The organism is Streptomyces sp. PA03-5A, from assembly GCF_033792725.1.
Taxonomy (GTDB): Bacteria; Actinomycetota; Actinomycetes; order Streptomycetales; family Streptomycetaceae; genus Actinacidiphila.
Genome location: NZ_JARAVL010000021.1, coordinates 1 through 57127, shown reverse-complemented (window position 1 = coordinate 57127; position 57127 = coordinate 1). Strand labels below are relative to the sequence as shown.

General features: G+C 73.1%; 50 protein-coding genes, 2 tRNA genes and 1 riboswitch (1 of these 53 cut by a window edge). Of the genes, 35 read left to right on the top strand and 17 right to left on the bottom strand.

Annotated features, from left to right (window positions below; genetic code table 11):
- Nucleotides 1–2492: the 5' portion of a lysylphosphatidylglycerol synthase transmembrane domain-containing protein gene (locus PV410_RS25555; RefSeq protein WP_500327946.1), read on the bottom strand. The gene continues 382 nt to the left of window position 1, outside the view; only the first 2492 of its 2874 coding nucleotides appear in the window; the start codon lies at nt 2490–2492; its stop codon lies off the left edge, out of view.
- A gap of 173 nt (nt 2493–2665) precedes the next feature.
- On the opposite strand from PV410_RS25555, the gene PV410_RS25550 reads away from it, so the two are divergent.
- Entirely contained in the window at nt 2666–3067 is a 402-nt protein-coding gene (locus PV410_RS25550) for an MGMT family protein (RefSeq protein ID WP_500327944.1), read from the top strand.
- A gap of 234 nt (nt 3068–3301) precedes the next feature.
- Nucleotides 3302–6589, top strand: a complete 3288-nt coding sequence (locus tag PV410_RS25545; protein ID WP_500327942.1) for an ATP-dependent helicase — start codon at nt 3302–3304, stop codon at nt 6587–6589.
- A 10-nt stretch (nt 6590–6599) separates the two neighbouring features.
- On the opposite strand, the gene PV410_RS25540 is transcribed toward PV410_RS25545, so the two are convergent.
- Nucleotides 6600–6800 (bottom strand): hypothetical protein, encoded by a 201-nt coding sequence (locus tag PV410_RS25540; protein ID WP_500327940.1) that lies wholly within the window; start codon nt 6798–6800, stop codon nt 6600–6602.
- A gap of 96 nt (nt 6801–6896) precedes the next feature.
- Here PV410_RS25540 and PV410_RS25535 point away from each other — a divergent pair, with 96 nt between their 5' ends.
- Genes PV410_RS25535 through nudC form a run of 3 tightly spaced genes read left to right on the top strand, consistent with a single transcriptional unit; the run spans nt 6897 to nt 12736 of the window.
- Nucleotides 6897–10340, top strand: coding sequence for an ATP-dependent helicase (locus tag PV410_RS25535; RefSeq protein ID WP_500327938.1), 3444 nt, complete (start codon nt 6897–6899; stop codon nt 10338–10340).
- 10 nt (nt 10341–10350) lie between these two features.
- On the top strand, nt 10351–11739 hold the full coding sequence (locus PV410_RS25530) for a dipeptidase (protein ID WP_500327937.1): 1389 nt from the start codon (nt 10351–10353) through the stop codon (nt 11737–11739).
- Nucleotides 11740–11782: 43 nt separating this feature from the next.
- Complete coding sequence (gene nudC / locus PV410_RS25525; RefSeq protein WP_499513834.1) at nt 11783–12736, top strand: NAD(+) diphosphatase; 954 nt, start codon at nt 11783–11785, stop codon at nt 12734–12736.
- Between the two features lie 52 nt (nt 12737–12788).
- Here the strand turns inward: nudC and PV410_RS25520 are convergent, their stop codons facing one another.
- On the bottom strand, nt 12789–13046 hold the full coding sequence (locus tag PV410_RS25520) for a glutaredoxin domain-containing protein (protein ID WP_500327935.1): 258 nt from the start codon (nt 13044–13046) through the stop codon (nt 12789–12791).
- Nucleotides 13047–13199: 153 nt separating this feature from the next.
- On the opposite strand from PV410_RS25520, the gene PV410_RS25515 reads away from it, so the two are divergent.
- From PV410_RS25515 to PV410_RS25495, 5 genes are all read left to right on the top strand, one after another.
- A complete protein-coding gene (locus tag PV410_RS25515) occupies nt 13200–15410 on the top strand; it encodes an ATP-dependent DNA helicase UvrD2 (protein WP_500327933.1) in 2211 nt (736 codons plus the stop codon).
- A gap of 152 nt (nt 15411–15562) precedes the next feature.
- Nucleotides 15563–15853, top strand: a complete 291-nt coding sequence (locus PV410_RS25510) for a hypothetical protein (protein WP_499513837.1) — start codon at nt 15563–15565, stop codon at nt 15851–15853.
- A 105-nt stretch (nt 15854–15958) separates the two neighbouring features.
- Nucleotides 15959–16306 (top strand): WhiB family transcriptional regulator, encoded by a 348-nt coding sequence (locus PV410_RS25505; protein ID WP_499513838.1) that lies wholly within the window; start codon nt 15959–15961, stop codon nt 16304–16306.
- Entirely contained in the window at nt 16303–16614 is a 312-nt protein-coding gene (locus tag PV410_RS25500; RefSeq protein WP_499513839.1) for a putative WhiB-interacting protein, read from the top strand. Before PV410_RS25505 ends, PV410_RS25500 begins: the two co-directional genes overlap by 4 nt.
- Nucleotides 16615–16687: 73 nt before the next feature.
- Nucleotides 16688–16888 carry a hypothetical protein gene (locus tag PV410_RS25495; RefSeq protein ID WP_326572546.1) on the top strand — a complete coding sequence of 67 codons (201 nt, stop codon included), beginning with the start codon at nt 16688–16690 and terminating at the stop codon, nt 16886–16888.
- A 25-nt stretch (nt 16889–16913) separates the two neighbouring features.
- Here PV410_RS25495 and PV410_RS25490 read toward each other — a convergent pair whose 3' ends face one another.
- Both PV410_RS25490 and PV410_RS25485 read right to left on the bottom strand, forming a co-directional pair.
- Nucleotides 16914–18284 carry an ABC1 kinase family protein gene (locus tag PV410_RS25490; protein WP_500327932.1) on the bottom strand — a complete coding sequence of 457 codons (1371 nt, stop codon included), beginning with the start codon at nt 18282–18284 and terminating at the stop codon, nt 16914–16916.
- A 70-nt stretch (nt 18285–18354) separates the two neighbouring features.
- Nucleotides 18355–19476 carry a TOMM precursor leader peptide-binding protein gene (locus tag PV410_RS25485; protein WP_500327930.1) on the bottom strand — a complete coding sequence of 374 codons (1122 nt, stop codon included), beginning with the start codon at nt 19474–19476 and terminating at the stop codon, nt 18355–18357.
- A gap of 216 nt (nt 19477–19692) precedes the next feature.
- Here PV410_RS25485 and PV410_RS25480 point away from each other — a divergent pair, with 216 nt between their 5' ends.
- The 4 genes from PV410_RS25480 (at nt 19693) to PV410_RS25465 (ending at nt 23533) form a co-directional block, all read left to right on the top strand.
- On the top strand, nt 19693–20268 hold the full coding sequence (locus PV410_RS25480) for a M48 metallopeptidase family protein (protein ID WP_500327928.1): 576 nt from the start codon (nt 19693–19695) through the stop codon (nt 20266–20268).
- Nucleotides 20269–20355: 87 nt separating this feature from the next.
- On the top strand, nt 20356–22059 hold the full coding sequence (locus PV410_RS25475; protein ID WP_500327927.1) for a TerD family protein: 1704 nt from the start codon (nt 20356–20358) through the stop codon (nt 22057–22059).
- Nucleotides 22060–22071: 12 nt separating this feature from the next.
- Entirely contained in the window at nt 22072–22755 is a 684-nt protein-coding gene (locus PV410_RS25470; RefSeq protein ID WP_326572541.1) for an AIM24 family protein, read from the top strand.
- Nucleotides 22756–22771: 16 nt separating this feature from the next.
- Complete coding sequence (locus PV410_RS25465) at nt 22772–23533, top strand: AIM24 family protein (protein WP_500327925.1); 762 nt, start codon at nt 22772–22774, stop codon at nt 23531–23533.
- 33 nt (nt 23534–23566) lie between these two features.
- On the opposite strand, the gene PV410_RS25460 is transcribed toward PV410_RS25465, so the two are convergent.
- A complete protein-coding gene (locus PV410_RS25460; RefSeq protein ID WP_500327924.1) occupies nt 23567–24094 on the bottom strand; it encodes an NUDIX hydrolase in 528 nt (175 codons plus the stop codon).
- A complete protein-coding gene (locus tag PV410_RS25455) occupies nt 24091–25545 on the bottom strand; it encodes a zinc-dependent metalloprotease (protein ID WP_500327922.1) in 1455 nt (484 codons plus the stop codon). Before PV410_RS25455 ends, PV410_RS25460 begins: the two co-directional genes overlap by 4 nt.
- Nucleotides 25546–25673: 128 nt before the next feature.
- Here PV410_RS25455 and PV410_RS25450 point away from each other — a divergent pair, with 128 nt between their 5' ends.
- The 4 genes from PV410_RS25450 (at nt 25674) to PV410_RS25435 (ending at nt 28720) form a co-directional block, all read left to right on the top strand.
- The gene (locus PV410_RS25450) at nt 25674–26777 is read left to right on the top strand and encodes an SDR family oxidoreductase (protein WP_500327920.1); all 1104 of its coding nucleotides are present in this window, start codon (nt 25674–25676) and stop codon (nt 26775–26777) included.
- Nucleotides 26778–26836: 59 nt separating this feature from the next.
- Nucleotides 26837–27295 (top strand): molybdenum cofactor biosynthesis protein MoaE, encoded by a 459-nt coding sequence (locus tag PV410_RS25445; RefSeq protein WP_500327918.1) that lies wholly within the window; start codon nt 26837–26839, stop codon nt 27293–27295.
- Nucleotides 27296–27440: 145 nt separating this feature from the next.
- Nucleotides 27441–27608: a hypothetical protein gene (locus PV410_RS25440; RefSeq protein WP_500327916.1), complete on the top strand. Its 168-nt coding sequence runs from the start codon at nt 27441–27443 to the stop codon at nt 27606–27608.
- Between the two features lie 44 nt (nt 27609–27652).
- Nucleotides 27653–28720: a YlbL family protein gene (locus tag PV410_RS25435; protein ID WP_500327915.1), complete on the top strand. Its 1068-nt coding sequence runs from the start codon at nt 27653–27655 to the stop codon at nt 28718–28720.
- 57 nt (nt 28721–28777) lie between these two features.
- Here PV410_RS25435 and PV410_RS25430 read toward each other — a convergent pair whose 3' ends face one another.
- A complete protein-coding gene (locus PV410_RS25430; protein ID WP_499513849.1) occupies nt 28778–29332 on the bottom strand; it encodes a PPA1309 family protein in 555 nt (184 codons plus the stop codon).
- Nucleotides 29333–29478: 146 nt separating this feature from the next.
- Here PV410_RS25430 and PV410_RS25425 point away from each other — a divergent pair, with 146 nt between their 5' ends.
- From PV410_RS25425 to PV410_RS25405, 5 genes are all read left to right on the top strand, one after another.
- Complete coding sequence (locus tag PV410_RS25425; protein WP_500328045.1) at nt 29479–32340, top strand: UPF0182 family membrane protein; 2862 nt, start codon at nt 29479–29481, stop codon at nt 32338–32340.
- 39 nt (nt 32341–32379) lie between these two features.
- Nucleotides 32380–32453 (top strand) — tRNA-Met (locus PV410_RS25420).
- 338 nt (nt 32454–32791) lie between these two features.
- Nucleotides 32792–34516, top strand: a complete 1725-nt coding sequence (locus PV410_RS25415) for a tetratricopeptide repeat protein (protein ID WP_500328044.1) — start codon at nt 32792–32794, stop codon at nt 34514–34516.
- A 51-nt stretch (nt 34517–34567) separates the two neighbouring features.
- Nucleotides 34568–34641: transfer RNA gene (locus tag PV410_RS25410), tRNA-Met, on the top strand.
- Nucleotides 34642–34846: 205 nt separating this feature from the next.
- Nucleotides 34847–36106 (top strand): hypothetical protein, encoded by a 1260-nt coding sequence (locus tag PV410_RS25405; protein ID WP_500327914.1) that lies wholly within the window; start codon nt 34847–34849, stop codon nt 36104–36106.
- Here the strand turns inward: PV410_RS25405 and PV410_RS25400 are convergent.
- The gene (locus tag PV410_RS25400; protein ID WP_499513853.1) at nt 36076–36486 is read right to left on the bottom strand and encodes a Fur family transcriptional regulator; all 411 of its coding nucleotides are present in this window, start codon (nt 36484–36486) and stop codon (nt 36076–36078) included. The genes PV410_RS25405 and PV410_RS25400 overlap by 31 nt on opposite strands.
- Before the next feature lie 156 nt (nt 36487–36642).
- Between PV410_RS25400 and PV410_RS25395 the strand changes: the two genes are divergently transcribed.
- Nucleotides 36643–38103: a catalase gene (locus PV410_RS25395; RefSeq protein ID WP_500327912.1), complete on the top strand. Its 1461-nt coding sequence runs from the start codon at nt 36643–36645 to the stop codon at nt 38101–38103.
- Nucleotides 38104–38180: 77 nt separating this feature from the next.
- On the opposite strand, the gene PV410_RS25390 is transcribed toward PV410_RS25395, so the two are convergent.
- Nucleotides 38181–38570: a CBS domain-containing protein gene (locus PV410_RS25390; protein WP_500327911.1), complete on the bottom strand. Its 390-nt coding sequence runs from the start codon at nt 38568–38570 to the stop codon at nt 38181–38183.
- Between the two features lie 142 nt (nt 38571–38712).
- Nucleotides 38713–39510 carry an FIG domain-containing protein gene (gene hisN, locus PV410_RS25385; protein ID WP_499513856.1) on the bottom strand — a complete coding sequence of 266 codons (798 nt, stop codon included), beginning with the start codon at nt 39508–39510 and terminating at the stop codon, nt 38713–38715.
- Nucleotides 39511–39671: 161 nt separating this feature from the next.
- Between hisN and PV410_RS25380 the strand changes: the two genes are divergently transcribed.
- Complete coding sequence (locus tag PV410_RS25380) at nt 39672–40298, top strand: TetR/AcrR family transcriptional regulator (RefSeq protein ID WP_500327909.1); 627 nt, start codon at nt 39672–39674, stop codon at nt 40296–40298.
- A gap of 40 nt (nt 40299–40338) precedes the next feature.
- Here the strand turns inward: PV410_RS25380 and PV410_RS25375 are convergent, their stop codons facing one another.
- From PV410_RS25375 to PV410_RS25360, 4 genes are all read right to left on the bottom strand, one after another.
- Nucleotides 40339–40662, bottom strand: coding sequence for a DMT family transporter (locus tag PV410_RS25375; RefSeq protein WP_361798116.1), 324 nt, complete (start codon nt 40660–40662; stop codon nt 40339–40341).
- A gap of 65 nt (nt 40663–40727) precedes the next feature.
- A complete protein-coding gene (rsgA, locus tag PV410_RS25370; RefSeq protein WP_499513858.1) occupies nt 40728–41729 on the bottom strand; it encodes a ribosome small subunit-dependent GTPase A in 1002 nt (333 codons plus the stop codon).
- Nucleotides 41730–41732: 3 nt separating this feature from the next.
- Nucleotides 41733–43079 carry a 3-phosphoshikimate 1-carboxyvinyltransferase gene (aroA, locus tag PV410_RS25365; RefSeq protein WP_499513859.1) on the bottom strand — a complete coding sequence of 449 codons (1347 nt, stop codon included), beginning with the start codon at nt 43077–43079 and terminating at the stop codon, nt 41733–41735.
- 86 nt (nt 43080–43165) lie between these two features.
- Nucleotides 43166–43861 (bottom strand): M50 family metallopeptidase, encoded by a 696-nt coding sequence (locus tag PV410_RS25360; protein WP_500327908.1) that lies wholly within the window; start codon nt 43859–43861, stop codon nt 43166–43168.
- Nucleotides 43862–43915: 54 nt separating this feature from the next.
- Here PV410_RS25360 and PV410_RS25355 point away from each other — a divergent pair, with 54 nt between their 5' ends.
- The 9 genes from PV410_RS25355 (at nt 43916) to PV410_RS25315 (ending at nt 51996) form a co-directional block, all read left to right on the top strand.
- Nucleotides 43916–44731 carry an SOS response-associated peptidase gene (locus PV410_RS25355; protein WP_500327907.1) on the top strand — a complete coding sequence of 272 codons (816 nt, stop codon included), beginning with the start codon at nt 43916–43918 and terminating at the stop codon, nt 44729–44731.
- A 38-nt stretch (nt 44732–44769) separates the two neighbouring features.
- Nucleotides 44770–45402, top strand: coding sequence for an alpha/beta hydrolase family protein (locus tag PV410_RS25350; RefSeq protein ID WP_500328042.1), 633 nt, complete (start codon nt 44770–44772; stop codon nt 45400–45402).
- Between the two features lie 232 nt (nt 45403–45634).
- A complete protein-coding gene (locus tag PV410_RS25345; RefSeq protein ID WP_375819388.1) occupies nt 45635–46294 on the top strand; it encodes a sigma-70 family RNA polymerase sigma factor in 660 nt (219 codons plus the stop codon).
- On the top strand, nt 46291–46611 hold the full coding sequence (rsrA, locus tag PV410_RS25340; RefSeq protein WP_499513862.1) for a mycothiol system anti-sigma-R factor: 321 nt from the start codon (nt 46291–46293) through the stop codon (nt 46609–46611). The genes PV410_RS25345 and rsrA overlap by 4 nt, the downstream gene beginning before the upstream one ends.
- 120 nt (nt 46612–46731) lie before the next feature.
- Nucleotides 46732–48033 carry an HD-GYP domain-containing protein gene (locus PV410_RS25335; protein ID WP_500328041.1) on the top strand — a complete coding sequence of 434 codons (1302 nt, stop codon included), beginning with the start codon at nt 46732–46734 and terminating at the stop codon, nt 48031–48033.
- A complete protein-coding gene (locus PV410_RS25330) occupies nt 48030–49241 on the top strand; it encodes an HD-GYP domain-containing protein (RefSeq protein ID WP_500327906.1) in 1212 nt (403 codons plus the stop codon). Before PV410_RS25335 ends, PV410_RS25330 begins: the two co-directional genes overlap by 4 nt.
- A gap of 232 nt (nt 49242–49473) precedes the next feature.
- Entirely contained in the window at nt 49474–50445 is a 972-nt protein-coding gene (locus PV410_RS25325; RefSeq protein ID WP_499513864.1) for a tetratricopeptide repeat protein, read from the top strand.
- A gap of 72 nt (nt 50446–50517) precedes the next feature.
- Entirely contained in the window at nt 50518–51138 is a 621-nt protein-coding gene (gene def / locus PV410_RS25320; protein WP_500327904.1) for a peptide deformylase, read from the top strand.
- A gap of 66 nt (nt 51139–51204) precedes the next feature.
- Complete coding sequence (locus tag PV410_RS25315; protein ID WP_500327902.1) at nt 51205–51996, top strand: hypothetical protein; 792 nt, start codon at nt 51205–51207, stop codon at nt 51994–51996.
- Nucleotides 51997–52051: 55 nt separating this feature from the next.
- Here PV410_RS25315 and PV410_RS25310 read toward each other — a convergent pair whose 3' ends face one another.
- Together PV410_RS25310 and PV410_RS25305 are read right to left on the bottom strand one after the other, a co-directional pair.
- Nucleotides 52052–53062 carry a ribonucleotide-diphosphate reductase subunit beta gene (locus PV410_RS25310; RefSeq protein ID WP_500327901.1) on the bottom strand — a complete coding sequence of 337 codons (1011 nt, stop codon included), beginning with the start codon at nt 53060–53062 and terminating at the stop codon, nt 52052–52054.
- Complete coding sequence (locus tag PV410_RS25305; RefSeq protein ID WP_500327900.1) at nt 53062–55446, bottom strand: ribonucleoside-diphosphate reductase subunit alpha; 2385 nt, start codon at nt 55444–55446, stop codon at nt 53062–53064. The genes PV410_RS25310 and PV410_RS25305 overlap by 1 nt, the downstream gene beginning before the upstream one ends.
- 130 nt (nt 55447–55576) lie before the next feature.
- Nucleotides 55577–55736, bottom strand: a riboswitch (cobalamin riboswitch).
- 247 nt (nt 55737–55983) lie between these two features.
- On the opposite strand from PV410_RS25305, the gene PV410_RS25300 reads away from it, so the two are divergent.
- Nucleotides 55984–56955 carry a GlxA family transcriptional regulator gene (locus PV410_RS25300; protein ID WP_500327898.1) on the top strand — a complete coding sequence of 324 codons (972 nt, stop codon included), beginning with the start codon at nt 55984–55986 and terminating at the stop codon, nt 56953–56955.
- The last annotated feature ends 172 nt before the right edge of the window (nt 56956–57127 follow it).

Sequence of the window (57127 nt, the reverse complement as noted above, 5' to 3'; positions counted from 1 at the left end):
AGCGCCCGCACCCGCGTGGACACGAAGCGCCGCAACGGCGGCACCGCGGTGACGACCAGGAAGAGCACCCCGGCCGTCAGCAGACCCGCCATCACCGTCCGCGACGGCGACAGGGAGGGCGTTTTCTCGGTGCCCGTGATGTAGCCGAACACCAGCAGCAGGCTGATGTGCGAACCGAGGCCGACCAGCTGCGAGGCCCCCACGCTCGCCACCGCCAGGCCCGGGCGCACGCCCGACTTCTGCAGGTAGCGCGTGTTGAGCGCCACGCCGCCGATGGCCGCGGGGGCCACCAGCTTCACGAAGGAACCGGCGACCTGCGCCAGCGTGGTGCGGACGAAGGACAGCTTCTCCGGCACGAAGCCGGACAGCGCCATCGCCGCCGCGACGTAGCTGAGCGCGGAGGCCAGCACGGCCACGATGACCCAGATCCAGTTCGCCTCGGCCAGCAGCGTCGCCGGGTCGATGCTGCTGATCTGGGAGAGCAGGAAGTACGCGGCGAAGGCGCCCGCGATGATGCTGATCAGCGTGCGCGGCCGCACCCGCTCCAGCCGTACCGGCTCCACCGGGGCCTGCGGACGGATGAGCAGCACCTGGTGGCGGATCCGGGTGAGCAGGTCCTCCTCGCGGACCCCGTCCAGCGCGTCCTCGATCGCCTTCTTCTCGGCCCGCCGCTCGGCCTTGGTCTCCTTGCCCGCGTCCTTGCCGGCTGCCTCACCCGCGTCACCGGTCTCCTCGTCCGCCCTCCGGGCGCGGGACGCGGCCAGCACCGCCTCGCGTTCACGCTGCGCCCGCTCCCTGGCGAGCTGCTTCAGCGTGGCCCGGGTGGTGCGGCTCAGCGCGATCGGCTGCAGCAGCGGCAGGGAGTCGGCGACGGCGTCCGGGCCCAGCACGGCCACGGCCGAGGCCACCGACCGCTCCGGGCCGACGCGCAGCGCCAGGGTGGTGAGCAGCTGCGCCACGTCCATGCGCAGCACGATGTCGCCCGCCGCGATCTCCCCGCCGCGCAGGTCGGTCAGGAAGACGTCGCCGTGGCGATCCATCTTCAGCGCCTCGCCGACCAGCCTGCGGTGCGCGATCCGCCGCGACTGCAGCGCCCGGACCTGCTCCCAGGCGCCGTGCAGCACCTCGTCGGTGATCTCCTCGTCCGACAGCGCGTCCAGGGAGCGCCCGCCCATGTGCTCGTACACCAGCATCACGGCGTCCGGGCCCAGCTCGGAGGTGGCGATCAGCCGCGGGGCGTTGGCGCCGGCGGCGATGGCCGCGTACGCCAGCAGCGCCTCCTGCTCCAGCGCCTGGCGCAGCGACTGCAGGCTGCGCCGCTGGGTGATCCCGCGCAGCTGGAGCCGGCGCCACATGCGGTAGAAGAAGCCGTGCGCCTGCTGCTCGCGGTCCACGACCGTGACGTCGAGCAGCGGGCCCTGCTCCAGGGTCACCAGGTAGCGGCGGCCCCGGTCGGAGTCGGGCGCGTCGGGGAACTCGTCCTCCGCGCGGACCGCCGTCAGCGGGGCGAAGCCCACCCGGCGCAGGCCCGCGAGCAGGTTCTGGCCGGTCGGGCGGACGTTCGGCGAGCCGACCCCGTAGAGCGTGCCGTACGCCACGGTCCAGCCGATGAGCACGGTCACGATGATCGAGAACGGTGTCGTGTAGCCGCCCACCAGCACCGCGAAGGAGTCCACGACCAGCACGAACCACAGCGCCACCCGCCAGCGCGGGCGCCGGGCCATGCCGACCGCCGTCATGTAGGCGATCACCGGGGCCAGGTAGCCGTGGACCGGGTCGGTGATCCCGCCGCCGGGCGCGTCGCGGGTCAGCGCGTCCCGGATCGCCACCGGCGCCGCGTCCGACACCCACAGGTCGGTGGCGAGCGACACCCCGTGGGCCAGGACCGCGGCCAGCACGCCGTCGGCGATGCGCAGCCCGTCCCGCTTGATCAGCCGCTCCACGGCGAACGCCACGGGCACGATCAGCACCGCCACGGTCGCCAGCAGCCCGGCGATCGTGATCAAGGGCTCGGGCGCGTGCGTCGCGCCCTCGGCGATGTCCTGCTCCACGCCGGAGGTTGTCGCGTGCGCGAAGCCCGCGATCATCAGCACGATCGCGATGCCGAGGAGTCCGAAGAGGAAGCGCATCAGGTCGACGGGCCGGTGCACGCGCGCGGGCAGCAGCGGCTCGTCCCGCGCCACCGGGTCGGTGTGCGGGGTGGTGCCGGTGACGGACTCCTCGGCGCCGGGGCCGTCGGCGGTGCCGGGGGCTTCGGTGTCCGGGGCCTCGGCGGTGCCGGGGGTGCCGTCCTGGGCGTCGTCCCCGGACCGCGCGGGCGTCACCGCCGGCTCTCCGGCCGGGGCCTTCGATGTGGCGCGGGTCTCACCGCGCGGGGCGTCACCGGACGCGGACACGGCCTGCCCGGCGCGCTCGTCCGGGGTCGCCGGGGCGCCGTCCCCGGGGCCCTCGGAGGCAGCCGGGACCGCGCGAGCGGCTCCGTTCCCGCTCACGTCGTGCTCTCCTGCTGTCTCTTTTTGATCTCGTATCACCAGTCACCGCCCGGATGATGGTGGCACGAGCGGCGCGCGCATGGGCGCAGGAGGGGGCAATTCGCCGTCCCGGGCGCCCCCGTACGCGCAGGCGCCGGCCGCGACTGTCGGTGCCGTGGGGCACCATGTGACGGATGAGCAAGGACACCGCACACGCCCCGGACGACGGTCCGGACGACGAGGTCCAGGAGCTGCCCGCGTACGCGGAGCGCGTGCTGGACGTCGCCGAGCGGATCCCGCCCGGACGGGTCATGACCTACGGCGACGTCGCCGAGTGGCTGGAGGAGGGCGGTCCCCGGCAGGTGGGCCACGTCATGGCGCTGTACGGCGGGGCCGTGCCGTGGTGGCGCGTGGTGCGCGCGGACGGCGGGCTGCTGCCGGGCCACGAGCTGCGCGCCCTGGAGCACTACCGCGCCGAGGGCACCCCGCTGCGCCAGGCCCCGCGGGCCGCGAAGGGCCACATACCCCGCCTCGACATGCGCAGGGCCCGCTGGGACGGCACGGACCCCGTGCCCGCACCCGGCGGGGACGACTGACGACCGGACGCTCACACCATCCAGCTTCCGCCATCGGCGACCGGTTGATGCCATCGGCCGTCCGGACGGAGTACGGCGCCCCGCGCCCGGCCGCTCCCGCATCCGTACGGGAAGGACGGGACGCGCGGCGGTCCCGTCGACCGGTGGCGTACCGTCGGCACCCGGCCTCCCCCGGCCACCGGCAGCACAGGCCGCCGCACACGCACCCGCACGCACACGGAACCGGCGAACCACGTGACCTCCTCCTCCACCCGCCAGACGGACGCCGCCGCACGGCGCTCCGGGGGGACGGTCGGGCCGTCCGGCGGCTACCGACTGCTACGGACCGCTCCGGAACCGGTGACGCCCCCTGAACTGGACGCCGCACAGCGCGCGGTGGTTGAGCACGCGGGCGGTCCGCTCCTCGTGCTCGCCGGTCCGGGCACCGGGAAGACCACCACCCTGGTCGAGGCCGTCGCCGAACGCGTGCGACGCGGCACCGACCCGGAACGGATCCTCGTCCTCACCTTCAGCCGCAAGGCCGCGGGCGAACTGCGGGACCGCATGGCCGCCCGGATGGGCGGCGCGGCCGCACCGCAGGCGACCACCTTCCACTCGTTCTGCTACGCCCTGGTCCGCGCCCACCAGGACCCCGAGCTGTTCGCCGACCCGCTGCGGCTGCTGTCCGGCCCCGAACAGGACCTGGCGGTGCGCGAGCTCCTGGCGGGCGAGGCCGAACTGGAGCGGCGGGGCCGGACCCGGGTGCGCTGGCCGGACGAGCTGCGCGCGGCGCTGACGACCCGCGGCTTCGCCGACGAGGTGCGGGCCGTGCTGGCCCGCACCCGCGAGCTCGGCCTCGGCCCGCGCGCCCTGGCCGCGTCCGCCGGCCGCACCGGCCGCCCCGACTGGTCGGCGGCGGCCGGCTTCCTCGCCGAGTACCTGGACGTCCTCGACCTCCAGGGCGTCATCGACTACGCCGAACTGGTGCACCGCGCGGTGCTCCTGGCCGGGCGTCCCGAGGTGGCCCGCCACCTCGCCGGGGCCTACGAGGCCGTCTTCGTCGACGAGTACCAGGACACCGACCCGGCGCAGGTGCGGCTGCTGCAGGCGCTCGCGGGCGGCGGCCGCCACCTGGTGGCCTTCGGCGACCCCGACCAGTCCATCTACGCCTTCCGCGGCGCCGACGTGAACGGCATCCTCGGCTTCCCCGAGGCCTTCCGGCACGCCGACGGCCGCCTCGCCGGCGTCCGCGTCCTCACCACCTCCCGCCGTTCCGGTGCCGCCCTGCTGGCCGCCACCCGGCTCCTGACGCGGCGGATGCCGCTGACCCGGCTCCCGGCCGCCGCCGTCCGCGCCCACCGCGAGCTCGCGCCGGTCCGCGAGGGCGGCTCGGCCGCCGTCCGCACCTACCCCACGCCCGGTGCCGAACTCGACGGCATCGCCGACGTGCTGCGCCGCGCCCACCTCGAGGACGGCGTCCCCTGGTCCGACATGGCCGTCCTGGTGCGCGCGGGTTCCCGCTCGCTGCCCGTGCTGCGGCGGGCCCTGACCTCCGCCGGGGTGCCGGTCGAGATCGACGGGGACGACCTCCCGCTGCGCGACGAGCCCGCCGTCGCCCCCCTCCTGCTCGCCCTGCGGGTCTGCGCGCACGCCGCCCTGCCCGACGCCCCCGAGCCGGGCCTGCGCGTCGAGGACGCGCTCACCTTGCTGGTCTCCCCGCTCGGCGGCATGGACGCCGCCGACCTGCGCCGCCTGGGCCGTGCCCTGCGCGAGGAGGAGCGGGCCGCCGGGGTCGCCGTACCGCGGCCGTCGGACGAGCTGATCGCCGAGGCGCTCGCGGAGCCCGAGCGGCTGGTGGCGCACGACCCGTCGTACGCGCGGGGCGCCCAGCGGCTCGGCGGGCTGCTGCGCAAGGGGCGCGAGCTGCTGGCCGGCGGTGGCACCGCCGAGGAGGCGCTGTGGGAGCTGTGGGACGGCACCCCCTGGCCCGGCCGGCTGGAGCGGGCCGCGGCGCGCGGCGGCGCGGCAGGACGCAACGCCGACCGGGACCTGGACGCGGTGTGCGTGCTCTTCGACACCGCCGCCCGCGCCGAGGAGCGCACCGGCGGCCGTGGCGCGCTGAACTTCCTGGAGGAGCTGTCCGCCCAGGACATCGCCGCCGACGTGCTGACCCGGCGCGCCGTCCGGCCGGACGCCGTACGGCTGATGACCGCGCACCGCTCCAAGGGCCTGGAGTGGCGGCTCGTCGTCGTCGCCGGCGTCCAAGAGGGGCTCTGGCCCGACCTGCGCCGCCGCGGCTCGCTGCTGGAGGCCGATCGCATCGGCCGCGACGGCCTCGCGGAGCCGCTCACCCCGGGCGCCCTGCTCGCCGAGGAGCGCCGGCTGTTCTACGTCGCGGCCACCCGCGCCCGTGAGCGGCTCGTCGTGACCGCCGTGAAGGCCGCCGCCGACGACGGCGACCAGCCCTCCCGCTTCCTCGCCGAACTCGGCGTCGAGCCCGTCGACGTCACCCACCGGGCCCGCCGCCCGCTGTCGGTCGCGGCCCTCGTCGCCGAGCTGCGCGCCACGACCGTCGACCCGGCCGCCTCCCCCGCCCTGCGCGAGGCCGCCGCGCGGCGCCTGGCGCGCCTGGCGGCCCTGGAGGACGCGGGCCAGCCGCTGGTGCCCGCCGCCCACCCCGAACGCTGGTGGGGCCTGTACGAGCAGACCCGCTCCGAGGTCCCGCTGCGGGACCGCGACCAGCCGGTCACCCTCTCCGGCAGCGCGCTGGACCAGCTGGCCAACACCTGTGCCCTGCAGTGGTTCCTCGGCCGCGAGGTGAAGGCCGAGCCGCCCTCCACGGCGGCCCAGGGCTTCGGCAACGTCCTGCACGTCCTCGCCGACGAGGTCGCCTCCGGCAGCACCCCGGCCGACCTGGACGTGCTCATGGAGCGGCTGGACTCGGTGTGGAACGCCCTGGCCTTCGACGCGCCCTGGAAGTCCCAGCAGGAGAAGGAGAACGCCCGGGCCGCCCTGGAGCGCTTCCTGCGCTGGCACGTCATGGAACGCGGCCGCCAGGCCGTCGCCTCCGAGCACGGCTTCGACGTCACCCTGGAGACGGGGGACGTGGCCGTCCGCATCCGCGGCAGCATGGACCGCGTCGAGACCGACGCCGAAGGCAACGCCTACGTCGTCGACTTCAAGACCGGCAAGGCCAAGCCCACCGCCGCCGAGGTCGAGGGCCACCCGCAGCTCGCCGTGTACCAGCTCGCCGTCCGCGAGGGCGCCGTCGACGAGCTCTTCCACGGCACCCGGCCCGCCCCCGGCGGCGCCGAGCTCGTCCAGCTCCGCCTCGGCGCCGCCCGCCGCGACGGCGGCGACACCCAGCCCACCGTCCAGCACCAGGAGGCGCTGAGCGGCGACTGGGCCGACACCCTGCTCGCCGGCGCGGCCGCCCGCGTCCTCGACGAGCGCTTCACCCCCTCCACCGGCCAGCACTGCGAGAACTGCGCCTTCCGGGCCTCCTGCAGCGGCCGCCCCGAGGGCCGGCACGTGGTGGAGTGAGGCGGGGGTCTCAGCAGCCGGGGGCCTCGGCCCGCGGCCCGAGGTCCTGGGCAGCCTTCAGCACGAGCGGATCCGCGCCTGCCTGGCCGGCGAGGAGCTGTGCCGTCGCGAGGTGGCTCGAGTCGAGCGGGCGGAGCAGTGGATCACCGTAGGCGGAGGCCGTGGCACGGACGGCTGCACCGATCTCGAACCGGTAGAACCGGGTGATCACACCGGGGACGACGGCGAGTGCCTGCGGGGCCGGATGGCATCCGGCGGGAACGGGCGGCGGCGGCCGGTGTCGGTGGTGCCCGATAACCTCCCCTTCGTGTCCTCCCTCATCACCGGTCCCGAGCAGCTCAAGGAGCTGCTGGGCATCCCGTTCACCCCGGAGCAGCTGGCGTGCATCACCGCGCCGCTCGCCCCGCAGGTGATCGTGGCCGGTGCCGGTTCCGGGAAGACGACGGTCATGGCGGCCCGCGTGGTGTGGCTGGTCGGCACCGGGCAGGTCGCCCCCGAGCAGGTGCTGGGGCTGACGTTCACCAACAAGGCCGCCGGCGAGCTCTCGGAGCGCGTGCGCAAGGCCCTCGTCCGGGCCGGGGTCACCGACCCGGACCCGGCGGACCCCGACCACGCGCCGGGCGAGCCGCAGATCTCCACGTACCACGCCTTCGCCGGACAGCTCCTGAAGGAGCACGGGCTGCGCATCGGGCTGGAGCCGACCGCGCGGCTGCTCGCCGACGCGACGCGCTACCAGCTGGCGGCGCGCGTCCTGCGGGCCGCGCCCGGTCCCTTCCCGGCGCTCACCAAGGGCATCCCGACCCTGGTCAGCGATCTGCTGGCGCTGGAGGGCGAGCTGGCGGAGCACCTGGTGCCGCCCGAGCGGCTGCTCGCCCACGACCGGGAGTGGCTCGCCGCCCTCGACGGCGTCCGGCTCACCAACGCGGATCTGCGCAGGCTCCCCGAGACGGCGCGCGCCCGCATCGACCTGACCGGGCTCGCCGCCGCATACCGCGCCGAGAAGAAGCAGCGCGACCTGCTCGACTTCGGCGACCAGATCGCCCTGTCGGCGACCCTGGCCCGCACCCGCCCCGAGGTCGGCCGCATCCTGCGCGAGCAGTACGCCGTGGTGCTGCTCGACGAGTACCAGGACACCTCCGTCGCCCAGGGCCTGCTGCTCTCCGCCCTGTTCGGCGACGGCACGGGCCATCCGGTGACCGCGGTCGGCGACCCCTGCCAGGCCATCTACGGCTGGCGCGGCGCCTCGGTGGCCAACCTCGACGACTTCCCGCTCCACTTCGCGCACGCCGACGGGACGCCCGCCCGGCGCCAGTCCCTGTCGGAGAACCGGCGCAGCGGCGGCCGGCTGCTCGACCTCGCCAACGACCTCGCCGCCGAGCTGCGCGAGCGTCACGAGGGCGTCGAGGCCCTGCGGCCCGCGCCCGGCGCCGAACGGGACGGTGTCGTGCGCTGCGCGCTGCTGCCCACCCAGGAGGCGGAGATCGCCTGGATCGCCGACTCCATCGCGCACCTGGTGCGCACGGGCACCGCGCCCGGCGAGATCGCGGTGCTGTGCCGGGCCGCCGCTCACTTCGCCGACATCCACGCGGCGCTCGTCGCCCGGGACGTGCCGGTGGAGGTGGTCGGCCTGTCCGGGCTGCTGCACCTGCCGGAGGTCGCCGACCTGGTCGCCGTCTGCGAGGTGCTGCAGGACCCGACGGCCAACGCCGCCCTCGTCCGGCTGCTCACCGGGCCGCGCTGGCGGATCGGGCCGCGCGACCTGGCGCTGCTCGGACGGCGGGCCCGGCTGCTCGTACCGGGCCGCGGCGGCACCGCGGACCGGCTGGCGGCCGCCGTGGAAGGCGTCGACCCGGCCGAGGTGATCTCGCTCGCCGACGCCCTGGAGACCTTCGTCGACGGCGAGCCCGACGACCACCTGCCCTTCTCGGCCGAAGCGCGGGTGCGCTTCGCGCGCCTGGCCACCGAGATACGCGAGCTGCGCCGGTCGCTGGCCGACCCGCTCATGGACGTACTGCACCGGGTGCTCGCCGTCACCGGCCTGGAGGTCGAGCTCTCCGCGTCCCCGCACGCGCTGGCCGCCCGCCGCCGGGAGACCCTGCACGCCTTCCTGGACGTGGCGGCCGGCTTCGCCTCGCTGGACGGCGACGCCACGCTGCTGGCCTTCCTGGGCTTCCTGCGCACCGCCGCCCAGTACGAGAAGGGCCTGGACAGCTCGCTGCCCGGCGGCGAGAACACGGTGAAGGTGCTCACCGCGCACAAGTCCAAGGGGCTGGAGTGGGACGTCGTCGCCGTCCCCGGGCTGGTGCGCAAGGGCTTCCCGAGCGAGCGGGGCCGCGAGCTGTGGCACTTCAACGCCAAGGCGCTGCCGCACGCGCTGCGCGGTGACGCCGCCACCCTCCCCGACGTCGAGGAGTGGTCCCGGGCGGGCCTGGCCGCCTTCAAGGCGGCCATGGCCGAACACAACCGGGTCGAGGAGCTCCGGCTCGGCTACGTCACCTTCACCCGGCCCCGCTCCCTGCTGCTCGGCTCCGGCCACTGGTGGGGACCCAGCCAGAAGCGGCCCTTCGGCCCGTCCGCCTTCCTCGACGCCCTGCGCGCGCACTGCGAGGCCGGCCACGGCGAGGTCGAGCACTGGGCGGAGGAGCCCGCGCCCGAGGCCGTCAACCCGGCCCTGGCCCGTACGGCCGAGACGCCGTGGCCGCTGCCCCTGGACCCGGCCGCCCTGGCCCGCCGTCGCGAGGCCGCGCGCAAGGTGCTGGCCCACCTGCGGGCGCCGGCCGCGTACCCGGTGGCCGTCGCTCCCGACCCCGACTGGCCGCCGCCCCCCGAGGACGAGGAGGAGCCGCCGTACGACGCGTACGACGCGTACGACGACCAGTACGGCGAGGAGGACACCGGCGACTGGGAGGACTGGTCCGACGACCGGCCGCCCGCCATCCCCGGGCAGCCCGGCCCGCACGGGCCCGGGCCCGCCTCGGTACCCGTGGCCGCTTCCGGGTTCGACGGCGGTGAGCTGCTGCTCCCCGAGGAGGCCCGCGCCGTCGCGTCCTGGGACCGGGACCTCGACGCGCTCACCGAGGAACTGCTCCGCTCGCGCGCGGCCGTCCGCGACGTCCCCCTGCCCACCACGCTCAGCGCCTCCGCGCTGCTGCGGCTGGCCGCCGACCCCGAGGGCTTCGCCCGCGAGCTGGCCCGCCCCATGCCCCGCCCGCCACGGCCCGCGGCCCGGCGCGGCACCCGCTTCCACGCCTGGGTCGAGTCCCGGTTCGAGGAACTGCCGCTGATCGCCCCCGAGGAGCTGCCCGGCATCGAGGGCGACGACGAGATCGCCGACGAGCGCGACCTCGCCGAACTCAAGGAGGCCTTCCTGCGGACCCCGTACGCCGAGCGCACCCCCTACCGCGTCGAGGCGCCGTTCCAGATCGACCTCGCCGGGAGGGTGATCCGCGGCCGGATCGACGCGGTGTACCGGGAGGGTGAGGGCTACGAGATCGTCGACTGGAAGACCGGGCGGGCCGGCACCGCCGACCCGCTGCAGCTCGCCGTCTACCGGCTCGCCTGGGCCGAGCGGCACGGAGTGCCGTTGTCGCAGGTCACGGCCGCATTCCTGCACGTGAGGACGGGGGAGCTGACCCGGCCCGAGGCGCTGCCCGGCCGGGCAGCGTTGGAACGCCTCCTGCTGGGCGGCCCGGAGCCCGGGCCGGGGGACGCGCCCGGTGCCGACGCCGAGGGTCCCGGCGTCGCCCGATAGGCTCAAGGGCATGAGCACCACCCCGGACAGCGCCGTCCGCAGTTACGTCGAAGCACATCGTGACGCCTTCCTCGGCGACCTCGCCGAGTGGTTGCGCATCCCCTCGGTCTCGGCCGATCCGGAGCGCTCCGCCGACGTACGGCGCAGCGCCGAATGGCTGGCGGCGAAGCTGAAGGAGACCGGCTTCCCGGTGGCCGAGGTGTGGGAGACCCCGGGTGCTCCCGCGGTCTTCGCCGAGTGGCCCTCCGACGCGGCGGACGCGCCGACGGTGCTGGTCTACGGCCACCACGACGTGCAGCCCGCCGCCCTCGAGGACGGCTGGGACGGCGAGCCCTTCGAGCCGCGGATCCGCGACGGCCGGATGTACGGACGGGGCGCCGCCGACGACAAGGGACAGGTGTTCTTCCACACGCTCGGCGTCCGCGCCCACCTGGCCGCCACCGGCCGCACCGCCCCCGCGGTGAACCTGAAGCTGCTGGTCGAGGGCGAGGAGGAGTCGGGCTCCCCGCACTTCACCGACCTCGTCCGCGCCCACGCCGGACGGCTGGCCTGCGACACCGTGATCGTCTCGGACACCGGCATGTGGGACGAGGACACCCCCACCGTGTGCACCGGCATGCGCGGCCTGGCCGACTGCCAGATCGACCTGTACGGCCCCGACCAGGACATCCACTCCGGTTCCTTCGGCGGCGCCGTCCCCAACCCGGCGACCGAGGCCGCCCGGCTGGCCGCGGCGCTGCACGACGCGGACGACCGCGTGAGGATCCCCGGCTTCTACGACGGCGTCGTCGAGCTCACCGACCGCGAGCGCGAACTGTTCGCCCGGCTGCCCTTCGACGAGGAGCGCTGGCTGCGCACCGCGAAGTCGCACGCGACGAGCGGCGAGGCCGGCTACTCCACCCTGGAGCGGGTCTGGGCCCGGCCGACCGCCGAGGTGAACGGCATCGGCGGCGGCTACCAGGGCCCCGGCGGCAAGACGATCGTGCCGTCCTCGGCGCAGCTGAAGCTGTCGTTCCGGCTGGTGGCCGGGCAGGACACCGACCGGGTGCAGCGGCTGGTCGCCGACTGGGTCGCCGCGCGCGTCCCGGCCGGGATCCGGCACGAGATCACCTTCTGGGGGGCCACCCGCCCCTGCCTGACCCCGCTGGACCACCCCGCGCTGGGCGCGGTGACCCGGGCCATGGGCCGGGCCTTCGGCAAGGAGGTCCTGTTCACCCGCGAGGGCGGCTCGGGCCCGGCGGCCGACCTGCAGGACGTCCTCGATGTCCCCGTCCTGTTCCTGGGAATTTCCGTGCCGTCCGACGGTTGGCACTCGGTGAACGAGAAGGTGGAACTCGACCTTCTGCTCAAGGGCGTGGAGACGTCCGCGTACCTCTGGAGCGAGTTCACGACTCTGTGAGCATCCGCATCCATCCGCGCGCTACGGGGAGTTGACAGCAATCTTGTCCGATACGTCCGGAACCGGAACCACCTTCGACGCGACGGCCTTCCCGCCGCCCCTCGCCCGCCCGTCGGGCGTGGACCGCGCCGCCGAGCACCGGCTCGACGAGGCGTGGCTGGCGGCGGCCTGGAGCCACCCGAAGACGCAGGTGTTCGTGGTCTCCGGGGGGCAGGTCCTGGTCGAGGACACCCCGGACGGCCGCACCGAGCTGGTCATGATGCCGAGCTTCGAGGCACCGGAGAGCGAGGTGCACCGCTACTTCCTCGGCGTCGACGAGGAGGGGGTGCGCTACTTCGCACTGCAGAAGGACGCGCTGCCCGGACGCCTGGACGAGGCCGCCCGCCCGGCGGGGCTGCGGGAGGTCGGGGCCCTGCTGTCGGACCGCGACGCGGGGCTCATGGTGCACGCGGTCGCCCTGGAGAACTGGCAACGCATGCACCGCTTCTGCTCGCGCTGCGGCGAGCGCACCGTGGTGGCCGCCGCGGGGCACATCCGCCGCTGCCCGGCCTGTGGCGCGGAGCACTACCCACGCACCGACCCGGCGGTGATCATGCTGGTCACCGACGAGGAGGACCGGGCGCTGCTGGGCCGCCAGGCGCACTGGCCGGAGGGACGCTTCTCGACGCTGGCCGGCTTCGTCGAGCCGGGGGAGTCCATCGAGCAGGCCGTGGTGCGCGAGGTCGCCGAGGAGGCCGGCGTGACCGTCGGCGAGGTGGGTTACGTCTCCAGCCAGCCCTGGCCGTTCCCCTCCAGCCTGATGCTGGGCTTCATGGCGCGCGCCACGTCCGCGGAGATCACCGTGGACGGCGAGGAACTGCACGAGGCGCGCTGGTTCTCCCGCGAGGAGTACCGCAAGGCGATGGAGACCGGCGAGGTGCTGCCGCCGTACGGGATCTCCATCGCGGCGCGGCTGATCGAGCGCTGGTACGGGATGCCGCTGCCGGCCCGCCGCTGAGCGCGGGCCCGTGCGGCCCGGCCGTGCCTGCCGCGCGGCCGGGCCGGGACGCTCAGCCGGCGAGGGCCTGCTTGACCTGGGCCAGGCTCGGGTTGCTGAGTGCGACCGGCTCGGCGCCGCTCTTGGGGGACACCAGGAGGGTCGGGACGAGCTGGTTGCCCCCGTTGACGCTCTCGACGAACTTCGCCGACTCCGGGTCCTGCTCGATGTTGACCTCCGTGAAGGTGATTCCCTCCCGGTCCAGCTGACCCTTCAGGCGGCGGCAGTATCCGCACCACGTGGTGCTGTACATCGTCACAGTGCCGGACATCGGTGTTCGCTCCTCAAGGTGGGGGATGACGTCGATCCCGAGAACGCTAACCCCTTGCCTCGGCATTCCTTGCAATCGTTCGCGGTACGACCATCCCACCTCAGCTGTGGATAACTTTCCCGGCCGTCTCCCGGGACCTGGCAGCATGGCGGGGTGACTGCACCAACCCACACCCCGCTCTTCCCGGACTTCCCCGCCGTCCCGGACTCGGCGGACGCCGTGCTCGCCGGGCTCGACCCCGAGCAGCGCGCGGTCGCCACCGCCCTGCACGGCCCGGTGTGCGTGCTGGCGGGAGCCGGCACGGGCAAGACGCGCGCGATCACCCACCGGATCGCGTACGGGGTGCGGGCCGGGATGATGCAGCCCGCCAGTGTGCTCGCGGTCACCTTCACCGCCCGTGCGGCCGGTGAGATGCGCGGGCGGCTGCGGCAGCTCGGCGCGGGCGGCGTGCAGGCGCGCACCTTCCACTCCGCGGCGCTGCGCCAGCTGCAGTACTTCTGGCCGCGGGCCATCGGCGGCGACATGCCGCGGCTGGCCGAGCGCAAGATCCAGCTGGTCGCGGAGGCCGGGGCACGCTCCCGCATCCGGCTGGACCGCAACGAGCTGCGCGACGTCACCGGCGAGATCGAGTGGGCCAAGGTCACCCAGACCGTCCCCGAGGACTATCCGGCGGCCGCCGCCAAGGCGGCCCGCGACATCCCGCGCGACGCCGCCGAGATCGCCCGCATCTACACGACGTACGAGCAGCTCAAGCGCGACCGCGGGGTCATCGACTTCGAGGACGTGCTGCTGCTCACCGTCGGCGTCCTGGAGGACCGGCCGGACGTCGCCGAGGCCGTCCGCTCCCAGTACCAGCACTTCGTCGTCGACGAGTACCAGGACGTCAGCCCGCTGCAGCAGCGGCTGCTGGACCTGTGGCTCGGCGGCCGGGACAACCTCTGCGTCGTCGGCGACGCCTCGCAGACCATCTACTCCTTCACCGGCGCCACCCCGGAGTTCCTGCTCGGGTTCCGCAGCCGGCACCCGGAGGCCACGGTGGTCAAGCTGGTCCGCGACTACCGCTCCACCCCCCAGGTGGTGCACCTGGCCAACGGGCTGCTGTCCCAGGCCCGGGGCCAGGCCGCCCAGCACCGTCTGGAGCTGGTCTCGCAGCGCGAGGCCGGCCCCGAGCCGGTCTACACCGAGTACGCCGACGAGCCCGCCGAGGCCGAGGGCACCGCCCGGCGGATCCGCGAGCTGATCGACGAGGGCGTGCGGCCCAGCGAGATCGCCGTGCTCTACCGGGTGAACGCCCAGTCCGAGGTCTACGAGCAGGCGCTGGCCGACGCCGGCGTGCCGTACCAGCTGCGCGGTGCCGAGCGCTTCTTCGAGCGTCCCGAGGTCCGCGAGGCCGGGATGCTGCTGCGCGGCGCCGCGCGGGCGGGCGGCGGATCCGACCCGGGTCTGGACGACGCGGACCTGCCCGCGCACGTGCGGGCGGTGCTCAGCAGCCGCGGCTGGTCCTCCGAGCCCCCGGCCGGGTCGGGCGCGGTCCGCGACCGCTGGGAGTCGCTGGCGGCCCTGGTGCGGCTCGCCGAGGACTTCGCGCGGGCCCGGCCGGAGGCCACGCTCGCGGACTTCGTCGCCGAGCTCGACGAACGCGCAGGCGCCCAGCACGCCCCGACCGTCGAGGGCGTCACCCTGGCCTCGCTGCACGCCGCCAAGGGCCTGGAGTGGGACGCGGTGTTCCTGGTCGGCCTGACCGAGGGCACGATGCCGATCACCTACGCCAAGACCGACGAGCAGGTCGAGGAGGAGCGCCGGCTGCTCTACGTCGGCGTCACCCGCGCCCGGTTCCACCTCGCCCTGTCGTGGGCCCTGTCCCGCTCGCCGGGGGGCCGCGGCGGCAGGCGGCCCTCGCGGTTCCTGGACGGGCTGCGGCCGGGCTCGGCGGCCCGGGGCAGGGCGGGCGGCCGTTCGGCCGCCACGGGCGGCGTGGAGCGCGGCTCGGGCGGCAGGAAGCGGCGCGGGCCGGTGCAGTGCCGCGTGTGCGGCCGCACCCTGTCCGACGCGGGTGAGATCAAGCTGATGCGCTGTGAGGACTGCCCCTCCGACATGGACGAGGCGTTGTACGAGCGGCTGCGCGAGTGGCGGGTGGAGCAGGCGAAGGCACTGGGCCAGCCGGCCTACTGCGTCTTCACCGACAAGACGCTGCTGGCGATCGCCGAGGTGCGGCCCACCACGGAGGGTGAATTGTCTGTCATCTCCGGGGTCGGGGCCCGCAAACTGGACAAGTTCGGCGCCGACGTCCTCGCCCTGTGCGCGGGGCGGGAGCCCGTCGGTGAGGCCGGTGACGAAGCTGTTGCGGAAGAGCCCGGAAAATAGTTTGCGCGCCCCGAGGAAATCCCCATAGCCTGCGTGAGCGCGAACGGCGCGGCTCTGTGAAGGACCTTCCCGGAGCGGTGCGATCCGTGATGTACTGACCCAGCACCACCTGTCAGACCAGCCCAACGAGACGCCGAGAGGAGGCGAGACCAGTGACCAGGTTCATGACGAAAATGACCGATCGTCCGGTCGCCGCCGCCTGCTCCCTTGGTGCCTCGCTCCGTGGCACCGGTCTGTCCAGCCGCCTGTCCGGCGGTCTGCCCACCACCGTTCTCTCCATCCGGGAGCGCGGCGGCGAGCGACCGACGCAGGCGCCGGCGGTGGCAGTAATGGCTGAGGCCCAGGCCTATGCCTTTGCGGCGACCAATGGTGCCGGAACCCAGAAGCAGCAGCACCCGAAGTGGGCCTCCCGCGGGCTCGAACCCTGGAGCGATCCAGCCTGATCGACGATCAGGCCGGCACCTCCAGGGCCGCGGAATCCCAGACCGGGATCCGCGGCCCTTCTGTTTTCCCCACCCCCCGACAAACAGATGAGGAACGAAGCGATCGTGCATCTCACCCCGCACGCACCGTCCGTACCCGCCCCCGTACGCCCGCCTGACCCGGAGGTCCCCTTGCTGCCCCTCACCGAGCTCGACGACGAGATCGACCGCCTCGGCGTCCCCGTCCCGTGCCGGACCTACGACCCGGAGGTCTTCTTCGCCGAGTCCCCGGCCGATGTCGAGTACGCCAAGTCGCTCTGCCAGACCTGCCCGGTCCTCGAGGCCTGCCTCGCCGGCGCGAAGGACCGCCGTGAGCCCTGGGGTGTCTGGGGTGGAGAGCTCTTCGTCCAGGGTGTCGTGGTGCCGCGCAAGCGTCCCCGTGGCCGTCCGCGCAAGAACGCGGTTGTGGCATGAAGCGCCCTGCCGTCGGAACGATCGACCGTCCCCTCACGCACGACCCCAAGAAGCAGGCCCCGATGAACCCGTCCGCCACCGAACGCCCCGCCCCGCCCTCCGACGCTCCCGCTGAGCGTCAGAACAGGAACCTCGAAATGCAACTCATGCCAGAAGCCATGGCCCGTGCCCATATGCAAGAGCGCCTCTACGAGGCCGAGCACGAACGGATGGCCCTCCGCGTGCTCAACGCCCGGCGCCTGCAGCGCCGCGCCGAACGCGCCTCGCTGCGCGCCCGCCGGGCGCTGGCGATGGCCGTGATGCAGTAGCGCTCACACATCGGCAACGACACACAACCGCGGGGCCGGTCGATTTCGACCGGCCCCGCGGTATCGTCACGAAGTGGACCAGAAGACTCAATTCGAACGGGTCGGGACTGCTCCCACCACGACGACGTGCGCCCGCTGCGGGGCCGTCGCCGAGGGACTCCCCCTCACCTGGACCTGCTCCGTCGAGAACGGCAGTCGCGTGTACTTCTGCGACGACTGCGCCCGCACCAACATCCGCAGTATCGAGGGCCGGCTGGACTCCTCCTGGTGGTAGGGCCGTCCCGGCGGCCCCCCTGTGCCTAGGCCGAGGCGTCCTCGGCCTCGGGCAGCGGGGCCAGGCCCTCCCCGGAGAAGCCCGGTAGCCACTCGAGCAGCTCGTCCCGCAGCCTGACCGTGGCCGCCAGCTGGCACAGCACCCCGATGGTGCTGAGCGTCACCCGGTGGATGAGCAGGTACGAGGGCGGCAGGTTGAGCTGCTTGCCCAACTGGTGCGCGGGTGAGCGCGGGTCGGCGACCCGCGCCGCCTGCGCGCGCATCCAGCCACGCGCGAAGGTGAACTCGTCCACCGCCGCGGGCTCGATGATCGGCCGCAGGTAGTCCAGCACGGCGTCCGGGTCGAGTGCGATCGTCGGCTTGACGAAGCCCTCCTGGCGGAGCATCGAGTGCACCGACTCCGCGTCGTCGGCCAGCGCCAGGCGCAGCGCCGTCCCTATCGGCACCGGCAGACCCTCCGGCAGGCGGTCGACGGTGCCGAAGTCGAGCACGCCCAGCCGCCAGCCCTCCGCCGGGCCGTCGTCGACGAGCAGCCGGAAGTTGCCCGGGTGCGGGTCGGCGTGGAGCAGCCCCGTGCGGGCGGGGCCGGCGAACAGGAAGCGCGCCAGCAGTTGACCGGCGCGGTCGCGCATCTCCGGCGTGCCCCGCGAGATCACCTCCGCCAGCGGCACCCCGTCCATCCACTCCGTGACCAGCACCTGGTCCGTGCGGTGCACCACGTCCGGCACCTCCACGTCCGGGTCGTCGGCGAACTCCACCGCGTGGGCGTGCTGGGCCTGCGCCTCCAGCTCGTAGTCCAGCTCCTCCGAGACCCGGTCGCGCAGCTCCGAGATCAGCGGCTTGATGTCCATGCCGGGGATCAGCGGCCCGAACAGCCTCGCCACCCTGCCGAGTTGGTTGAGGTCCGACAGCAGGGCGTCCCCCGCGCCGGGGTACTGGACCTTCACCGCCACCTTGCGGCCGTCGTGCCACACGGCCCGGTGCACCTGCCCGATCGAGGCGGCCGCCGCCGGCTGGTCCTCGAACTCGGTGAAGAAGGTGCGCCAGTCCTCGCCGAGGCGCTCGGCCAGTACGGCGTGCACGGTGCGGGCGGGCATCGGCGGCGCCGCGTCCTGCAGCTTGGTGAGGGCGGCGCGGTAGGGGCCCGCGACCTCCTCGGGCAGGGCGGCCTCGAAGACCGACAGGGCCTGCCCGAACTTCATGGCACCGCCCTTCAGCTCGCCGAGGACCTTGAAGAGCTGTTCGGCCGTCCGCTCCTGCAGCTCGGTGGCGACCTCTTCCGCGGGGCGCCCGCCGAGCCGCTTGCCCAGTCCCAGTGTCGCCCGCCCGGCGAATCCCAGTGGGAGCGCCGCCAACTTGGCGGTACGGGTCACCGCTTTGCGCGGAAGATCAGACATGCGCCCCCTCTTTCCGATCGGTCACGTCGTCATTGTCCCCCGCCCCTCCCGGACCATGGCACCGGCCGTGTCACAAACCTCCGGCGTCGTCCGCCGCACCGGCACCCGCGGCGTGCGCACCGCAGCCGCATCTGCGGTCACCCGGCACCGGCCGCACCTCCGCGGTCAGCCGGGCGAGGCCCATCTCGACGCGCCCCCCGCAGCTCGGCGGCCGGCCGCCGTCGACGAAGGCCAGGGCGTGCGCCGCGGCGAGCCCCGCGACCGTGGTGGCCAGCGCGACGTCGCAGGCGGGGACCCCGCTCCGCCCGGACCTCAGCTGCGCCAGCACCCTGGGCCAGGCCGCGTCGGCATCCGCCATCCGCAGTCCCAGACATCCCGCACACCCCGTGCTCCCCGGCACCACCAGGGGACCCACCACGCCCCGGCCTTCCAGCACCCCCGCGTACAGATGGGGGATCCCGGCGGCCATCAGCGGTTCGGCCTCCTGGGCGTCAGGGGCGTAGGCGGCCAGGCCGTCGCGCGGCGCGACCACCACCAGTGACAATCCGGGCTCGGGCGCGGCGGACGGCCCCCGGCGGCCCACCGCCGCCGCCCGCGGATCGGGCGCCGCCCTGCGCACCAGACCTCGCGCCGCCGCGTCCCGGCGCTCGCCGATGTGTTCGGCGGGGATGCCGCCCGGCGCGGTGTCCCAGGGCTCGACCCGGCCCCCGTCGCGCACGTCGACCCGGCCGACCCCCGCCGCGGAGAGGACCGCCGCGATGGTCGCGCCGACCCGGCCCGCCCCGGCCACCCGTACGCGGGCCGCCCGCCGCCGGCCCATCCGGTCCGCCGCACCACCGGGGTCGGAGTGCACCACGGACAGCGCCGCCAGGTCGGGGCGGAGCCGGTCCAGCGCGGCCGAGTGGTGCCGTATCGTCTCGGACAGCTCGGCGTGCGCCGTCGCGTCGTCGAGCACACCGCCCTCGGCCAGCAATCCGAGCAGCCGCCGCGCCTGCGGGGGCCGCAGCCCCAGCGATTCGGCATCGCGGGCGAGCGGACCGAGTCCGCGCGTGCCGTCGAGCAGGTCGAGGAAGGCGGCGGCCGCACCGTCCACCGGGTCCAGGACCACCGCGTGCGCCGGGTCGACGCCGAATTGCAGGCTTTCCCGGCTGCGCCAACTGCGGCGCATCGCCGGCTTGAGCATGGGACGCATCGCCACCCCCGTGGGCAGAGTTCCCGATCGAGAGATCGTTCCGATTCCGTGTCGGGCCAGCATGCCCGATATCCCCGCACGGGCCGTGAAAGTTATCCACAGGCGATGCAAATGATCATTCGATATGACTACGGCCCGGTATCTCTCTGCTCTCCTTTCTCACCGAGCACCCCCGCGGGCGGGACTTCCCGGACCCGGTGCGGGTAACGTCGGGGCGTGTCCGCCGACCCCGCCCAGAGCCTTTCCGGCCAGCCCCCGCGCGCCCCTCGGACCAGCGCGGTCGAAGTGCGCCGAAGCGCCCGTCGACGCCGGACGGTGTCGGCGTACCGCGAGGGCGACGTCACCGTGGTCCTCATCCCCGCCCGGATGTCCGTCGCCGAGGAGAAGCGCTGGGTGACGGTCATGCTGGACAAGCTCGCCGCCCAGGAGAGCCGCCGCAGGATCGGCGACGACGGGCTGGCCGCCCGCGCCGCGCAGCTGTCCGCGCAGTACCTCGGCGGCCGCGCCATGCCGCGGACCGTGCGCTGGGTCACCAACCAGAACTCCCGCTGGGGCTCGTGCACACCGGCCGAGGGCAGCATCCGCCTGTCCCACCGCCTCCAGGGCATGCCCGAGTACGTCGTCGACTACGTGCTCCTCCACGAGCTCGCCCACCTCCTGGTGCCCGGTCACGGGCCGGACTTCTGGAAGCTGCTGGAGTCCTACCCGCGCACTGAACGTGCGCGCGGGTACCTCGAGGGCGTCGCCGCCGCGGCCCGGCTGCCCCACCCGCCCACGGCACGCGAGGAATAACGGGGGAATAGCCCCTGTCACGGCCAGCGGTTAGCCTGGCGCAACGCAGCAAGTACGTACGTACGGATGGGGGGACGGTCCTTAGCGATGGCCAGGGAATTCCAGCGCGGCCACAAGGCCAAGATCAGTGACCTGACCGCAGGGACGGATCTGTACATCGGCGTGCAGATCAGCGGTCCCGGTCTCGGCTTCGACATCAGCTGCTTCGGGCTCGACGCCGAGGAACAGCTGTCCGACGACCGCTACTTCATCTTCTTCAACCAGCCCAAGTCGCCCGAGGAGGCGATCCAGCAGCTGGGGGCGCAGGCCGGGGACACCGAGTCCTTCCGTGTGACGCTGGACCGGATCCCCGCGCAGATCCAGAAGCTGAGCTTCACCGCGACGATCGACGGCGCCGGGCAGATGTCGCAGATCGGCCCGGGCTACGTCAGGATCGTCGCCGGGGGCGAGGAGGTCGCCCGCTACGCCTTCACGGGCGCCGAGTTCAGCACCGAGCGCGCGGTCATGCTCGCCGACTTCTACCTCAAGGACGTCTGGCGCTTCGCCGCCGTCGGCCAGGGCTTCGACGGCGGGCTCGACGCCCTGCTGAAGAACTTCGGCGGCGAGGTCGCCGAGGAGCAGCAGGCCGCGCCGCAGCAGCCCGCCGCGGCACCGGGCTTCGCGCCCCCGGCGGGTGCCGCCCCCGGGTTCGCGCCCCCGGCGGCCTCCGCGCCGCCCGCCCCGCCCCAGCCCGCCCCGGCCTTCGGCGCTCCGCCCGCACCGGCTCCGGCCCCCGTGCACGCCGCCCCCACCATGGTGGCGCCGATGACCACGCCGACGCAGGCCCCGCCGCAGGCGCCCCCGGGCCAGCCACCGTTCGGCCAGGTCCCGCCGCCGCAGGCGCCTCCGGGCCAGGTCCCCGGCCAGATGCCGGGTCAGCCGCCCTACGGCCAGCCCCCGTACGGCCAGCCCGCACCGGGCCAGCCCCCGTACGGCCAGCCCGCACCGGGCCAGTCCCCGTACGGTCAGCCCTCCTACGGTCAGCCCGTCCCCGGTCAGCCGATGCCGGGTCAGGGCATGCCCGGCCAGCCCGCGTTCGGCCAGCCGCCGCAGGCCCCGCACGCCGGCCAGGTCCCGCAGGCCCCGGGCGCCGGTCTGGCGGCCGCGATGCAGAAGTACCGCGAGCTGCCCACCGGCCAGCGCTGGACCCAGCAGAACCCGAAGCTGATGCGCGCCGACCTCTCGCAGGCCGGCGGCCAGCCCGTGCTCGCCCGTCAGGGCAGCATGGTGCTCTACCAGGGCAAGGTCGAATTCGGCTACAAGGGCGCCGGGTTCACCGGCCGCATCGTCGGCAACATGACCGGCCAGGAGATGCAGCTGATGCGCTGCACCGGCCGCGGCCAGGTCTTCTTCGCCGAGGACGCGTCCTACCTGCACCCCATCGAGCTCCAGGGCGACGCCATCTGCGTCTCCGCCGAGAACGTGCTCGCCTTCGACGAGTCCCTCCAGCACGAGGTGCGTCGCATCGAGGGTCACGGCATCCCCGGCGGCGCCCTGTTCACCATGCAGTTCCAGGGCACGGGCACCGTCGTGGTCAAGACCCACGGCACCCCGGTGGTGCTGCCGGTCACCCCGACCACCTACGCCGACAGCAACGCGATCGTCGCCTGGTCGGCGGCCTCGCAGGTGGTGCTCTCCAGCCAGGTGCGGCTGCGCAGGAACGCCTACCCGGGACACAGCGGGGAGACCGTGAACCTGCAGTTCCGGGGCGCCCCTGGCAACTTCATCATCGTCCAGCCGTACGAGGTCTGAGGGGAGCCCGTCATGGACCAGTCACTGATCTCCGGGTACGCCCCGGCACCGGTCACCGCCCGCATGGAGAACCACGGCAGCAGCATGCTGAAGGTGGCCATGCAGAGCGGCCAGGACCTCTTCGCGCGCACCGGTTCGATGGTCGCCTACGAGGGCTTCGTCCAGTACGAGCCCAACCCGCCCGCCGTCCGCCAGATGGCCTCGCAGTGGCTCACCGGCGAGGGGGCACCGATCATGAAGTGCTCCGGCGACGGACTGCTCTACCTCGCCGACTACGGCGCCGACGTCGTCTGCGTCTACCTCAACAACGAGGCGCTGTCGGTCAACGGCAGCAATCTGCTCGCCTTCGACGCCCACCTCCAATGGGGCGTGGAGCGGGTGAAGGGCCTGGCCAAGTTCGCCGGCCAGGGTCTGTTCAACGTCGGGATCTCGGGCACCGGCTGGGTGGCCATCACCTCGCGCGGCACCCCGGTCGTGGTCGACTGCGGCCGCGGCGAGGACGAGACCTACGTCGACCCGGACGCCCTCGTGGCCTGGTCGAGCGGGCTGAAGACGAAGGCGAAGCGCAGCTTCAAGGCGTCGGCCCTCATCGGGCGCGGCAGCGGCGAGGCCTTCCAGATCGGCTTCTCCGGCCAGGGCTTCGTCGTCGTACAGCCCAGTGAGGACAGCACCGACCGCCTCCGAGTCCGGGGCTGAGGGGGAGCGAGACACCATGCAGAGCCCGCTTTTCGGCTACACCGAGGTCCAGACCGAGGACCAGTACGCACTCCAGAACCCGTACCTGCTGAGGGTCAAGCTCGACGGCCGCACCGACTGCCTGGCCCGCAAGGGCGCCATGGTCGCGTACCAGGGCCTGATCGAGTTCGACGGCGAGTACCAGAGCCACGCCCAGCGCACCGCCCGCTACCGCACCGGGGAGGGCCTGGAGCTGATGCGCTGCTCCGGGCAGGGCACGGTCTACCTCGCCAACCTGGCCCAGCACATCCACGTCGTCGACGTGGACCAGGAGGGCCTGACCGTGGACGGCGCCTATGTGCTGGCGCTCGACTCCGGGCTGCACTGGGAGGTCATCTCCGTCGACAGCCAGTTCGGCATCTCCGGCAGCGGCGCCTACAACCTCAACATCTCGGGGCACGGCAAGGTCGCGCTGATGACCTCGGGCAAGCCGCTGCTGATGCCGGTCACCCCGGACAAGTACGTCTCGGCCGACTCCGACGCGGTCGTCGCCTGGTCGTCCTCGCTCCGGGTGCAGATGCAGGCGCAGACCAGTTCCTCAGGCGTCTGGCGGCGGCGCGGCAACACCGGCGAGGGCTGGGAGCTCAACTTCCTCGGCCAGGGCCACGTCCTGGTGCAGCCCAGCGAACTGATGCCGCCGCAGAACGCCCAGCTCGGCGGTGGCGCCGCCGCCCAGTACGGCTTCGGCCAGCAGGGCGCGCACGGGATGAACCAGGGCAACATCTTCAGCAACCGCTGAGCTCCCGCGGCCGGTCCCGCCCCGCGCGCCGCCTCAGAGCAGCGCGCGGGTGCGGGCCAGCAGCGTCCGGACGGAACCGTCCGCGACGTCGGCGACCTCGTCGTAGGAGAACCACTTCAGGTCCAGCGACTCCTCGCTGATCTCCTCCACCGCGCCGGGCGGTGCGACGGCGGCGTACTGCACGTCGAGGTGCCAGGCGCACGGCGTCAGGTGCCGGTCGAGGTTGACCGGCCCGGGACGCAGCAGGGTGAGTCCGCGGATGCCCGACTCCTCGACGCCCTCACGCAGCGCGGCCCCGGCCAGCGAGGTGTCCTCCGGCTCGCAGTGCCCGCCCATCTGCAGCCACATGCCGAGCTTCTTGTGCAGGGTCAGCAGCACCCGTCCGCGCTCGGGGTCCACCACCAGGGCGCTGCCCGTGACGTGTCCCGCGGCGCAGGCCTTCCACATGCCGTCCGGGTGCGCCTCCAGGTGGGCCAGGTAGGTCTCCCGGAGCCGCTCCTGCCCCGTGTCGGGCGCGGACCAGTCCTTCAGGACGCGTACGGCGTCGTCGTGCAGGCTCACTTCTCGTCGTCGTCCTTGCCCTCGTCGGTGCCGTCGTGCTCGTGCTCGTCCTCGTTGCGCCGGACGTCCTTCCCGTGGCCGCCCGCGGCCTCGCCGAGGATCTTGTCCAGCTCGGAGAAGTCCAGCTGCTCGTGGTGGACGAAGCCGTCGGGGTCGTCCAGGTCGGCGGCGGTCGGCAGCATGTCGGGGTGGGCCCACAGCCCGTCGCGTCCGTCGACGCCGCGCGCGTCGGTGAGCGAGGCCCACAGCCGGGAGGCGTCCCGCAGCCGGCGGGGTCGCAGCTCCAGGCCGATCAGCGTGGCGAAGGTCTGCTCCGCGGGGCCACCGCTCGCCCGGCGCCGGCGCAGCGTCTCGCGCAGCGCCCCGGCCGACGGCAGGTGCGGGGCGGCGGCCGCGTGCACGACCGCGTCCACCCAGCCCTCGACGAGGGCCAGGGCCGTCTCCAGACGGGCCAGCGCCGCCTTCTGCGCCGGGGTGTCCTCGGGCTGGAACATGCCCTGCTGCAGGGCGTCCTGGAGCGCCTCGGGGTTCGACGGGTCGAGCTGGCCGACCGCGTCCTCCAGCTTCGCGGTGTCCACCTTGATACCGCGGGCGTACCCCTCGACGGCGCCGAACAGGTGTGCCCGCAGCCACGGCACGTGGGCGAACAGCCGCTGGTGCGCCGCCTCGCGGAGCGCCAGGTAGAGCCGGACCTCGTCCTGCGGCACGCTCAGGCCCTCGCCGAAGGCCTCCACGTTGGCGGGGAGCAGCGCGGCCTTGCCGGCCGGGCCGAGCGGCAGGCCGATGTCGGTCGAGCCCACGACCTCACCGGCGAGCGTGCCCAGCGCCTGCCCGATCTGCGTGCCGAACATGGCGCCGCCCATGGAGCGCATCATGCCGAGCAGCGGGCCCGCCATGGCCTGCATCTCCTCGGGCAGCACGTCGCCCATCGCCGTCCCGACGCGCTCGGCGACCGGGTCGACCAGCTCCTTCCACACGGGCAGGGTCGCCTCGACCCATTCGGCCCGGCTCCACGCCACGGCCGAGCCGGCGCCGGAGGGCATCGACGTCACCCCGTCGAGCCACAGGTCCGCCAGCCGCAGCGACTCCTGGACCTTCGCCCGGTCCGCGGGACCCACGCTGACGTCCTTCGAGCCCTCCGGGGTGCCCTGGGCCACCGTCTGCCGGGCGATGTCCTTGGCCATGTCCCAGTTCACCGGGCCGCCCTCGTACGAGAGCATCTGACCCAGCTGCTGGAAGGCCGCGCCCAGGTCGTTGGGGTTCAGCGAACCGAACATGGCGGCGAACGGGTTGTCCCCGCCGGCGCCGCCGCCGAAGGGACTCCCGCCGCCGTAGCCGAAGGGATTGGCCGGTCCCCGGGAGCCGCCGCCGGAACCGCCGGACTTCTTGCCGTCGTCCCCTTCCTCGGGCTCCTCGGGAGGGACTCCGAATCCGAATGGGATGTCGCTCACGGTTTCCTCGGCTCTGTGTGTTGTGGGCTGTACCTCCAGCCTAGACACCCGTCAGGCAGGATGGCTGCGTACGGACCGCGGTTGCGGACCGCGCACCCGGTACCAGAGACAACCGTGGGAGACACCTGGTGAGTTCCCCAGAACCGACCGTTCGCCCAGAGCGGAGCGGCGGCAGGGCCCCCGCCGGACCTGTGGTCGCCGTCACCGGCGCCGCCTCCGGTGTCGGCCTGCTGCTGGCCCTGCGGCTGGCCGAATCCGACCAGGTCAAGAAGGTCGTGGCGATCGACGAGCGCCGCGGCGACGTCCCCGGTGCCCAGTGGGCGGTGCTCGACGTTCGGGACCCGGCGATCGCCGAGCGGCTGCGCGGCGTGGACGTCGTCGTCCACCTCGCGCTCGACCTGGACCTGGAGTCCGACCCCAAGGCGCGCAGCGCCTTCAACGTGCGCGGTACCCAGACGGTGCTCACCGCGGCGGCCGCCGCCGGCGTGCCGCGCGTGGTGCTGTGCACCTCGGCCATGGTCTACGGCGCCCACCCGGACAACGACGTCCCGCTCGCCGAGGACGCCCCGCTGCGCGCGACCGCGGAGGCGTCCTTCGTGGGCGACCTGCTGGAGATCGAGCGGCTGGGCAAGCGCGCCCCCCGCGCGCACCCCGGACTCAACGTGACCGTCCTGCGTCCGGCCGTGCTGGTCGGCGGCACCGACACCGCGCTGACCCGCTACTTCGAGTCGCCGCGGCTGCTGGTGGTGGGCGGCAGCCGCCCCTGCTGGCAGTTCTGCCACGTGGAGGACCTGGTGACGGCGCTGGAGCACGCGGCGCTGGAGAAGGTGGACGGCGAGATGACCGTGGGCTGCGACGGCTGGCTGGAGCAGGAGGAGGTCGAGGAGCTCTCGGGCATCCGCCGCATGGAGCTGCCGCCCGCGGTGGCGCTCGGCGCGGCCTCCCGGCTGCACCGGCTGGGGCTCACCCCCTCCCCGGCGGGGGACCTGGCGTACACGATGCACCCGTGGGTGGTCAGCGGCAGCAGGCTGCACGAGTCGGGCTGGCGGCCGAAGTGGACCAACGAGGAGGTGCTGGCCGTCCTGCTGGAGGAGGTCTCCGGCCGCAACTCCGTCGTCGGGCGGCGCCTGGGCCGCAAGGACGCGGCCACGCTCGGTGCGGCCGGCGCGACGGTCGCCCTGGTCGGCACGGCGGCGATGGTGCGGAGGGCGCGCAAGCGCCGCGGTGTCTGAGCGTCGCCGCGCGAACTCGCTCCGGAAGGGGGTTTCCGCATGGCGGGTGATGGGGCAGCATGAGCGGCATGGCACAGACGCACGACGAACCCGTCCGGCTCATCGCGGTCCGGGACACGGAGCTGTCCGTGGACGAGGTCTTCCGCGCCGTGGGGCACGATTCCGCCGGGGGCACCGCGCTGTTCGTCGGCATGGTCCGTGACCACGACGGCCCGTCGGACGCGGAGGTGACCGGGCTCGGCTACTCGGCTCACCCGGGCGCGGAGGCCGAACTGCGCCGGGTCGCGGAGAAGGTCGTCGCGGACTTCCCGGTCAAGGCACTGGCCGCCGTCCACCGGGTGGGCGACCTGCGCGTCGGCGACCTCGCGGTCGTCGTCGCCGTCTCCTGCCCGCACCGGGCCGAGGCCTTCGCCGCCTGCCGGCGGCTCATCGACGACCTCAAGCGCGAGGTCCCGATCTGGAAGCACCAGGCCTTCGCCGACGGCACCGAGGAGTGGGTCGGCGCCTGCGCCCACTGACCCGCGGGGAGGGCGGTCGCCGCCCGCCTCGCCACTGAGTGGCCCACCTGCGGTTGCGTAACCTGCCACCCGCTCTGAACGTTGTAGCAGCAGAAGATTAGTCTGCTCATAGTTCTTGATCGGCATGCGCGTCCAGGAGGCCGAAGTGGCAGCGCTCGCATGGTTGCTCATCCCGCTGGTCGCCGCGATCGCCGCGGCCGTCTGGGGAGGCTGGGCGGCGCGTACGCGGTCCACCGGGGACGGCGCCTCGCTCGCCGACTACGAGCGTTTCCGCGAGGCCATGCAGCGCACCGGATCGGGCGGCCCGGCCTGAGGCCCCACGGGGCGGCTGCGGGTTCCGTACCGTACTGTCGTTCCATGCCACGCCGCACCGCGACGCTGCTCGCATCGACCCTGACCCTGATAGCGCTGCTGTGTGTCGCGCTCCTGTGGCCCGTGCCGTACGCGGAGATGTCGCCGGGTCCGACGGTGAACACGCTCGGGTCGCACGGCGGGGATCCGGTGCTGCAGATCTCGGGGCACAAGACGTACCCGACCAGCGGTCACCTCAACATGACCACGGTGCGGGTGACGAGCGCGGACTACTCGATGAACCTGGTGGAGGCGGTCGTCGGCTGGCTGGCGCACGACCAGAAGGTCGTCGAGCACGACACGCTCTACCCCAAGGGGCAGACGGCCGAGGAGGCCGACCAGGAGAACGCCGAGGAGTTCACGCAGTCCCAGGACAGCGCGAAGGTCGCGGCGCTCGAGGAGCTCGGCATACCCGTCGGCTCCCGGGTGATCGTCTCCGCCGTGGTCAAGGGCGCCCCGGCCGAGGGCGAGCTGCACGCCGGAGACGTGATCAAGGCCGTGGACGGCGAGCCGGTCAAGGCGGCGGGCGACGTCGCATCGCTGGTCACCAAGCACCAGCCGGGGCAGAAGGTGGTCTTCACCGTCGTGCCCAAGGGCGCCAAGGGCGACGCCACCCAGGACGTGACCATCACCACGGCGAAGTCGGACGACGACGGCGAGGCCCGGGCGGTCGTGGGCATCCAGGCCGGCGTCGAGCACACCTTCCCGTTCAAGATCGACATCAAGCTGGCGGACGTCGGCGGCCCGAGCGCCGGCCTGATGTTCGCGCTGGGCATCGTCGACAAGCTCACCCCGGAGGACCTCACCGGCGGCAAGTTCGTCGCGGGCACCGGCACGATCGACGACGAGGGCAAGGTCGGTCCCATCGGCGGCATAGACATGAAGACCATCGGCGCGCGGCAGAAGGGCGCCGAGTACTTCCTGACCCCCGCCGACAACTGCGCGGAGGCGGCGACCGACACCCCGAGCGGCCTCACCCTGGTCAAGGTGAAGACCATCGACGACGCCCTGGACGCGCTCAAGGACATCCGCGACGGCAAGACGTCGGCCCTGCCCTCCTGCACGAAGGGCTGAGCGACGGACGCATCCGTACGGCCCGACGGCCCCGGGGAACTCCCGGGGCCGTCCGCGTCACTCCTCGAAGGTCGCCGCCAGGGCGTCGGCCAGCCCCGGCACCAGCGCGGAACCGGTCAGCACCTCGGTGGGGGAGTCCTTCTCGCGCAGCCGCACCGCCGACTCCCGGGACCCGTCCCGCAGCACGCCCACCGTCATGCGGACCTCCTGGCGGTCAGGGTGCCCGGCGACCCAGCGGGCCAGCGCGGCGTCGTCCAGCCCCTGCGGGATGGACTCCTCCGCGGACGGCGGCAGCATCAGCCGCTCGACGGTGAGCGCGCAGCCGCTGACGACACCGGGCCAGGCGATGGTGGCCAGGAACTCGTCCAGCGCGGCGCCCGGCGGCAGCTCGTCCTGCTCGATCGGGGTCAGCCCCGCGGCCGCCCCGTCTCCGAGGCCGAGTTCCTCGGCCAGCTTGGGCTCCTGTACGCGCAGCGCCGCGGTGTCGACGAGGGCGAAGAGCCGGGCGGGCTGGTCCCAGCCGAGGCCGGACGCGTAGTCGTCGATTTCCAGGACGGCACGGGTGAGCGGGTTCGCGGTGAGCGGCGCACCCTCGGACGTGTTGTTGGACATGCTCATCATCCTGCCTGTTCTGTGACCCGCATCCCCAATCGGGAGCCTTGGGGAACTGAGTAAACGCTGAGTAAGTTGCATCAGTGGGCGCCGGTAGGGCGTCCGACGGAGACCGACACTTCGAGGTGCGCACCTTGGTATTCCAGATGCCGGACCGCGGCGGGGGTCCGCACGGGCCGCGGATCAGAGTGGGCCGCCCGTCGCGGCGAGCCCGGACACTGCTCATGACCCTGGGCGTCCTGGCCGTGCTGGCCATGGCCTTCGTCATGTTCTCGGGTTTCTGGACCGACTGGCTCTGGTACCGCTCCGTCCACTATTCCTCGGTCTTCACCACCACCCTGTGGACCAAGATCGGCCTGTTCTTCGTCTTCGGTCTGCTGATGGCCGCGGCCGTCGGCGTCAACGTGTACCTCGCGCACCGGCTCCGGCCGCCGCTCAGCGCGATGTCGATGGAGCAGCAGAGCCTCGACCGCTACCGGATGGGCATCGCCCCCTACAAGAAGTGGGTGCTGCTCACCGTCTGCGCGCTCGTGGGGCTGATCGCCGGAGCCTCCGCCTCCAGCCAGTGGCGCACATGGCTGCTGTGGACGAACTCCACGTCGTTCGGCACCAAGGACCCGCAGTTCCACGTGGACATCTCCTTCTACGCCTTCGACCTGCCCTGGTACCGCTTCCTGCTGAGCTTCGGCTTCGCGGCGGTCGTGCTGTCGCTGCTGGCGGCGGCGCTGGTGCACTACCTGTACGGGGGCCTGCGGCTCACCTCCCCGGGCGGCCGGGCGACGGCGGCGGCGACCGGGCACCTGTCGGTGCTGCTGGGCCTGTTCGTCACCTTGAAGGCCGTCGCGTACTGGCTGGACCGCTACTCGCTGGCGGTGAAGTCCGGCAACCTCAGGTCGGGCGACTGGACGGGCCTGCGCTACGTGGACGCCAACGCCTACCTGCCGGCCAAGACGATCCTGTTCGCCATCGCCATCATCTGCGCGCTGCTGTTCTTCGCCACCCTGTGGCGGCGCACCTGGTCGCTGCCGCTGATCGGCTTCGGCCTGATGGTGCTGTCGGCGATCCTGATCGGCGGCCTGTACCCGGCGATCGTGCAGAAGTTCCAGGTGCAGCCGAACGAGGCCGCCAAGGAGCAGCCGTACATCCAGAAGAACATCGACGCCACGCGTGAGGCGTACGGCATCGACCACGCCGACGTGACGGACTACTCGGGCACTAGCGGTGACGGCAAGGAGAAGCTGCGCAGCGACGCCGACACGGCGGCGTCCATCCGCCTGCTGGACCCGAACGTGGTCTCGCCGACCTACCAGCAGCTGCAGAAGGTGCGCGGCTACTACGCGTTCCCGTCCACGCTCGACGTCGACCGCTACACGATCGACGGCAAGGAGCAGGACACCGTGGTGGGCCTGCGGGAGCTGAACCTCGAGGGCATCCCGCAGCACAGCTGGATCAACGACCACTTCAAGTACACGCACGGCTACGGCATGGTGGCGGCCAAGGGCACCACCACGACCGCCAGCGGCGAGCCGGACTTCACTGAGTACAACCTGCCGACCAAGGGCGACCTCGGGACGTACCAGCAGCGGATCTACTACGGCGAGCAGACCAAGCAGTGGTCGATCGTCGGCGACAAGACCACGCCGGAGATCGACTACACCGACGACAGCGGCGAGAAGCCGTACACGTACACCGCCAAGAGCGGCGTCGGCCTGAAGAACCCGGTGACCAGGCTCGCCTACGCGGTGTCCTTCGGGGAGCCGCAGATCTTCTACTCCGGCGCCGTCGGCGACGACTCGCAGATCCTGTACAACCGCATGCCCAAGGAGCGGGTCGAGGCGGTCGCGCCCTGGCTGACGATCGACGGCGACTCCTACCCGGCGGTCGTCGACGGCCGGATCGTGTGGATCGTCGACGCCTACACGACGAGCAACGGCTACCCGTACTCGTCGCGCACGACGCTGGGCGACACCACCGCGGACTCGCTGACCGACGGGCAGCGCGCCGTGCTGGCGCAGCAGAACCAGGTCAACTACATCCGCAACTCGGTGAAGGCGACCGTCGACGCGTACAGCGGCAAGGTCACGCTCTACCAGTGGGACACCGAGGACCCGGTGCTGAAGACCTGGATGAAGGCCTTCCCGGACACGGTCGAGCCCAAGACGGCGATCGACGACGCGCTGATGGCGCATCTGCGCTACCCGCAGGACCTGTTCAAGGTGCAGCGCGAGCTGCTGACGCGCTACCACGTCACCAAGGCGTCGACCTTCTACAGCGGCAGTGAGGTGTGGGCGGTGCCCAACGACCCCGCCGCCAAGACCGGCAAGTCGGTGCCGCCGTACTACCTGAGCCTGAAGATGCCCGGCCAGAACGACCAGGCGTTCTCGCTCACGACGACCTTCACGCCGAACAAGCGCGAGAACCTCAGCGCCTTCATGGCGGTCGACGCGGACGCGAAGAGTCCGGAGTACGGCGCGATCAGGGTGCTGAAGCTGCCGTCGAACACCACGGTGTCCGGACCGCAGCAGGTGCAGAGCCAGTTCAACTCCGACCCCGACGTGGCGGAGAAGATCAGGCTGCTCAAGGGCGGTGACTCGGAGGTCGAGTACGGCAACCTGCTGACCGTGCCCCTCGACGGCGGGCTGCTGTACGTCGAGCCGGTCTACGTCCGCGGCGCGGGCACCAACTACCCGCTGCTGAAGAAGGTGCTGGTGAGCTACGGCGGCCAGACCGAGTTCGAGGACACGCTCGCGCAGGCGCTCGACGCGGTGTTCGGCTCGGACGGCGGCACGCCCGAGACGCCACCGGAGACGGGCGGGGGCACCCAGCCGCCGGCCTCCGGCAATCCGACGGTCGCCCAGGCCCTGGAGGACGCCCAGCAGGCGTACGACGCGGGCCAGAAGGCGCTCAAGGAGGGCGACTGGGGCGCGTACGGCCAGGCGCAGAAGGATCTCGCCGACGCGCTGAAGCGGGCCCAGGAGGCCGAGCAGCAGGCGGGCAGGCAGGGCTGACGGGGCCCACCCCGCGTCGTGGTACTGTTGTTCCACCGACGCGGGGTGGAGCAGCTCGGTAGCTCGCTGGGCTCATAACCCAGAGGTCGCAGGTTCAAATCCTGTCCCCGCTACTGTTGGAGAGGGCCCGGAGTCAATAGACTCCGGGCCCTTTCACTTGTAGGGGGGAACTGGTACCGCAGAGGTTTCGGTTGGCATCATGTCGGGAAGTCGACAAAACGCTGTAGTGACCTACGAAGTGACCAACTGGGATCGGCTGAACTCTGCAGGTTTGCCGCATACCAGGTGTACTGCGGGTACGGGTGATGCGACGATGGACCTCATGGGGGATGGTGCAAGGCTGCTGAAGACTCGTCAGATCCGGGATCCCGGGTCCACGGGGCGGACGACCGTGCCCGCGGCCGGGGCCGCGCTGGTGCCGGCCGTCGCCGACCTGCTGCCCGCTCCGCGGATGGGCGGTCTCGACGAGGAGCGCCTCATCGAGTCCGACCTCCCGGACGAGGAGACCCTGGAGGCCCGCGAGGAGGCCGAACTCGAGGCGCGCCACCGGCGGGCCGCCGAGCACGGCGACATCGGGGCCATGAGCGTCCTGGGCACCCTGCTGCTGCGCCGCGGCGACCTCGAGGGCGCCGAGCCCCATCTGCGCGGCGCCGCCGCCGGAGGGGACCGCCCGGCCGCCAACAACCTGGGCCTGCTGCTGCACCAGCGCGGCTACGCCGACGAGGCCGCCGCATGGTGGCGCATCGCGGCGGTCGCCGGTTCCGCCGCGGCCGCGCACGCGCTCGGCCGGCACTTCCGCGAGCGCGGCGACGAGCCCGGCGCCGAGTACTGGCTGCGCCAGGCCGCCGAGTCCGGGCACACCCTGGGCGCGTACGCGCTGGCCGACCTCCTGGACCACCGGCGTGACGTCGGCGCCGAGCGCTGGTTCCACGCCGCCGCCGAGCACGGCCACCGCGAGGCCGCCTACCGGCTCGCCGGCATCTGCGCCGAGCGCGGCGAGGAGCGCGAGGCCGAGCAGTGGTACCGGCAGGCCGCCGCCCGCCGGCACCGCAGGGCCGCCCTGCGCCTCGGCACGCTCCTGGAGGAGCGCGGCGAGTTCGAGGAGGCCAAGCGCTGGTACCTGACCGCCGCCCGCGACGGGGAGCCGCGCGCCGCCTGCGCCCTCGGCTTCCTGCTGCGCGACGCCGGCGACGTCGACGGGGCCGCCACCTGGTGGCGGCGTGCCGCCAACGCCGGCGACGGCAACGCCGCGAACGCCCTGGGCGCGCTGCACGCCCAGGAGGGCGAGACCCAGACCGCCGAGCGGTGGTACCGGGCCGCGCTCGAGGCGGGGGACATCAACGGCGCCTTCAACCTCGGTCTGCTCTGCGCCGGTCAGGGCCGCACGGCCCAGGCCGAGCAGTGGTACCGCAAGGCCGCCTACACCGGGCACCGCGAGGCGGCCAACGCGCTCGCCGTGCTCCTGCTGCAGCGCGGCGACGCGGCGGGCGCCGAGCCCTGGTTCTCCAAGGCGGCGGAGGCGGGCAGCGTCGACGCCGCCTTCAACCTCGGCATCCTGTACGCCGGGCGGGGCGACGACGCCACCGCGCGGCGCTGGTACGAGCGCGCCGCGGCCAGCGGCCACGGCGAGGCCGCGCTCCAGGTGGCCATCGCCTTGCAGAAGGAGGGCGACGCGCACGGCGCCGAGCGCCACCTGCGCTGCGCGGCGGGCGGCGGCAGCCCGGAGGGCGCCTTCCGGCTCGGCGCGCTGCTGGACGGGCAGGGCACGCAGGAGGCCGAGGGCGAGGCCGAGGAGTGGTACGCCCGCGCCGCAGGCCAGGGGCACCGCCGTGCCCAGGTGCGGCTCGGCATGTGCGCCGCCAAGCGCGGGGACGTCGTGGACGCCGCCCACTGGTACCGGGAGGCCGCCGAGGGCGGCAGCCGCAACGGTGCCTTCAACCTCGGGCTGCTCCTCGCCCGCGAGGGCGCGGAGCCGGAGGCCGCCCTGTGGTGGACGCGTGCCGCGGACGCGGGCCACGGACGCGCCGCGCTGCGGCTGGCGCTGCTGGCCGCACGGCACGGACAGCTCGCGGACGCCCAGGCGTGGTGCGCCCGCGCGGTGGAGTGCGGCCCCGCCGAGGTGGCCGAGCGGGCCGCCCGGCTGACCGACGCCCTGGAGCACGAGCTGTCCGCGTGAGAAGCGATTTGCGCTGCTCAGCGCCGGGAGGGTAGTCTAAAGACACAACGACGCGGGGTGGAGCAGCTCGGTAGCTCGCTGGGCTCATAACCCAGAGGTCGCAGGTTCAAATCCTGTCCCCGCTACTGAAGAGAGGGCCCGGAAGCCATGGCTTCCGGGCCCTTCTCGTATGCGTTGGGTACAGGCCAGGCATGGTTCGGGCAAAAGGGTGCCGACGATCCTGGGCCCGCCGGCGCCGGCGCGCGATCCTGAGGACAGGCCCTCAGGCGGCGCGAGGAGGCGGGGTTGCTGCGCAGGCGGCGTAAGCGGCGGCCGACGGAACTCAGGGATGTGACGCGGTGGGGTCGGCTGTGCGCGGCCGCGGAGGTGGAGGGCCTGCTGCGCGAGCTGCGCAGCGCCGCCGACGACGAGGAGGCCGCCTACGACCGGGCGGCGGCCCTCAAGGCGCTGGCCGCGGCGCCGCCCCGGCTGTGGCTGCTGCTGGACCGTGCCGCCCGGGTGCAGGAGGGCACGCCCCCGGCGCCCGGCGAGAGTGAACCGCTGCGCCTGTTGCTGGCCGCGATGGACCGGGACGGCCGCATCCGGCAGGCCGCCGTGGAGGAGCTGGCGGTGCACGGCGGGCCGCTGGTGGCCTCCGCCCTCGCGCTGCGGACGGCGGACTGGGTCGACCAGGTCCGCGACCGGGCGCTGGAGGCGCTGCTGCGCCGTACCGCCCCGGACGAGGCCGCCGCGGCCGTACGGCTGCTGCTGAGGCTGCGCGGACGGAGCCGGGCGAGGCACACCCCCGAGGCGTACCGCGGGGTGCTGGCGGCGCCCGAGGCCCGGCGGGCGGTGCGTGCGCTGGCCGCCGACACGGACCCGCTGACCCGGCGCTTCGGGGTCGAGCTGGCCCTGGAACTCGGCGAGTTCGTCCGCGGGGACCTGGTGCGCACGGCGCTGCGCGACCCGGACCAGGTGTGCCGCAGACTGTGCGCCGAGCGGCTGCTGCAGATGGACCCGGACCAGGCGGGGCGGCTGCTGTGGGCCCGCTCGGCGGCCGTGCGGGAGCTGGCGGTCGCGGCGCTGCCGGACGACGTGCCGGCGGCCCGGCTGACCGCGCCGCTGGCCGACCCGGCGCGGATCGTCCGCGCCCAGGCCCGCTGGCGGCTGTACAGCAGGGGAGAGCCCCCGGCGCTGGCGTACCGTAGGCAGCTGTTGCGCTGCGGCCCGCAGAGCCCGCCGCGGCTGGTGGCCGGGCTGGTGACGGGGCTGGGGGAGTGCGGGGACGCCTCGGACGCGCCGCTGCTGCTGCGGCTGGCCCGTGAGGTGCGCACTCCGTGGCCGCCCGTGGTGCGCCGTGCCGCGGTGCGCGCGGCGGGACGGCTCGTCCCGCGGGAGGGGCTGCTGCGGCAGCTGGCGCCGTTGGCCGTGGATCCGGACCCCGGGGTGGCCAGGGAGGCCTTCGAGGCGCTCTCCAAGGTCGCCGGCCAGGTGCCGGTGGAGACGGTGTGGGTGGGCCGCACCCGGCCGGAGCCGGGGGTGCGCAAGGCCGCGGAACGTGTGCGGCGGGCCGCGCAGCGTCAGGCGCAGGCGGGGCACAGGCCCCGGTAGGTGACCTCGACCTGGGAGACGGTGAACCCGAAACGCTCCGCGTCGGGCAGGTCCGCCAGCGGGTTGCCGTGCGGGTGGACGTCCCGGACGGTGCCGCAGCTGGAGCACACCAGGTGCTGGTGCGGGCGGTGGGCGTTGGGGTCGTAGCGCTTGGCGCGGCCGTCGGTGGCGACCTCTATGACCTCGCCGAGCGACACCAGTTCGCCCAGGGTGTTGTAGACGGTCGCGCGGGAGATCTCGGGCAGTCGCGCCGCCGCGCGGGCGTGCACCTCGTCGGCGGTCAGGTGGACGTGGTCGCCGTCCAGGACCTCGGCCACGACGCGCCGCTGCGCGGTCATGCGCCATCCGCGGCCGCGCAGTCGTTCCAGCAGGTCACTCATTCCATTTCACCTATCAGTGGGATGGCAACAGCTTAACAGTGACAGTCCGTGTTCCGACCGGGTACGAGTTTGGGGCTCTTCTTGACTTGGACTCTGTCTATCGTAGGATCGCTTCCGGCGTAAGCCACGGCACAGCACCAACCCAGGGAGAAGCACGTGACGGTTCAGGAGACCGGCCCGCTGACCACGGAGGCGGGCGCCCCGGTCGCGGACAACCAGAACAGCGAGACCGCGGGCCCCGGGGGACCGGTCCTGGTCCAGGACCAGCAGCTGCTGGAGAAGCTCGCCCACTTCAACCGCGAGCGCATCCCGGAGCGCGTGGTGCACGCCCGTGGCGCCGGCGCCTACGGCACCTTCACGGTGACCGCCGACGTGACGAAGTACACGCGGGCGAAGTTCCTCTCCGAGGTCGGCAAGCAGACCGAGACCTTCCTGCGGTTCTCCACCGTCGCCGGCAACCTGGGCGCGGCGGACGCGGTGCGCGACCCGCGCGGCTGGGCGCTGAAGTTCTACACCGAGGAGGGCAATTACGACCTCGTCGGCAACAACACCCCGGTGTTCTTCATCAAGGACGCCATCAAGTTCCCCGACTTCATCCACACCCAGAAGCGCGACCCGTACACCGGCTCCCAGGAGGCGGACAACGTCTGGGACTTCTGGGGGCTGTCACCCGAGTCGACGCACCAGGTGACCTGGCTGTTCGGTGACCGCGGCATCCCGGCGAGCTACCGCCACATGAACGGCTACGGCTCGCACACCTACCAGTGGAACAACGAGGCCGGCGAGGTCTTCTGGGTCAAGTACCACTTCAAGACCGACCAGGGCATCAGGAACCTCACCCAGGAGGAGGCCAACCGGCTCGCCGGTGAGGACCCGGACTCCCACCAGCGCGACCTGCGCGAGGCCATCGAGCGCGGCGAGTTCCCGAGCTGGACCGTGCAGGTGCAGATCATGCCCGCGGCCGAGGCGGCGGCCTACCGCTTCAACCCGTTCGACCTCACCAAGGTGTGGCCGCACGAGGACTACCCGCCGATCGAGATCGGCAGGCTGGAACTCAACCGCAACCCGCAGAACATCTTCGCCGAGGTCGAGCAGTCGATCTTCTCCCCGGCGCACTTCGTGCCCGGCATCGGCCCGTCCCCGGACAAGATGCTGCAGGGCCGGCTCTTCGCCTACGGCGACGCCCACCGCTACCGCGTCGGCATCAACGCCGACCACCTGCCGGTGAACCGCCCGCACGCGACCGAGGCGCGCACCCACGGGCGCGACGGCGCGCTCTACGACGGCCGCCACGGCGGGGCCAGGAACTACGAGCCGAACAGCTTCGGCGGCCCGGCGCAGACCGGCCGTCCCCTGTGGTCGGCCACCGCGGTCGCCGGGTACGCCGGCAACCACGAGGCGCCTTCGCACGCCGAGGACGACGACTTCGTGCAGGCCGGCAACCTCTACCGGCTGATGTCGCAGGAGGAGAAGGAGCGCCTGGTCGCCAACCTCTCCGGATTCATCGCCAAGGTGTCGCGCGACGACATCGCCGAGCGCGCGATCGGCAACTTCCGCCGTGCCGACGAGGAGTTCGGCAAGCGGCTGGAGGCCGCCGTCCAAGCCCTGCGCGGCTGACGGGCGTCCGTCCCACAGACCCGGAGGGGACCGGGTGCGTCCAGGCACCCGGTCCCCTCCGATCCATGTCCGGGCCGTCAGCCGGCCAGGGCGCGCGCAGGCTGCCAGCAGCGCACGATGTCGCGTACGGAGACCATGCCGACCGGGTTGCGGTCGTCCAGCACCACCAGGTGCCGGAAGCCGCCGCGTACCATCGCGGCGGCCGCCTCTTCGAGGGTCCACTGGGGCGCGGCGAAGACCACGTCGGTGGTGGTGTGGGCGGCGGCGAGTTCGAGGTCGGGGTCGAGCCCCGCACCGATGGCGTTGAGGATGTCGCGCTCGGTCAGGATGCCGAGACCGCAGGTGTCGGGATCGAGTACCACCGCCGCGCCCACCCGTCGGGCGGACATCAGCCGGGCGGCCTGGCGGAGGGTGTGGGCGGGACCGACCGTGAGAACGACCGTGCTCATGGCGTCGCGTACGAGCATGGGATACCCCTCGGGCTGCGTCGTGGCCGTCTTGAGAACCGTTTCACAAATGCACAAGCTCACGCATTCTCATGTTCACATGCGCCGCGGTCCGCAGCAAGGGGCGCGCGGAGGGTGATCGGTAGTGTGAGGGGTCGGTCGATTACGGGCGGTTCAGGAAGTCGAGCATGTCCTCGTGCAGCAGCCCGTTGGACGCCGCCGCGTTCCCGCCGTACGGTCCCGCGGTCCCGTCCAGGCTGGTGAAGCGCCCTCCGGCCTCGCGCACGATCACCTCGTTCGCCGCCATGTCCCACAGGCTCAGTTCGGGCTCGGCGCAGATGTCCACGGCGCCCTCGGCGACCATCATGTAGGGCCAGAAGTCACCGTAGGCGCGCGTCCGCCAGCAGGACCGGGTCAGGTCGAGGAAGCCGTCCAGGCGGCCCTGCTCCTCCCAGCCGCTCAGCGAGGAGTACGCGAAGGAGGCGTCCGCCAGCCGGCTGACCTGCGACACCCGCAGCCGCGTGGCCGAGGACAGGCTGCGCCCGGTGTACGCCCCGCCACCCTTCACCGCCCACCAGCGGCGCCCCAGGGCGGGCGCGGACACCATGCCGACCACGCCCTCGTCGCCCCGCTCCCCCCGCACCATGAGCGCGATCAGGGTGGCCCACACGGGCACCCCGCGGACGTAGTTCTTGGTGCCGTCGATCGGGTCGACGATCCAGCGGCGCGGACCGCTGCCCTCCGTGCCGTACTCCTCGCCGAGCACGGCGTCGCGCGGCCTGGCCCGCCCGAGCTGACTGCGGATCAGTTCCTCGGCGCGCTTGTCCGCCTCGCTGACCGGCGTCATGTCGGGCTTGGTCTCGACCTTGAGGTCCAGGGACTTGAAGCGCTCCATGGTGGCGGCGTCGGCGGCGTCGGCAAGGATGTGCGCCAGGCGCAGATCGTCGTTGAAGTCCGGCATGGAGCGAACAGTATCGATCGCGGCAGGTCGAGGTCACGCAGGGTGCGCGGGGAGGGTTGACACGGACCGACGGCCCGTCAATTCTGGCCCACGGCCCCCTGAGGCCGCCCGGTACCGGTGGAGACCGCTTGAGACCCGCTTGAGACCGCTTGGAGGCGATCGTGCCGACAGCGCGTGAATCACTCCTGGACGCGGCGCTGTCCGCACTGGGCGACCGCTCGTGGGCGACGATCAGGATGGTCGACGTCGCGGCCACGGCCGGGGTGTCGCGGCAGACCCTCTACAACGAGTTCGGCACCAAGGAGGGGCTCGCGAGAGCCCTGGCGAGGCGTGAGGCGGAGGCGTTCCTGGCGGGCGTGGAGCGCGCCCTGGACGCCGCCGGGCGGCAGGGCGCCGACGCCGGCGACTGCTTCGCCGCCGCGACCGCCTGGACCTTGCACAGTGCCCGCCGCAGCCCGCTGGTGCGCGCGGTCCTCACCGGCTGCCGCGGGGACCGGGTCCCGGCGGCGGCCGTCGTGCCGGTGCCGGTGCCGCGGCTGCCGGGCCGGCGGCAGCGGGGGGACGACGCCCCGCTCGCCCCGGCCGAACTCCTCGACGGCTTCCGGGCGCGCGCAGCGACCGTACTGGGGCGGCGCTTCCCCAGACTCGACCGGGCCGAGGCCGACTGGGCCTGCGAGGCCGCGGTGCGTGTCACCGTCTCCTACGTCGTCGCGCCCGCGGCCTCCGACGAGGAGGCGTGCCGGCGGGTCGCCCGGCTGGTCCGGGGGCTGCTCCAGCGCGGCTGGTGACGGGCGCGGCCCGGCCCCCGGTGCGGACCGGCCGGGGCGGTCAATGGGTGGAGCCGGAGAGCTGGAGCCCGATGACGCCCAGGACGACCAGGCTGATGGAGATCAGCTTCAGGGTCGAGACGACGTCGCCGAGGAAGGCCATGCCGTAGATCGCGGTCCCGGACGCCCCGATGCCCGTCCACACCGCGTACGCGGCCCCGACGTCCAGCTTCTTCAGGGCGAGCGTGAGCAGGCCGAAGCTGCCGAGCGCGAAGGCGCAGAACGCGATGGTCGGCCACAGACGGGTGAACCCGTGGGAGAGCTTGAGGCAGACCGCGAAGCCGGTTTCGAGGAGTCCAGCGACCACCACGAGGAGCCAGGCCATCGAACGCCCTCCCGTTTCCGTCTGTCGATGAGCGATCATCACACAGCATGCCCGGAAATGGGGTCTCAGTCCCCTTCCTTGCGCTCACGCGTCGCGAGCAGCCGCCGCAGCGAGAACAACCGGGCGGGTTCCGCGTGCCCGTCGGCGACCCAGGCGTCCAGCGCGCAGTCGGGTTCGTCGTGGCTGCAGGCCCGCGGACAGTCCTCCGTGCCCGGCTCCAGGTCGGGGAAGGCGTGGATGACCCGGGACGGATCGACGTGGTGGAGGCCGAAGGAGCGCACCCCCGGGGTGTCGATGACCCAGCCCTCCGCGCCGCTGAGCGGCAGCGCGAGCGCCGAGGTGGTGGTGTGCCTGCCCCGTCCGGTGACCGCGTTGACGAGGCCGGTCGCGCGCTGACGCTCCACCAGGGCGTTGACCAGGGTGGTCTTCCCGACGCCGCTGTGGCCGACGAAGGCGGTGATCCGGCCCTTGAGGTGCTCGCGGACGGCCGCCGTCGCGTCGGCGTCGAAGTGCTCGTGGCTGGTGACGACGTAGGGGACGCCCAGGGGCGCGTACGTCTCCAGCAGCGTTTCCGCCGAGGCGAGATCGGACTTGGTGAGCACCAGCAGCGGCTCGAGCCCGGCGTCGTACGCCGCCACCAGGCAGCGGTCGATGAGCCGGGGGCGCGGCTCGGGGTCGGCGAGGGCGGTGACGATGGCGAGCCGGTCGGCGTTGGCGACGACGACCCGCTCGTACGGATCGGTGTCGTCGGCGGTGCGGCGCAGCACCGAGCTGCGCTCCTCGACGCGCACGATGCGCGCCAGCGTGTCCTTCTCGCCGGACAGGTCGCCGACGATGCCGACCCGGTCGCCGACCGCGATGCCCTTGCGACCCAGTTCGCGGGCCTTCATCGCGGTGACCGTGCGGTCCTCGACGAGGCAGGTGATGCGGCCGCGGTCGATGGTGAGGACGAAGCCCTCCTCGGCGTCCTCGTGCTTGGGCCGGATGCTGGTGCGGGGGCGGTTGCCCTTGCGGTTCGGGCGGACCCGGACGTCGTCCTCGTCGGTGTGCTTGCCGTAGCGCCGCATGGTTCAGGCCCGCACGGGGGACGCGGAGGCCGCCGGTGCCGTGCCCAGCATGGCCGTCCACATCTCGGGGAAGTCGGGGAGGGTCTTGCCGGTGGTCGCGACGTTCTCGACCCGGACGCCGTCCACGGCGAGGCCCAGGACGGCGCCCGCGGTGGCCAGCCGGTGGTCCTCGTAGGTGTGGAAGACGCCGCCGCGCAGCGGCCGCGGCCGGATGCGCAGTCCGTCCTCGGTCTCGGTGACGTCGCCGCCGAGCTCGTTGATCTCCTTGCTCAGCGCGGCCAGCCGGTCGGTCTCGTGCAGACGCAGGTGCCCCACGCCACGCAGCACGGACTCGGAGTCGGCGAGCGCGGCGACCGCCGCGATGCCGGGCGTGAGTTCGCCGACGTCCGACAGGTCGGCGTCGATGCCGTGGATCCGGCCGGATCCGGTGAAGACCAGGCCCGTGTCCGTCAGCTCGCACGAACCGCCCATCCGGGTGAACAGCTCGCGCAGCGCGTCACCGGGCTGGGTGGTGCGCCGCGGCCAGTCGGGGATGACCACACGGCCGCCGGTGACCAGCGCGGCGGCGAGGAAGGGCTGGGCGTTGGAGAGGTCCGGCTCGACGGTGAGGTCGACGCCGAGCAGCGCGCCGGCGTCGACCCGCCACACGTCGGGCTCGCCGCCGTTCTCCGGGGTGTCGACCTTGGCCCCGGCGTGCCGCAGCATCTCCACGGTCATCTTGATGTGCGGCAGCGACGGCAGCGTCGGGCCGGTGTGCCGCACCTCGACACCCTGGTTGAAGCGGGGGCCGGACAGCAGCAGGGCACTGACGAACTGGGAGGACGAGGACGCGTCGACCGACACCGGGCCGCCGTCCAGCGCCCCGCCGCCGTGCACGGTCAGCGGCAGCGCGCCGCGGCCCTCGTCGTCGATGCGGGCGCCCAGGGTGCGCAGCGCGTCGATGACCCCGTTCAGCGGGCGCTCGTGGCTGCGCGGGTCGCCGTCGAAGTGCACCGGGCCGTCGGCGAGCGCGGCGACCGGCGGCAGGAACCGCATCACGGTGCCGGCGTTGCCGACGTCGACGGAGGCCGGACCGTGCAGCCCCGCCGGGATGACCCGCCAGGCCTCGCCGCCGTAGGGATTGACCACCTCGTCGATCTGGACGCCCATGGTGCGCAGCGCGTCGGCCATCAGCACGGTGTCGCGGCTGCGCAGCGGGCGGCGCAGCCAGCCCGGCTCGGAGGCGAGCGCAGCGAGCACCAGGGCGCGGTTGGTGACCGACTTGGATCCGGGCACGGTGACCGTCGCCTGGACGGGGGCGGACGCGAGCGGCGCGGGCCACAGGGCGGTGTGCGCGGGGTTACCGGTCATGACCCCCAGCGTAGTGGCTCAAGGAGAAGGCGAATCGCTCACAAAGCGGACGAAACCTGAAGGAAACAGATACCCGCTCGCAAGGCCTACAGACCCACCAGCCAGCGGCCGCCGCCGAACAGCGACAGCAGCGCCACCGCGTAGAACAACAGCATCCACAGTGCCGCCGGGGTGTGCGTCAGCCGGGCCAGCTGGTCCGCGTCCGATCCGGGCGCCGCACCACCGCGCCGCTTGCGCTGGAGCTCCAGGACCGGCCGTACGCCCCCGAACAGCAGGAACCACACCACCAGGTAGGCGAAGGCCGCCTGGACCCCGGGCTCGGTCAGCCAGGACACCAGCAGGAAGAGGCCGCCGGTCACGAAGACGGTCAGCACCCCGTACGCGTTCCTGATCATCACCAGCATCACCAGCAGCAGGGCCGTCGCCCCCCACAGCAGTGCCGTGATGTGCCCCGCCGCGAGCAGCAGGGCCCCGCCGAGGCCCAGCAGGGACGGCGCGGTGTAGCCGGCCGCCGCGGTGAGGATCATGCCGAGGCCGTACGGCTTGCCGCGGGAGACGGTCAGGCCCGAGGTGTCCGAGTGCAGCCGGATGCCCTGCAGACGGCGTCCGGACAGCAGGGCGACCAGGCCGTGGCCGCCTTCGTGGGCGATCGTGATCGCGTTGCGGGACAGCCGCCACAGGACGTGCGGCAGCACCGCGGCGAGGGCGACGGCCGCCGTGGCGCCGACCAGCCAGGGGGAGGGCGCGGGCTGGGTGCCGAAGATGGAGTCGAAGAGCTGCACGGTTCCGCACCATACGACGGCCTGCTGTGTCCGCGCCGTGGCAATCTGGCACTCATGTGCGGTCGATATGCAGCGAGCCGGGGGCCCGAGGATCTCGTCGGGCTCTTCGACGTGCGGAAATGGGATCCCACCGAGGCTCTGGACCCCAATTGGAACGTCGCGCCGACCGACAGCACCTACGCGGTGCTGGAGCGGCCCGACAAGGAGACCGGCGAGATCGTGCGCCAGCTGCGCACCCTGCGCTGGGGGCTGGTGCCGAGCTGGGCCAGGACGCCCGACGTCGGCGTGAAGATGATCAACGCCCGTGCCGAGACCGTGCACGAGAAGTCCTCCTATCGGCGCCCCTTCGCCTCACGCCGCTGCCTGCTGCCCGCCGACGGCTACTTCGAGTGGGTCACCGGCAAGGACGAGCGGCAGCTGGAGGAGGAGGGGAGGAAGAAGCGGTCCCGCAAGCAGCCGTACTTCGTCACCCCCGTCGACGGCTCCGTCTTCGCGATGGCCGGGCTGTACGAGTTCTGGCGCGACCGCACCCTGCCCGACGAGCACCCGCGCGCCTGGTGGGTCACCTGCACCGTCATCACCACCGAGGCCGAGACCAAGCCCTTCGCCGACGCCGACGAGCGCCCCGGCGGCCCGCGCTCCCTGGCCGAGATCCACCCGCGCATGCCGCTGTGGATCACCCCGGAGCACTGGGACGACTGGCTCGACCCCGCGCGCACCGACGTCGCGGACCTGCGCGGCCTGCTCGTGCCGCCGCGGCCCGGCCTGCTGCGCGCGTACCCCGTGCGCACCGAGGTGAGCAACGTCCGCAACAACGGGCCGGAGCTGGTCGAGCCGATCGAGGCGCCCGAGGAGGCGACGCTGTTCTGACCGCCCGCGGTGCCAGACTGGCCGCTGTGAGCGAGATCATGGAGACCGTGCCGACGCCCGTGGGGGACGCCCGCGTCACCTGGCACGGGGCCCGCCGGCCGCGCGCCGTCGTGGCGCTGGGCCACGGTGCGGGAGGCGGCGTCGAGGCCCGTGACCTGCAGGCCCTGGCCGCTGCCCTGCCGCCGCGCGGCTGGACGGTCGCGCTGGTGGCGCAGCCATGGCGGGTGGCCGGCAAGAAGGTGGCGCCCGCACCGAAGACCCTGGACACCGCGTGGACGGCGCTGTGGCCCGCACTGGCCCGGCCCGGCCTGCCGGTCGTCGCCGGCGGCCGCAGCGCGGGGGCCCGCGTCGCCTGCCGTACGGCGGTGGAACTGGGCGCGGTCGCGGTGCTGGCGCTGTCCTTCCCGCTGCACCCCCCGGGCAGGCCGGAGAAGTCCCGGGCCGGCGAGCTGACGGGCGCCGGGGTGCCGGTCCTGGCCCTGCAGGGCGGGCGCGACCCCTTCGGCCGCCCCGACGAGTTCCCGGAGGGGCACGAGCCGGTCGAGGTGCCGTACGGCGACCACGGGTTCGCCGTGCCGAAGTCCGCCGACCTCACCCAGGAGGCAGCACTCAGCGTCATCACGGACGCGGTGCTGGGCTGGCTGGAGGAACTGCCCCCGCTTCGGGAATGAGCGGTGCGCGACCCGTGTTGTGCGAGGCGTCCACGCGAAAGAACGTACGCACAGTGAGGAAGGCAGCCGGATGGTCAGAGCCGAGTGCCGCGCCCGTGCCGAGGCGCCCTACCTGTCGTGGCCGGAGTGGCCGGCGATGGGCGGGGCGGACAGGAACAGCGCGCCGATCCCGCCCGGGATATCCTCCGATGGCGTGGGGTCCGCTTACGGCCCCGTGACCGTCGTGGAGGAGGTGGGTCCGGTCAGCGGCAACGACGACAGCCCGTCCGAGGTGCCTGAGGTGCAGGTGGCTCCGGAGTCCGACGTCGAGCGCAGCGCGCGCTTCGAGCGGGACGCCCTGGAGTACCTGGACCAGATGTACTCGGCGGCGCTGCGCATGACCCGCAACCCGGCCGATGCCGAGGACCTGGTGCAGGAGACGTACGCGAAGGCGTACGCGTCGTTCCACCAGTTCCGTGAGGGCACCAACCTGAAGGCGTGGCTGTACCGCATCCTCACCAACAGCTTCATCAACTCCTACCGCAAGAAGCAGCGCGAGCCCCAGCGCAGCGGTACGGAGGAGATCGAGGACTGGCAGCTGGCCCGCGCCGAGTCGCACATGTCGACGGGTCTGCGCTCCGCCGAGTCCCAGGCCCTGGACCACCTTCCCGACTCGGACGTGAAGCAGGCGCTGCAGGCGATCCCGGAGGAATTCCGGATCGCGGTCTATCTCGCGGACGTCGAGGGCTTTGCCTACAAGGAGATCGCCGACATCATGGGAACCCCCATCGGTACGGTGATGTCCCGTCTGCACCGGGGGCGGCGGCAGCTGCGTTCGTTGCTGGAGGACTACGCGCGGGAGCGCGGGCTCGTCCCGGCGGGCGCGGGAGATGAGAAGGGCTCGGGCACATGAGCTGCGGCAACCCGCATGAGACGGACTGCTCCGAGGTACTCGAACACCTTTACGAGTACCTGGACAACGAGATGTCCGACGACGCCTGCGCCAAGTTCAAGCAGCACTTCGACGAGTGCCACCCTTGCTTGGAGAAGTACGGCCTCGAGCAGGCCGTCAAGAAGCTGGTCAAGCGCTGCTGCGGGCACGACGACGTGCCCACGGACCTGCGGTCCAAGGTGCTCACGCGGATCGAGCTGATCCGCGCGGGCGAGGTGGCGCCGGTGCCGGAGCCCGCGGACGGCGGCAGCACGCCGACCGGTTTCCCGGCCGGCTGACGCAGCCCGTACAGGCAAGCCACCCGGGATCACCCGAAGGCGGGAATCGCGGCCGCTCGCCCACCGCGCGACGGCCGTGCCCCTAGCCTCTGTGGGGTGCGTGCGAAGCGGACGGTCGGGATGCTCCCCGCGGCGGCGCGGGTGTACATCCCGCTCGTCGTGGTGTCGGCGTGCGGCGCCCTCGTCACCGGCCCCCACGAGGGCACTCCCTGGGCGACCGCGGCCGTGCTGGCGGTGGTCTACGCGGCAGGGGAACGGACGGGGGCGTCCCTGCCCCCGGTGCTCTTCGCGGCCGCGCTCCTGCTTCCCCCGGGCGCGGCCGCACTCGTCGCCGTGCCCGGTGGCCTCCTCGCGCCGGTCCGGGGCGAGCCGGGCCCGGTGCGCCGGGTCTGGCACGCCGCGCAGCTCGCCCTGGCCACCGCCGCCGCAGCCCAGGTCCGGGACGCCTTCGGGGAAGGCGACTTCGCGCGGTTGCCGGGACTGCTGGTGCCCGCACTGGCGGCCGTCCTCGCCTTCTGCCTCTACTCCGCCGCCCTCACCGCCGGCGTGCTGATCACCGCCGAGCGCACCGCCCCGGCCGTGGCCCTTCGGGAGGCCCTGCTCGAACCGCTCGCCCCACACCTCACCTACGGCCTGGTGGGGCTCATGGCCGCGGTGCTCTGGCAGGGCCCGTACGGGGCCGTGGCCGCGGTCCTCGCCCTGCTGCCGACGCACATCGCCCGCTGGGTCGTCGGGCAGGCGCGCCGCGAGCGGGCCGCGCACCAGGCGACGGTGCGGGCGCTGGTGCAGGCCGTGGAGATCAAGGACCGCTACACCCGGGGCCACAGCGAGCGCGTCGGCCGGGCGTCGGCACTGATCGCCCGCGAGATCGGACTGCCGCCCGAGCGGGTGGAGGCCCTGCGGCTGGCCGGCATCCTGCACGACATCGGCAAGCTGGGGGTGCCCACCCGGGTGCTGCGCAAGGACAGCCCGCTCACCCCCGAGGAGCGGCGGATCATCGAGCTGCACCCCGGCTACGGCCACGAGATGGTGCGCGGCATCGCCTTCCTCGACGACGCCCGCACCGCGATCCTCCACCACCACGAACGCCTCGACGGATCGGGCTACCCGTACGGCCTGGCCGGCGAGGCCATCCCGTCCTCGGCGCGGCTGGTGGCCGTGGCGGACGCCTTCGACGCGATGACCTCCACGCGGGCCTACCAGGCCACCCGCGGAGTCGACGACGCGCTGGGGGAGCTGCGCCGCTGCGCCGGCAGCCACTTCGACCCCCTCATGGTGCAGGCCCTGATCCGCGCCGTCCGGCGGGACGGCTGGAACCCGGCGGTCACCGCCGACGAGCCGGAACCCTTCGCCCCCGCGCAGACCCGGCGCCACGCCCGCCGCGAGGCCCCGCCCGGCCGTACCTTCGAGCCGCGCCCGTGAGCGCCTCCGGACGCCGCGGAGGCGGCGACCACCGGCGCCGGCGCAGACGCACGCCGTTGGTCGTGCTCGCCGTCCACGGGGTGGCGCTCGCCGTGGGCGGCGCCGCCCTGGTCTGGACGGCGTCGCACGGCGTCGCCGATCCCGCGGCGGCCGCCGCGTTCGGGGCGCTGGTCGTCGTCGGCGAGGCCTTCCGGATCCCGGAGCCAGAGGGACGGGAGGCCGCCCCCGTCGCCTTCGCCGGGGCCCTGGCGTACGCGCTGCTCGCGGCCGAGGCGGTGGAGGTGGTGGTGGCGGTCTCCGCCGCCGCGGTGATCGCCGGGCAGTTGAGGGGCGCGCCACGGGACGCGGCGGTGCGGCGCGTGCTGACGGTGGCGTTCGCCGCGGCGACCGGGCAGCCGCTCTACGGCGGCAGCGGCGGCCATCCGGGCTACGCCGTCCTCCTGCTGGCCAGCACGATCCTGTGCGACGCCGTGCTGGCCGCCGTGCTGGGCGCCGCCCGCACCGGGCATCCCTTCGCCTCCGTCCTCCGCGACGAACTGGCCGTCCTGCCGGGCGTCGGCTCCGCCGTGTGCGCCGGCGGGGTCGTGCTGGCGCAGGCCGAGCAGGCGGCCGGGCTGTGGGCGCTGCCCGTGTGCGGGGTGCCGCTGCTGCTGACGCAGACGGCCTTCCGGCGGCACGCGGCGATCCGGGCCACCCATCGGGAGACCATCGCCTCACTGGCCAGGGCCACCGAGGTCGCCGGCTACACCCCGGTGGGGCACGCCCGCCGGGTCAGCGAGCTCAGCCACGCCATGGGGCGGGAACTCGGCCTGGGCGGACGGTCGCTGGCGGCCCTGGAGCACGCCGCGCTGATGCACGACATCGGCCAGCTCTCCCTCGTCGACCCCGTGCCCGGCGGTGCCACCTCGTCCCTCGATCAGGTGGAACGCCGCCGCATCGCCCTGCTCGGCGCGGAGGTCGTACGCCGGACGGGTGCCCCCGAGGAAGTCGCGCGGATCGTGGAGGGACAGGCCGATCCGTACCGGGAGCAACCGCTCGCGGGACGCATCGTGCGTACGGCCAACGCCTACGAGGACCTGGCCGGAGGCGGCACCGCCGTGGGCCGGGGGCTGCAGGCGCTGGAGCGGTTACGCCTCGATACCGCGCACGAATACGACCCTCGCGTGGTCGAGGCGCTGACCAGGGTCGTTGCCCGGGCCGGGCAGTGAACCCACCGGTAATGAGCGGGCGCACCAAGGGGCATGGTTGGATGCCCGCAGGGGCGCAGAGCGCTCAAGAGGCGCACCATGGCGGCGATGCTGCCAAACCGACGCGCCCGGCCGTGTGTGACAGGCCCTGCCGATGGCAAGGAGGACTGATGAGCACCGCTGAGCACGGGACGTGGGGGGACGGACGGGGCACCGTGGGGCACCAGCGAAAGCGAACGGCAGGCGGGACACCTTGAGGATCTTCGGCAGGGCACGGCACCGGCCCTCCGCCACGTGGCGGCAGGCGACCGACCGTGCGTTCACGTTGATCAGCGACGGACGGTACGAGGACGCCGGTGCGCTGCTGATCCGTGCGGCCGACCTGGAGCCCTGGCGTTCGGAGTCCTGGTACAACCTCGCGCTGCTGCACAAGTTCCGGCACGACTGGGAGCAGGCCCGCACCACCGGTCTGCGGGCCGTCGCCCTGCTGGACCGCGCGCCCGGCGCCCCCGACTGGTGGAACGTCGGCATCGCCGCCACCGCCCTGCAGGACTGGCCGCTCGCCCGCCGCGCCTGGCAGGCGTACGGGCTGCGGCCCGACGCGTCAGGGACCGGCCCCGTCGAGATGGAGCTGGGCAGCTCGGCGGTGCGGCTCTCCCCGGAGGGCGAGGCCGAGGTGGTCTGGGGCCGCCGGATCGACCCGGCCCGCATCGAGGTGCTGAGCATCCCGCTGCCGTCCTCCGGCCGCCGCTGGGGCGAGGTCGTGCTCCACGACGGCGTCCCGCACGGCGAGCGGCGCACCGCCGGCGGCGCCACGTACCCCGTCTTCGACGAGATCGAGCTGTGGGCGCCCTCGCCGGTGCCGACCTGGCTCGTCCTGCTGGAGGCGGCGACCGAGTCGGACCGCGACGCCCTGGAGCAGCTCGCCGCCGACGCCGGGTACGCGGCCGAGGACTGGTCGTCCTCCGTACGGCTGCTCTGCCGCACCTGCTCCGAGAGCCGCATGCCGACCGACGACGGCTCCGACGCCTCCCGCGACCCGCACGACCAGGGCGAACCGGGCCACCCGGGCCACCTCAGCCACCGCACCCCCGGCGCCCTGTGGGCCCCCGAGCGCGAGTGCGGCATCGCCGCCCCGGTCGGCCTGGTGCGCGGGCTGCTGGACAGCTGGGTCGCCGACAGTCCGGACACCCGGGACTGGCGTGATCTCGAAGAGGTCTGCTGACACCGTCGCGGGCACGTACCCTTGATGGGCTATTGAGCTTTGGAGAAGCCCCAGGAAGGCGTACGACGGACCATGTCGCAGCAGGAGACCGAGCAGACCGCATTCACCGACGACGTGACGGACGCGGAGGAGCGTGAGGCCGCCCACCGCGAGCGCGGCACCGCCCGCCCCATCACGGTCGTCGGCAACCCGGTGCTGCACCAGCCGTGCAAGACGGTGACGTCCTTCGACGACGAGCTGGCCACGCTGATCGACGACATGTTCGCCAGCCAGCGCGCCGCCGAGGGTGTCGGCCTCGCCGCCAACCAGATCGGCGTGCCCCTGCGGGTCTTCGTGTACGACTGCCCGGACGACGACGGCGTCCGCCACGTCGGCCACGTGGTCAACCCCGTCGTCGACGACCTCCCCGCCGAGCGCCGCGTCCTGGACGACGGCAACGAGGGCTGCCTGTCCGTGCCGGGCGCCTACGCCGAACTGCCGCGCCCCGACTACGCGGTCTGCCGCGGCCAGGACCTGCACGGCAACGACGTCGTCATCGAGGGCAAGGGCTTCTTCGCGCGCTGCCTGCAGCACGAGACCGACCACCTCAACGGGTACCTCTACATCGACCGGCTCTCCAAGCGGGACCGCAAGGACGCGCTGAAGCAGATGGCGGAGCTGACGCCGAAGTACGAGACCGTCCCGAACGACTGATCGGTTCCTGCCGTTAACCTGTTCGTCCCCCGGCATGATCGCGCCGGGGACGAGCAGGGGAGGGACATGCGACACAGAGCGCTGACGGCCGCGGCGGCGGGTGCTGCGGCGATGGTGGTCCTGACGGCGCCGGCCGCGCACGCCGAGGGGCGGGGGGACATCCGGGTCATCAAGACCGTGGTGGACCACGGCACCAATGTGATCGTCGGGACGAAGAAGACCGTCGAGTTCCCGGTCGCCATGACGATCAGGGACAACTCGGGGATCAAGAAGGTCTCGCACGTGAGCGCCTTCAACACGAAGAACGGGTTCGGACCCGTCGACTGGACCGGCACCCGCTGCGAGAATAAGAGCGCCACCACGTCGGTGTGCACGGCCACGATGACGATCCACCCGGAGTGGATCCGGCCGTACGGCGAAGGCGGGATCGAGGGCTGGAACGCCAACCAGGTCGCGGGCGTCTGGCAGGTCAACGCCACGGTGAACGCGAACGACCGTGACTACTGGATCAGCGACAACATCGCCCGGTTCAAGGTGAAGCGCGCCTCGGTGCTCACCACCGACGCGGGCCCGGAGCCGGTCGCCAAGGGCGGCAAGCTCACCGTCAAGGGCAAGCTCACGCGGGCGAGCTGGCAGAGCCTGAAGTACTGGGGCTACGCGGGGCAGCCCGTGAAGCTGCAGTTCAAGAAGGCGGGCTCCACGAAGTGGAGCACCGTCAAGACGGCGACCACGAGCAGCAACGGCTCGCTGAGCACCAAGGTGACCGCCACCGCGGCGGGCAGCTGGCGCTGGTTCTTCCCGGGCACGACCACGACGGCCCAGGTGACCTCGGCCGCCGACGCGGTCGCCCTGAAGTGACGGCGAGGGGGCCCGGCCGGCCGGGCCCCCTCGTTCGTGCATCCCGCGGCGCGGATCAGAAATCGTCGTCGAAGGAGACCGAGCCCTCGACCGCCACCTGGTAGGCGGAGGCGCGGCGCTCGAAGAAGTTGGTCAGCTCCTGGACGTTCTGCAGCTCCATGAAGGAGAACGGGTTCTCCGAGCCGTAGCGGGCCGGCAGGCCGAGGCGGACCAGTCGCTGGTCGGCGACGCACTGCAGGTACGCGCGCATGGAGTCGGTGTTCATGCCGGGCAGGCCGTCGCCGCACAGGTCGCGGGCGAACTGGAGCTCCGCCTCGACGGCCTCCTCCAGCATCGCGGTGACCTGCTTGCCCATCTCCTCGTCGAAGAGCTCGGGCTCCTCCGCGCGGACGGTGTCGACGACGTGGAAGGCGAAGTCCATGTGCATCGACTCGTCGCGGAACACCCAGTTGGTGCCGGTGGCGAGCCCGTGCAGCAGGCCGCGCGAGCGGAACCAGTAGACGTACGCGAAGGCGCCGTAGAAGAACAGGCCCTCGATGCAGGCCGCGAAGCAGATCAGGTTGAGGAGGAAGCGGCGGCGGTCCTCCTTGGTCTCCAGGCGGTCGATGGACTCCACCGAGTCCATCCAGCGGAAGCAGAACTGCGCCTTCTCGCGGATGGAGGGGATGTTCTCCACGGCCGCGAACGCGGCCGTGCGCTCCTCGGGATCGGGCAGGTAGGTGTCGAGCAGCGTCAGGTAGAACTGGACGTGCACGGCCTCCTCGAAGAGCTGCCGCGACAGGTACAGCCGCGCCTCAGGGGAGTTGATGTGCTTGTACAGGGTCAGCACCAGGTTGTTGGCCACGATCGAGTCGCCGGTGGCGAAGAAGGCGACCAGACGGCCGATCATGTGCTGCTCGCCGGGCGAGAGCTTGGCGAGGTCGGCGACGTCGGAGTGGAGGTCGACCTCCTCCACGGTCCAGGTGTTCTTGATCGCGTCGCGGTAGCGCTCGTAGAAGTCCGGGTAGCGCATCGGACGCAGGGTCAGCTCGAAGCCCGGGTCGAGCAGTCTCTTGGTGGGGCTCATCACTGGCAGGCCTCGCAGGACTCGGGGTTCTCAAGGGAGCAGGCGATCGCGTCGGCGTCGGGCGTCGTCTGCTGGAGCGGGATGGGGGCCGCCGCGCGGGCGGACTGGGCGATGCGGGTGGCCGGGCGGGAGCGCAGGTAGTACGTCGTCTTCAGGCCCTGCTTCCAGGCGTACGCGTACATCGAGCTGAGCTTGCCGATGGTGGGCGCGGCCATGAAGAGGTTGAGCGACTGGCTCTGGTCGAGGTACGGCGTACGGGCCGCGGCCATGTCGATCAGGGCGCGCTGCGGGAGCTCCCAGGCGGTGCGGTACAGCTCGCGGACGTCCGCGGGGATCCAGTTGAAGCCCTCGACGGAGCCGTTGGACTCGCGCAGGGCGTCGCGGGTCTGCGCGTCCCAGACGCCGAGCTTCTTCAGGTCGTCCACCAGATAGGAGTTGACCTGCAGGAACTCACCGCTGAGCGTCTCGCGCTTGAAGAGGTTGGAGACCTGCGGCTCGATGCACTCGTACACGCCCGCGATCGAGGCGATCGTGGCGGTCGGGGCGATGGCCAGCAGCAGCGAGTTGCGCATGCCGGTGGCGGCGACGCGGGCGCGCAGCGCCTCCCAGCGCTCGGGCCAGTTCTCCTCGGTGTCGTAGTGGTCCGGGTGGAGCACGCCGCGGGCGGCGCGGGTCTGCGACCAGGCCGGGTGCGGGCCGTGGCGCTCGGCGAGGTCGCAGGAGGCCTCGTACGCGGCGAGCATGATGCGCTCGGCGATCTTCGTGGACAGGGCCTTGGCCTCGGCGGAGTCGAAGGGCAGCCGCAGCTTGAAGAACACGTCCTGCAGGCCCATCGCGCCCAGGCCCACCGGGCGCCAGCGCTCGTTGGAGGAGGCGGCCTCGCGGGTCGGGTAGAAGTTGATGTCCACCACGCGGTCGAGGAACGTCACGGCGGTGCGGACGGTGGCGTCCAGCCGCTCCCAGTCGATGGCTTCCTCCCCGGCGCCGCCGTCTTCGCCCACGAAGGCGCCGAGATTGACCGAGCCGAGGTTGCAGACCGCGGTCTCGCCGTCGTCGGTGACCTCCAGGATCTCCGTGCAGAGGTTGGAGGAGTGGATCACGCGGCCGGGCTCGGCGGTCTGGTTGGCGGTGCGGTTGGACGCGTCCTTGAAGGTCATCCAGCCGTTGCCGGTCTGCGCGAGGGTGCGCATCATGCGGCCGTACAGCTCGCGCGCGGGGAGGGTCCTGCGGGCCAGGCCCGCGGCCTCGGCCTTGCGGTAGGCGGCGTCGAACTCCTCGCCCCACAGGTCGACCAGCTCGGGCACGTCGGCGGGGGAGAACAGCGACCAGGTGCCGTCGGTGTCGACGCGGCGCATGAACTCGTCCGGGATCCAGTGCGCCAGGTTCAGGTTGTGGGTGCGGCGCGCCTCCTCACCGGTGTTGTCGCGCAGTTCCAGGAACTCCTCGATGTCCGCGTGCCAGGTCTCCAGGTAGACGCAGGCCGCGCCCTTGCGGCGGCCGCCCTGGTTCACGGCGGCGACGGAGGCGTCGAGGGTGCGCAGGAACGGGACGATGCCGTTGGAGTGGCCGTTGGTGCCGCGGATCAGGGAACCGCGGGAGCGGATGCGGGAGTACGACAGGCCGATGCCGCCGGCGTGCTTCGACAGCCGGGCGACCTGGTGGTAGCGGCCGTAGATCGAGTCCAGCTCGTCCAGCGGGGAGTCCAGCAGGTAGCACGAGGACATCTGCGGGTGCCGGGTACCGGAGTTGAAGAGCGTGGGGGAGCTGGGCAGGTAGTCCAGCCGGCTCATCAGGCCGTAGAGCGCGGCGACCTCGTCCACCGAGCGGCCGGTGCGGTCCTCGGCCAGGCCGCAGGCGACGCGGAGCATGAAGTGCTGCGGGGTCTCGATGACCTGGCGGGTGATCGGGTGGCGCAGCAGGTAGCGGCTGTGCAGGGTGCGCAGGCCGAAGTAGCCGAAGCGGTCGTCCGCGCCGTCGGCGAGCGCGCCGTCGACCAGTGCGTCCAGCCGCGCGGCGTGCTCGGCGACGAAGGCGGCGGTGCCGTCGGCGATCAGGCCCTCGCGGTGGCCCACCGCGATGGACGTGGAGAACGACACGGCGCCCTCGCCCGCGGCCTCGTCGGCGACGGCGAGGGTGAGCAGGCGGGCGGCGAGCCGCGAGTACTGCGGGTCCTCCGCGATCAGCCCGGCGGCGGCCTCGGTGGCCAGCCCGCGCAGTTCCGCCTCGTCCGCCGTGGCGCTGCGGCCGCGCAGCGCGGCGGCGGCGACCCGGCCGGGGTCGGTGTCGGGGAGGTCTGCGGTCAGTTCCGTCAGGACGCGCAGCAGATCGGCTCCGGTTGAGGCAGGTTCCGATGCGGTGGCGGGTGCGGCGGGCGCGATGGTCACGTGTGCTCTCTCCCTCGTACGGCGGCGACGCGGAGGAGCGACGGGGCGCACGCAGGGCAGGCCAGGGCATGCCGCGGCGCGTCCGCCGGCCCAACCCGCGAGGCCCGGACACTTCACCGTCCGGACGGCGCGCCGGACGGTGCCGTCGGCAGGTACTCGGACTCGCGGGCACGCCTTCAGGCGCCCGCACACCGTTGCGGGGCAGTCCCGGATTCCCACCGGCTTCCCCTGCGGCGACAGCGGAGTTGAGCATACATCTAGTGGCGCCCGCCCGTGACACCACCAGATGTTGTGTCGGTGCGGTTACACAGTGACGGACTCACCGGTGCCAGTCATGGCCGTCGCGGGAGTCGTGGACGTGCCCGGTCAGGGCGGCGAGGGCCAGGGCCAGGAAGAAGACCAGTGCGGTGACGGTGGCGAGGAAGGTTTCCATGCCTTCGACTGTGCTCCTCGTGTGACCCCGCCGGGAGTGGCAGGACCGACGTGCTACCTCGAAATCCTGCCACGCCCGCGCAGCCCCTCTGCCATCCTGGACGCATGCTGCAGAACGTGGCCGTGGTCCTGCTCGACGGTGTCCATCCCTTCGAACTCGGGGTGGTCTGCGAGGTGTTCGGAATCGACAGGTCGGACGACGGCCTGCCGGCGTACGACTTCGCCGTGGCGTCCGCGGAGGGCCCGACGCTCACGTCGCCCGCCGGGTTCACCATCGGCACCCGGCACGGGCTGGAACGGCTGGAGGAGGCCGACCTGGTCGCGGTGCCCGCCGGGGACTCCTACGTGCGCCGGGAGTACCCGCCGGAGCTGCTGGAGGCGCTGAACCGCGCCGTCGGGCGCGGGGCGCGGGTGCTCAGCGTCTGCTCGGGGGTCTTCGTGCTGGCCGCCGCCGGGCTGCTGGACGGCCGCCGCTGCGCCGCCCACTGGCGGCACGCGGAGGAACTGGCGCGGCGTCACCCCCGGGTGCGGGTCGAGCCCGACGTGCTGTACGTGGACGAGGACCCGGTGATCACCTCGGCCGGCACCGCCGCCGGGATCGACGCCTGCCTGCACCTGGTCCGCAAGGAGCAGGGCAGCGACGTGGCCAACGCCATCGCCCGGCGCATGGTGGTGCCCCCGCACCGCGAGGGCGGCCAGGCGCAGTACGTCGACCGCCCGCTGCCGCGCACGCGCTGCGACACCGTGGGCGAGGTCCTGGCGTGGATGGAGCGCCACCTGGACCGCGAGGTCACCGTCGACGAGCTGGCTGCCCGGGCGCACATGTCGCCGCGCACCTTCGCGCGCCGCTTCCAGCAGGAGACCGGCACGACGCCGTACCGCTGGCTGCTGGGCCAGCGGGTGCTGCTGGCACGGGAGCTGCTGGAGGGCACCGACGAGACGGTGGACGCCGTCGCCGCGCGCGCCGGTTTCGGCAACGCGGCGACCCTGCGGCACCACTTCGCCCGCTGGGTGGGCACCACCCCTCAGGCGTACCGCCGCACCTTCCGCTGCCCGGAGCTGGCCCGTACGGCATGACGACGGGCCGCCGCCCCGTCCCAGGGCGGCGGCCCGCGATCGTGGCCGGAGCGGCGGTCAGTGGCCGGCGCCCACCGGCAGGTCCTTCTGCACGCCGGGGTCGCCGGCGTCGGCGGTGAAGTCGGCCTTGCTGGTCTCGTCCACGCCCTCGGGGGCCTTCAGGGCCCGCAGG

Excerpts from the sequence above, each read along its gene's own strand:
- PV410_RS25550 (WP_500327944.1), top strand. The coding sequence starts at position 2,666 with ATGAGCAAGGACACCGCACACGCCCCGGACGACGGTCCGGACGACGAG.
- PV410_RS25530 (WP_500327937.1), top strand. The coding sequence starts at position 10,351 with ATGAGCACCACCCCGGACAGCGCCGTCCGCAGTTACGTCGAAGCACAT.
- PV410_RS25520 (WP_500327935.1), bottom strand. The coding sequence starts at position 13,046 with ATGTCCGGCACTGTGACGATGTACAGCACCACGTGGTGCGGATACTGC.
- PV410_RS25500 (WP_499513839.1), top strand. The coding sequence starts at position 16,303 with ATGAAGCGCCCTGCCGTCGGAACGATCGACCGTCCCCTCACGCACGAC.
- PV410_RS25490 (WP_500327932.1), bottom strand. The coding sequence starts at position 18,284 with ATGTCTGATCTTCCGCGCAAAGCGGTGACCCGTACCGCCAAGTTGGCG.
- PV410_RS25485 (WP_500327930.1), bottom strand. The coding sequence starts at position 19,476 with ATGCGTCCCATGCTCAAGCCGGCGATGCGCCGCAGTTGGCGCAGCCGG.
- PV410_RS25475 (WP_500327927.1), top strand. The coding sequence starts at position 20,356 with ATGGCCAGGGAATTCCAGCGCGGCCACAAGGCCAAGATCAGTGACCTG.
- PV410_RS25470 (WP_326572541.1), top strand. The coding sequence starts at position 22,072 with ATGGACCAGTCACTGATCTCCGGGTACGCCCCGGCACCGGTCACCGCC.
- PV410_RS25465 (WP_500327925.1), top strand. The coding sequence starts at position 22,772 with ATGCAGAGCCCGCTTTTCGGCTACACCGAGGTCCAGACCGAGGACCAG.
- PV410_RS25445 (WP_500327918.1), top strand. The coding sequence starts at position 26,837 with ATGAGCGGCATGGCACAGACGCACGACGAACCCGTCCGGCTCATCGCG.
- PV410_RS25435 (WP_500327915.1), top strand. The coding sequence starts at position 27,653 with ATGCCACGCCGCACCGCGACGCTGCTCGCATCGACCCTGACCCTGATA.
- PV410_RS25430 (WP_499513849.1), bottom strand. The coding sequence starts at position 29,332 with ATGTCCAACAACACGTCCGAGGGTGCGCCGCTCACCGCGAACCCGCTC.
- PV410_RS25425 (WP_500328045.1), top strand. The coding sequence starts at position 29,479 with ATGCCGGACCGCGGCGGGGGTCCGCACGGGCCGCGGATCAGAGTGGGC.
- PV410_RS25415 (WP_500328044.1), top strand. The coding sequence starts at position 32,792 with ATGGGCGGTCTCGACGAGGAGCGCCTCATCGAGTCCGACCTCCCGGAC.
- PV410_RS25400 (WP_499513853.1), bottom strand. The coding sequence starts at position 36,486 with ATGAGTGACCTGCTGGAACGACTGCGCGGCCGCGGATGGCGCATGACC.
- PV410_RS25390 (WP_500327911.1), bottom strand. The coding sequence starts at position 38,570 with ATGCTCGTACGCGACGCCATGAGCACGGTCGTTCTCACGGTCGGTCCC.
- hisN (WP_499513856.1), bottom strand. The coding sequence starts at position 39,510 with ATGCCGGACTTCAACGACGATCTGCGCCTGGCGCACATCCTTGCCGAC.
- PV410_RS25375 (WP_361798116.1), bottom strand. The coding sequence starts at position 40,662 with ATGGCCTGGCTCCTCGTGGTGGTCGCTGGACTCCTCGAAACCGGCTTC.
- rsgA (WP_499513858.1), bottom strand. The coding sequence starts at position 41,729 with ATGCGGCGCTACGGCAAGCACACCGACGAGGACGACGTCCGGGTCCGC.
- aroA (WP_499513859.1), bottom strand. The coding sequence starts at position 43,079 with ATGACCGGTAACCCCGCGCACACCGCCCTGTGGCCCGCGCCGCTCGCG.
- PV410_RS25355 (WP_500327907.1), top strand. The coding sequence starts at position 43,916 with ATGTGCGGTCGATATGCAGCGAGCCGGGGGCCCGAGGATCTCGTCGGG.
- PV410_RS25350 (WP_500328042.1), top strand. The coding sequence starts at position 44,770 with ATGGAGACCGTGCCGACGCCCGTGGGGGACGCCCGCGTCACCTGGCAC.
- rsrA (WP_499513862.1), top strand. The coding sequence starts at position 46,291 with ATGAGCTGCGGCAACCCGCATGAGACGGACTGCTCCGAGGTACTCGAA.
- PV410_RS25335 (WP_500328041.1), top strand. The coding sequence starts at position 46,732 with ATGCTCCCCGCGGCGGCGCGGGTGTACATCCCGCTCGTCGTGGTGTCG.
- def (WP_500327904.1), top strand. The coding sequence starts at position 50,518 with ATGTCGCAGCAGGAGACCGAGCAGACCGCATTCACCGACGACGTGACG.
- PV410_RS25315 (WP_500327902.1), top strand. The coding sequence starts at position 51,205 with ATGCGACACAGAGCGCTGACGGCCGCGGCGGCGGGTGCTGCGGCGATG.
- PV410_RS25310 (WP_500327901.1), bottom strand. The coding sequence starts at position 53,062 with ATGAGCCCCACCAAGAGACTGCTCGACCCGGGCTTCGAGCTGACCCTG.
- PV410_RS25300 (WP_500327898.1), top strand. The coding sequence starts at position 55,984 with ATGCTGCAGAACGTGGCCGTGGTCCTGCTCGACGGTGTCCATCCCTTC.